Origin of the sequence: Bradyrhizobium sp. SZCCHNR2028 (assembly GCF_032380995.1) — a bacterium.
Classification (GTDB): domain Bacteria; phylum Pseudomonadota; class Alphaproteobacteria; order Rhizobiales; family Xanthobacteraceae; genus Bradyrhizobium.
Genome location: NZ_JAUHJF010000005.1, coordinates 112,108 through 168,122 on the forward strand (window position 1 = coordinate 112,108; position 56,015 = coordinate 168,122).

At 65.9% G+C, this 56,015-nt stretch carries 55 protein-coding genes (2 of these 55 only partly in view); 27 read left to right on the forward strand and 28 right to left on the reverse strand.

Annotated features, from left to right (window positions below; genetic code table 11):
• Positions 1-667, forward strand: the 3' portion of a protein-coding gene (locus tag QX121_RS10765) for a molybdopterin-dependent oxidoreductase (RefSeq protein WP_315811904.1). 116 nt of this gene lie to the left of the window's left edge; only the last 667 of its 783 coding nucleotides appear in the window; its start codon lies beyond the left edge, outside the window; its stop codon occupies positions 665-667.
• Between the two features lie 167 nt (positions 668-834).
• On the opposite strand, the gene QX121_RS10770 is transcribed toward QX121_RS10765, so the two are convergent.
• Positions 835-2,067 (reverse strand): YbfB/YjiJ family MFS transporter, encoded by a 1,233-nt coding sequence (locus QX121_RS10770; RefSeq protein ID WP_315811905.1) that lies wholly within the window; start codon positions 2,065-2,067, stop codon positions 835-837.
• Positions 2,068-2,280: 213 nt separating this feature from the next.
• Between QX121_RS10770 and leuB the strand changes: the two genes are divergently transcribed.
• From leuB to QX121_RS10790, 4 genes are all read left to right on the forward strand, one after another.
• Positions 2,281-3,393: a 3-isopropylmalate dehydrogenase gene (gene leuB / locus QX121_RS10775; RefSeq protein ID WP_315781700.1), complete on the forward strand. Its 1,113-nt coding sequence runs from the start codon at positions 2,281-2,283 to the stop codon at positions 3,391-3,393.
• A 598-nt stretch (positions 3,394-3,991) separates the two neighbouring features.
• Complete coding sequence (locus QX121_RS10780; RefSeq protein WP_315811906.1) at positions 3,992-5,503, forward strand: sugar ABC transporter ATP-binding protein; 1,512 nt, start codon at positions 3,992-3,994, stop codon at positions 5,501-5,503.
• 4 nt (positions 5,504-5,507) lie between these two features.
• Positions 5,508-6,548: an ABC transporter permease gene (locus tag QX121_RS10785; RefSeq protein WP_315811907.1), complete on the forward strand. Its 1,041-nt coding sequence runs from the start codon at positions 5,508-5,510 to the stop codon at positions 6,546-6,548.
• 135 nt (positions 6,549-6,683) lie between these two features.
• Positions 6,684-7,625: an ABC transporter substrate-binding protein gene (locus QX121_RS10790; protein WP_315811908.1), complete on the forward strand. Its 942-nt coding sequence runs from the start codon at positions 6,684-6,686 to the stop codon at positions 7,623-7,625.
• 1,132 nt (positions 7,626-8,757) lie between these two features.
• Here QX121_RS10790 and QX121_RS10795 read toward each other — a convergent pair.
• Together QX121_RS10795 and QX121_RS10800 are read right to left on the reverse strand one after the other, a co-directional pair.
• The gene (locus QX121_RS10795) at positions 8,758-9,141 is read right to left on the reverse strand and encodes a hypothetical protein (protein ID WP_315740669.1); all 384 of its coding nucleotides are present in this window, start codon (positions 9,139-9,141) and stop codon (positions 8,758-8,760) included.
• A 228-nt stretch (positions 9,142-9,369) separates the two neighbouring features.
• Positions 9,370-10,173 (reverse strand): hypothetical protein, encoded by an 804-nt coding sequence (locus QX121_RS10800; protein WP_315811909.1) that lies wholly within the window; start codon positions 10,171-10,173, stop codon positions 9,370-9,372.
• 114 nt (positions 10,174-10,287) lie between these two features.
• On the opposite strand from QX121_RS10800, the gene QX121_RS10805 reads away from it, so the two are divergent.
• Both QX121_RS10805 and QX121_RS10810 read left to right on the forward strand, forming a co-directional pair.
• Entirely contained in the window at positions 10,288-11,322 is a 1,035-nt protein-coding gene (locus QX121_RS10805; RefSeq protein ID WP_315740740.1) for an aspartate-semialdehyde dehydrogenase, read from the forward strand.
• A 48-nt stretch (positions 11,323-11,370) separates the two neighbouring features.
• On the forward strand, positions 11,371-11,913 hold the full coding sequence (locus tag QX121_RS10810) for a TIGR00645 family protein (RefSeq protein ID WP_315740671.1): 543 nt from the start codon (positions 11,371-11,373) through the stop codon (positions 11,911-11,913).
• A 66-nt stretch (positions 11,914-11,979) separates the two neighbouring features.
• On the opposite strand, the gene QX121_RS10815 is transcribed toward QX121_RS10810, so the two are convergent.
• On the reverse strand, positions 11,980-12,624 hold the full coding sequence (locus QX121_RS10815; protein ID WP_315740672.1) for a carbonic anhydrase: 645 nt from the start codon (positions 12,622-12,624) through the stop codon (positions 11,980-11,982).
• Between the two features lie 101 nt (positions 12,625-12,725).
• Between QX121_RS10815 and QX121_RS10820 the strand changes: the two genes are divergently transcribed.
• Positions 12,726-13,604: a CoA ester lyase gene (locus QX121_RS10820; protein WP_315740673.1), complete on the forward strand. Its 879-nt coding sequence runs from the start codon at positions 12,726-12,728 to the stop codon at positions 13,602-13,604.
• 4 nt (positions 13,605-13,608) lie between these two features.
• On the opposite strand, the gene QX121_RS10825 is transcribed toward QX121_RS10820, so the two are convergent.
• The 5 genes from QX121_RS10825 to QX121_RS10845 form a co-directional block, all read right to left on the reverse strand.
• The gene (locus QX121_RS10825; protein WP_315781693.1) at positions 13,609-13,980 is read right to left on the reverse strand and encodes a cytochrome c; all 372 of its coding nucleotides are present in this window, start codon (positions 13,978-13,980) and stop codon (positions 13,609-13,611) included.
• A 34-nt stretch (positions 13,981-14,014) separates the two neighbouring features.
• Complete coding sequence (locus tag QX121_RS10830) at positions 14,015-14,431, reverse strand: DUF6455 family protein (protein WP_315770567.1); 417 nt, start codon at positions 14,429-14,431, stop codon at positions 14,015-14,017.
• Between the two features lie 111 nt (positions 14,432-14,542).
• On the reverse strand, positions 14,543-15,343 hold the full coding sequence (locus tag QX121_RS10835) for a hypothetical protein (protein WP_315811910.1): 801 nt from the start codon (positions 15,341-15,343) through the stop codon (positions 14,543-14,545).
• A gap of 81 nt (positions 15,344-15,424) precedes the next feature.
• Positions 15,425-16,027, reverse strand: coding sequence for a 3-isopropylmalate dehydratase small subunit (leuD, locus tag QX121_RS10840; protein ID WP_315777298.1), 603 nt, complete (start codon positions 16,025-16,027; stop codon positions 15,425-15,427).
• A 90-nt stretch (positions 16,028-16,117) separates the two neighbouring features.
• Positions 16,118-16,516, reverse strand: a complete 399-nt coding sequence (locus tag QX121_RS10845) for a metallopeptidase family protein (protein ID WP_315740677.1) — start codon at positions 16,514-16,516, stop codon at positions 16,118-16,120.
• Positions 16,517-16,659: 143 nt separating this feature from the next.
• Between QX121_RS10845 and QX121_RS10850 the strand changes: the two genes are divergently transcribed.
• From QX121_RS10850 to QX121_RS10865, 4 genes are all read left to right on the forward strand, one after another.
• Positions 16,660-16,968: a hypothetical protein gene (locus tag QX121_RS10850; RefSeq protein ID WP_315812022.1), complete on the forward strand. Its 309-nt coding sequence runs from the start codon at positions 16,660-16,662 to the stop codon at positions 16,966-16,968.
• A gap of 275 nt (positions 16,969-17,243) precedes the next feature.
• Positions 17,244-17,513, forward strand: a complete 270-nt coding sequence (locus QX121_RS10855) for a hypothetical protein (RefSeq protein ID WP_315757121.1) — start codon at positions 17,244-17,246, stop codon at positions 17,511-17,513.
• A 94-nt stretch (positions 17,514-17,607) separates the two neighbouring features.
• A complete protein-coding gene (locus QX121_RS10860) occupies positions 17,608-17,883 on the forward strand; it encodes a hypothetical protein (protein WP_315757122.1) in 276 nt (91 codons plus the stop codon).
• A gap of 326 nt (positions 17,884-18,209) precedes the next feature.
• Complete coding sequence (locus QX121_RS10865; RefSeq protein ID WP_315770560.1) at positions 18,210-18,854, forward strand: hypothetical protein; 645 nt, start codon at positions 18,210-18,212, stop codon at positions 18,852-18,854.
• 84 nt (positions 18,855-18,938) lie between these two features.
• Here QX121_RS10865 and QX121_RS10870 read toward each other — a convergent pair whose 3' ends face one another.
• From QX121_RS10870 to ffh, 7 genes are all read right to left on the reverse strand, one after another.
• Entirely contained in the window at positions 18,939-19,154 is a 216-nt protein-coding gene (locus QX121_RS10870) for a hypothetical protein (protein WP_315715897.1), read from the reverse strand.
• Positions 19,155-19,345: 191 nt separating this feature from the next.
• Positions 19,346-20,752: a 3-isopropylmalate dehydratase large subunit gene (gene leuC / locus QX121_RS10875; protein WP_315811911.1), complete on the reverse strand. Its 1,407-nt coding sequence runs from the start codon at positions 20,750-20,752 to the stop codon at positions 19,346-19,348.
• A gap of 448 nt (positions 20,753-21,200) precedes the next feature.
• On the reverse strand, positions 21,201-21,584 hold the full coding sequence (gene rplS / locus QX121_RS10880; protein WP_015663536.1) for a 50S ribosomal protein L19: 384 nt from the start codon (positions 21,582-21,584) through the stop codon (positions 21,201-21,203).
• 109 nt (positions 21,585-21,693) lie between these two features.
• The gene (trmD, locus tag QX121_RS10885; protein ID WP_315797893.1) at positions 21,694-22,470 is read right to left on the reverse strand and encodes a tRNA (guanosine(37)-N1)-methyltransferase TrmD; all 777 of its coding nucleotides are present in this window, start codon (positions 22,468-22,470) and stop codon (positions 21,694-21,696) included.
• Between the two features lie 202 nt (positions 22,471-22,672).
• A complete protein-coding gene (rimM, locus tag QX121_RS10890) occupies positions 22,673-23,266 on the reverse strand; it encodes a ribosome maturation factor RimM (RefSeq protein WP_315811912.1) in 594 nt (197 codons plus the stop codon).
• Between the two features lie 127 nt (positions 23,267-23,393).
• A complete protein-coding gene (rpsP, locus tag QX121_RS10895; protein WP_008964221.1) occupies positions 23,394-23,726 on the reverse strand; it encodes a 30S ribosomal protein S16 in 333 nt (110 codons plus the stop codon).
• A gap of 140 nt (positions 23,727-23,866) precedes the next feature.
• Positions 23,867-25,414 (reverse strand): signal recognition particle protein, encoded by a 1,548-nt coding sequence (ffh, locus tag QX121_RS10900; protein ID WP_315811913.1) that lies wholly within the window; start codon positions 25,412-25,414, stop codon positions 23,867-23,869.
• Between the two features lie 412 nt (positions 25,415-25,826).
• Here ffh and QX121_RS10905 point away from each other — a divergent pair, with 412 nt between their 5' ends.
• A complete protein-coding gene (locus QX121_RS10905) occupies positions 25,827-26,819 on the forward strand; it encodes an MBL fold metallo-hydrolase (RefSeq protein ID WP_315811914.1) in 993 nt (330 codons plus the stop codon).
• Positions 26,820-27,032: 213 nt separating this feature from the next.
• Here the strand turns inward: QX121_RS10905 and QX121_RS10910 are convergent, their stop codons facing one another.
• Together QX121_RS10910 and QX121_RS10915 are read right to left on the reverse strand one after the other, a co-directional pair.
• Positions 27,033-27,743, reverse strand: a complete 711-nt coding sequence (locus tag QX121_RS10910) for an SIMPL domain-containing protein (RefSeq protein ID WP_315740687.1) — start codon at positions 27,741-27,743, stop codon at positions 27,033-27,035.
• Positions 27,744-27,748: 5 nt separating this feature from the next.
• Positions 27,749-28,519 carry a GyrI-like domain-containing protein gene (locus QX121_RS10915; RefSeq protein ID WP_315781673.1) on the reverse strand — a complete coding sequence of 257 codons (771 nt, stop codon included), beginning with the start codon at positions 28,517-28,519 and terminating at the stop codon, positions 27,749-27,751.
• Positions 28,520-28,689: 170 nt separating this feature from the next.
• Here QX121_RS10915 and dapF point away from each other — a divergent pair, with 170 nt between their 5' ends.
• Positions 28,690-29,556 (forward strand): diaminopimelate epimerase, encoded by an 867-nt coding sequence (gene dapF / locus QX121_RS10920; RefSeq protein WP_315740689.1) that lies wholly within the window; start codon positions 28,690-28,692, stop codon positions 29,554-29,556.
• Positions 29,553-30,899, forward strand: coding sequence for a tRNA (N(6)-L-threonylcarbamoyladenosine(37)-C(2))-methylthiotransferase MtaB (gene mtaB, locus QX121_RS10925; RefSeq protein WP_315811915.1), 1,347 nt, complete (start codon positions 29,553-29,555; stop codon positions 30,897-30,899). Before dapF ends, mtaB begins: the two co-directional genes overlap by 4 nt.
• A 9-nt stretch (positions 30,900-30,908) precedes the next feature.
• On the opposite strand, the gene QX121_RS10930 is transcribed toward mtaB, so the two are convergent.
• Positions 30,909-31,802: an RNA pseudouridine synthase gene (locus QX121_RS10930; protein ID WP_315811916.1), complete on the reverse strand. Its 894-nt coding sequence runs from the start codon at positions 31,800-31,802 to the stop codon at positions 30,909-30,911.
• 59 nt (positions 31,803-31,861) lie between these two features.
• On the opposite strand from QX121_RS10930, the gene ftsY reads away from it, so the two are divergent.
• Both ftsY and QX121_RS10940 read left to right on the forward strand, forming a co-directional pair.
• Positions 31,862-32,809 carry a signal recognition particle-docking protein FtsY gene (gene ftsY / locus QX121_RS10935; RefSeq protein ID WP_315757133.1) on the forward strand — a complete coding sequence of 316 codons (948 nt, stop codon included), beginning with the start codon at positions 31,862-31,864 and terminating at the stop codon, positions 32,807-32,809.
• A gap of 119 nt (positions 32,810-32,928) precedes the next feature.
• Positions 32,929-33,531, forward strand: coding sequence for a septation protein A (locus QX121_RS10940; RefSeq protein ID WP_315740693.1), 603 nt, complete (start codon positions 32,929-32,931; stop codon positions 33,529-33,531).
• 105 nt (positions 33,532-33,636) lie between these two features.
• On the opposite strand, the gene QX121_RS10945 is transcribed toward QX121_RS10940, so the two are convergent.
• The 5 genes from QX121_RS10945 to ccmA all read right to left on the reverse strand — a co-directional run bounded on the left by QX121_RS10945 (position 33,637) and on the right by ccmA (position 36,901).
• On the reverse strand, positions 33,637-34,233 hold the full coding sequence (locus tag QX121_RS10945; RefSeq protein ID WP_315811917.1) for a DsbE family thiol:disulfide interchange protein: 597 nt from the start codon (positions 34,231-34,233) through the stop codon (positions 33,637-33,639).
• Positions 34,230-34,409, reverse strand: a complete 180-nt coding sequence (gene ccmD, locus QX121_RS10950; RefSeq protein WP_315740695.1) for a heme exporter protein CcmD — start codon at positions 34,407-34,409, stop codon at positions 34,230-34,232. The genes QX121_RS10945 and ccmD overlap by 4 nt, the downstream gene beginning before the upstream one ends.
• Before the next feature lies 1 nt (position 34,410).
• Positions 34,411-35,187, reverse strand: a complete 777-nt coding sequence (locus QX121_RS10955; RefSeq protein WP_315740696.1) for a heme ABC transporter permease — start codon at positions 35,185-35,187, stop codon at positions 34,411-34,413.
• 93 nt (positions 35,188-35,280) lie between these two features.
• Positions 35,281-35,949 (reverse strand): heme exporter protein CcmB, encoded by a 669-nt coding sequence (gene ccmB / locus QX121_RS10960; RefSeq protein ID WP_315740697.1) that lies wholly within the window; start codon positions 35,947-35,949, stop codon positions 35,281-35,283.
• Positions 35,950-36,271: 322 nt separating this feature from the next.
• Complete coding sequence (gene ccmA, locus QX121_RS10965; RefSeq protein WP_315811918.1) at positions 36,272-36,901, reverse strand: heme ABC exporter ATP-binding protein CcmA; 630 nt, start codon at positions 36,899-36,901, stop codon at positions 36,272-36,274.
• A gap of 223 nt (positions 36,902-37,124) precedes the next feature.
• On the opposite strand from ccmA, the gene acnA reads away from it, so the two are divergent.
• The 3 genes from acnA (at position 37,125) to QX121_RS10980 (ending at position 41,604) form a co-directional block, all read left to right on the forward strand.
• The gene (acnA, locus tag QX121_RS10970) at positions 37,125-39,842 is read left to right on the forward strand and encodes an aconitate hydratase AcnA (RefSeq protein WP_315777285.1); all 2,718 of its coding nucleotides are present in this window, start codon (positions 37,125-37,127) and stop codon (positions 39,840-39,842) included.
• A 188-nt stretch (positions 39,843-40,030) separates the two neighbouring features.
• A complete protein-coding gene (locus QX121_RS10975; RefSeq protein WP_315777347.1) occupies positions 40,031-40,813 on the forward strand; it encodes a DUF1223 domain-containing protein in 783 nt (260 codons plus the stop codon).
• Between the two features lie 425 nt (positions 40,814-41,238).
• A complete protein-coding gene (locus QX121_RS10980) occupies positions 41,239-41,604 on the forward strand; it encodes a DUF2794 domain-containing protein (RefSeq protein WP_315757137.1) in 366 nt (121 codons plus the stop codon).
• 43 nt (positions 41,605-41,647) lie between these two features.
• Here QX121_RS10980 and QX121_RS10985 read toward each other — a convergent pair whose 3' ends face one another.
• From QX121_RS10985 to QX121_RS11000, 4 genes are all read right to left on the reverse strand, one after another.
• Positions 41,648-42,175 carry a GNAT family N-acetyltransferase gene (locus QX121_RS10985; RefSeq protein ID WP_315740701.1) on the reverse strand — a complete coding sequence of 176 codons (528 nt, stop codon included), beginning with the start codon at positions 42,173-42,175 and terminating at the stop codon, positions 41,648-41,650.
• A 152-nt stretch (positions 42,176-42,327) separates the two neighbouring features.
• Positions 42,328-43,119, reverse strand: coding sequence for a Bax inhibitor-1/YccA family protein (locus QX121_RS10990; RefSeq protein ID WP_315740702.1), 792 nt, complete (start codon positions 43,117-43,119; stop codon positions 42,328-42,330).
• Between the two features lie 264 nt (positions 43,120-43,383).
• Positions 43,384-45,954, reverse strand: a complete 2,571-nt coding sequence (locus QX121_RS10995; protein ID WP_315811919.1) for an ABC transporter permease — start codon at positions 45,952-45,954, stop codon at positions 43,384-43,386.
• On the reverse strand, positions 45,951-46,688 hold the full coding sequence (locus tag QX121_RS11000; protein WP_315757140.1) for an ABC transporter ATP-binding protein: 738 nt from the start codon (positions 46,686-46,688) through the stop codon (positions 45,951-45,953). Before QX121_RS11000 ends, QX121_RS10995 begins: the two co-directional genes overlap by 4 nt.
• Before the next feature lie 55 nt (positions 46,689-46,743).
• On the opposite strand from QX121_RS11000, the gene QX121_RS11005 reads away from it, so the two are divergent.
• From QX121_RS11005 to QX121_RS11035, 7 genes are all read left to right on the forward strand, one after another.
• On the forward strand, positions 46,744-47,376 hold the full coding sequence (locus QX121_RS11005; protein ID WP_315777346.1) for an arylesterase: 633 nt from the start codon (positions 46,744-46,746) through the stop codon (positions 47,374-47,376).
• 205 nt (positions 47,377-47,581) lie between these two features.
• A complete protein-coding gene (thpR, locus tag QX121_RS11010) occupies positions 47,582-48,121 on the forward strand; it encodes an RNA 2',3'-cyclic phosphodiesterase (protein WP_315740705.1) in 540 nt (179 codons plus the stop codon).
• 192 nt (positions 48,122-48,313) lie between these two features.
• On the forward strand, positions 48,314-49,495 hold the full coding sequence (gene zapE, locus QX121_RS11015; RefSeq protein ID WP_315757141.1) for a cell division protein ZapE: 1,182 nt from the start codon (positions 48,314-48,316) through the stop codon (positions 49,493-49,495).
• A 226-nt stretch (positions 49,496-49,721) separates the two neighbouring features.
• Complete coding sequence (gene mdh / locus QX121_RS11020) at positions 49,722-50,690, forward strand: malate dehydrogenase (protein ID WP_009031546.1); 969 nt, start codon at positions 49,722-49,724, stop codon at positions 50,688-50,690.
• Between the two features lie 127 nt (positions 50,691-50,817).
• Positions 50,818-52,014 carry an ADP-forming succinate--CoA ligase subunit beta gene (gene sucC / locus QX121_RS11025; RefSeq protein ID WP_315777283.1) on the forward strand — a complete coding sequence of 399 codons (1,197 nt, stop codon included), beginning with the start codon at positions 50,818-50,820 and terminating at the stop codon, positions 52,012-52,014.
• Between the two features lie 55 nt (positions 52,015-52,069).
• Positions 52,070-52,954 carry a succinate--CoA ligase subunit alpha gene (gene sucD, locus QX121_RS11030; RefSeq protein ID WP_172184319.1) on the forward strand — a complete coding sequence of 295 codons (885 nt, stop codon included), beginning with the start codon at positions 52,070-52,072 and terminating at the stop codon, positions 52,952-52,954.
• A 139-nt stretch (positions 52,955-53,093) separates the two neighbouring features.
• Positions 53,094-56,015, forward strand: the 5' portion of a protein-coding gene (locus QX121_RS11035; protein ID WP_315740709.1) for a 2-oxoglutarate dehydrogenase E1 component. The gene runs 36 nt beyond the window's last position; 2,922 of the gene's 2,958 nt are visible here — the first part of the coding sequence; the start codon lies at positions 53,094-53,096; its stop codon lies beyond the right edge, outside the window.

The window sequence follows — 56,015 nt, forward strand, 5'->3', positions numbered from 1 at the left end:
CGGCGCGCTGACCTTGCTCGCCGGCTGCGACGTCGTCGATGGCGACACCGCCGAGGAGCTGCTCAAGAAGGTCTCGAAGTTCAACGACGCGGTGCAGGCCTGGATGTTCAATCCGGACGCGCTGGCGCCGACCTTCCCGGAGAGCGCGATCACCAAGCCGTTCCCGTTCAATGCCTACTACACGCTCGACGAGGCGCCGGAGATCGACGCCGCCGACTGGGAGCTCGAGGTGCGCGGCCTCGTCGACAACAAGAAGTCGTGGACGCTCGACGAGCTGCATGCGCTGCCCCAGGTGACGCAGATCACGCGCCACATCTGCGTCGAGGGCTGGAGCGCGATCGGCTCCTGGACCGGCACGCCGCTGCGCGATTTCCTCAAGCTGATCGGCGCGGACACCCGCGCGAAATATGTCTGGTTCAACTGCGCCGACAAGGACGGCTACAACTCGCCTCTGGACATGCGCACCGCGCTGCATCCGCAGACCCAGATGACCTTCAAGTTCGCCGACCAGATCCTGCCGCGCGCCTATGGCTTCCCGATGAAGATCCGCGTCCCCACCAAGCTCGGCTTCAAGAACCCGAAATACGTCGTCGCGATGGAAGTCACCAACGATTACAAGGGCGGCTATTGGGAGGACCAGGGGTACAATTCGTTCAGCGGGAGCTGAAGACGTCGATCGATTGAGCCGCGATCGCCGCCACATCCTCCGCTGTCGTCCCGGCCTTGAGCCGGGACCCATAGCCACCGGCGGTGATGACGCGGGCAACTGGCAGCCTCGTCCCTCGATGGCTTCCGCGGTATGGGTCCCGGCGTTCGCCGGGACGACACCATTTGTTAGGTTCGATCGGCGGCTTTCAACTTCCCCTGCATCGCCGCCATGACCGCCCCTAACAGCAACAAGGCCGCCGACACATTCAGCGCATAGGTCAGGCTGCCCATCGCATCGGTGATCGCCCCGACCACGAACGGACCCAACGTCTGGCCGATGCCGAACACGATGGTCAGGGCCGCGATCGCGCGCGACCACGCCGCCTGCGGCAGGTTGAAGCGCACGAACGCGGTGGTTGCCGTGGTGACGGTGGAGAAGGCGACGCCGAAGATCGCGGCCGACAGCGCCAGCATGGCTGGCGAATGGCTGAGCGCCGGCAGCGCGGCGCCGATGGCGTTGATGGTGAGGATGATCGCGGCCGGCATACCGCCGCGATCCAGCGCCAGCACGCGGCGCCACACCCACGGCGTGGTGAAGCCGGCCAGCCCGATCAGGCACCAGAACGCGGACTGGGCGGCGGCGCCGCCGCCGAGGTCGCGGACATAGGCGATCATGAAGGTGAGATAGGCGATGTAGCCGGCGCCATAGAGGAAGTAGCCGAACAGATAGATCGCCATCGGCCGCAGCGAGACCGGGGCTGCGCCGCCGCCGGGCACGGCCGCCATCGCCGGGATCGGCGTCAGCAGCAGCGGCAGGATCAGCACGCAGCCAAGCGCGGTCAGCGCCAGCCAGACGATCCACCACGAGCCAGGCCCGAACGCCTGCAGCACGAACGGCGCCACCAGGCCGGAGGCGACGATGCCGAGCGGCGGTCCGGCATAGAACAGGCTGAGGATGAAGCTCGCCTGGGCCGGCCGCGATTGCGCGATCCGCGCCGCCAGCGTGCCGCCCGCGACGAAGGCGACGCCCGCGCCGATGCCGGTGATCAGCCGCGCCAGGCTGAGCGCGACGAAGTCGCCTGTCAGGGCGCAGACCGCGAGCGAGGCCAGCGCCGCCAGGGTTCCGCCACGCACCGTCGCCGGTGCGCCGATTCGGCCGATCAGACGCGACGCGATCAGCGCGCCGATCAGATAGCCGGCGGCGTTCACGGTGTTCATGAAACCCGCGGCCGAGTACGACCAGTGCAGCGAGTCGCGCATGTCCGGCAGCACCAGCGCATAGGCGAAGCGGCCGATGCCGAGGCCGACGATAGGGCCGAGCGAGAGCGTCAGGTTGAGCCGCGCCGGATGGGCCGGAGGCGGATCGGGCGTGGGATTCAGCAAGACATGCTCCGGCGCAGCGATCGTCCGGCAGTCCATGCTCTCTAGCGGCGATCCTGGAGAACATAGCAGCTCGGCGCGCCGGTCCAGAAGACGTGCGGCGGCAATGGTGGCTTGCCAACCGTGCAGGAGGGCTTTAGCACTCCCGCGGATTTTCGTTCCCGTCATTGCCGGTTTGGCCGGCAATCCGGCCAAGAATGCTGGATGCCCGCGCAACGCCCGGGCATGACAAGCCCCGCGAGGATAACGACCATGGCGACCCAGAAGCTCCTTTTGCTGCCCGGCGACGGCATCGGCCCCGAAGTGATGGCCGAGGTGAAGCGGCTGATCGGCTGGCTCAACGCCAAGGGGCTCGCCTCGTTCGAGACCGAGGACGGGCTGGTCGGCGGCGCGGCCTATGACGCCCATGGCGCCTCGATCTCGGAAGCCGACATGGACAAGGCCAAGGCGGCCGACGCCATCATCTTCGGCGCCGTCGGCGGCCCGAAATGGGATGGCGTTCCCTACGAGGTCCGCCCCGAGGCGGGCCTCTTGCGCCTGCGCAAGGATCTCGGCCTGTTCGCCAATCTGCGCCCCGCGGTGTGCTACCCGGCGCTCGCCGATGCCTCCAGCCTGAAGCGCGAGATCGTCGAGGGGCTCGACATCATGATCGTGCGCGAGCTGACCGGCGGCGTGTATTTCGGCGAGCCCAAGACCATCACCGATCTCGGCAACGGCCAGAAGCGCGCCGTCGATACCCAGGTCTACGACACCTATGAGATCGAGCGCATCGCCCGCGTGGCCTTCGACCTCGCGCGCAAGCGCCGCAACAAGGTGACGTCGATGGAGAAGCGCAACGTCATGAAGTCGGGCGTGCTCTGGAACGAGGTCGTCACCGCGGTTCACAACCGCGAATACAAGGACGTCACGCTCGAGCATCAGCTCGCCGATTCCGGCGGCATGAACCTGGTGAAATATCCGAAGATGTTCGACGTCATCGTCACCGACAATCTGTTCGGCGACATGCTGTCGGACATCGCGGCGATGCTGACCGGCTCGCTCGGCATGCTGCCGTCCGCCTCGCTCGGCGAGGTCGACGCCAAGACCCACAAGCGCCGCGCGCTGTACGAGCCGGTGCACGGCTCGGCGCCGGACATTGCCGGCAAGGGCCTGGCGAATCCGATCGCGATGCTGACGTCGTTCGGCATGGCGCTGCGCTACTCCTTCGACATGGGCGCGCTCGCCGACAAGCTCGACGCCGCCATCGCCGCCGTGCTGGCGTCAGGCCTGCGCACCGCCGACATCAAGGCCGAGGGTTCGACCCCCGCCTCGACTACGCAGATGGGCGAGGCGATCATCAAGGAGCTGGAGAAGCTCACGGCGTAGGCGGAGCCGAGGTTCCGCCGCGCCGAAGGTGCACTCCCCTCCCCCTTGCGGGGAGGGGTTTGGGGGTGGGGGTCCCCACCCAGCGACACGGCCGTGTGCACCATCTCACCTTGCCCAGACCGTCCTGTTCATTATCGACCTCGAGGCGTTTCATCCGAAGCACCTCTATCGCTCGTCTCAAAACGAACTCATCAGAGAGCATCGCCCGGGGACCCCCACCCCCGACCCCTCCCCGCAAGGGGGAGGGGGGCTCACCGTCGTTGTCGAGATCGCGCAAATCCAACGCACGACGTGTTCGATCTCGCCACCGGGCGCGTCGTCGCTATTCCGCGGTCGCGTCCTCCATGCGCATCGCAAGGCCTGTCGATTTTACCTATAGACTTTCATCCCCGGATGAATAGCCTGACCACAACGCCGCGCCATTGAATGGACGCGGGCTCGCACGCGTTCGACATGATGCGTGCGAAGGCCGGGGAGGATGAATGTGATCGCGCTTGCGATGCGATATGTCGCTCGCCGTGCATGGTGTCGCCGCCAATGTCGCGACCACCGCCCCGTGGCGATTGTACGCAACCTCCATCACCACATGCGCTGACGCATGAGCGCGCCGCTCATCTCCGTTCAACGGCTGTGCAAGAGCTTTCCCGGCGTCCGGGCGCTGCACAATATCAGGTTCGAGCTGCGCGCAGGCGAGGTCCATGCCGTGATGGGCGAGAACGGCGCCGGCAAGTCGACCTTGATGAAGATCCTCGCCGGCGTCTACCGCAAGGACTCCGGCGAGATCATCTACGACGGCGCCAGCGTCGATTTTCCAGGACCGCGCGAGGCGCAGGCCGCCGGCATCGGGATCATTCATCAGGAGCTGCAGCTGATGAACCACCTCACGGTGGCGCAGAACATCTTCATCGGGCGCGAGCCGATGAAGGCGTTCGGGCTGCTGCTGGACGAGGACAGGCTCAGCCGGCAGGCGGCCGAGCTGCTTGCCCAGCTCAATCTGTCGATCGACCCGCGCACGACAGTCGGCGGGCTGACGGTGGCCAGGCAGCAGATGGTGGAGATCGCCAAGGCGCTGTCCTTCAACTCGCGCGTCCTGATCATGGACGAGCCGACCGCCGCGCTGAACAATCGCGAGATCGCCGAGCTGTTCAAGATGATCCGCGCCTTGAAGGCACGCGGCGTCGGCATCGTCTACATCTCCCACAAGATGGACGAGCTGAAGCAGATCGCCGATCGCGTCACCGTGCTACGCGACGGCGAGTATGTCGCGACGGTGCCGGCCGAGAGCACCACGATCGAGACCATCATCGGCATGATGGTCGGGCGCAGCCTGAGCGATGCGCGCGTGGCGGGCACGGCGCCGGCCGGCGAGATCGCGCTCGAGGTGCGCAGGCTGAATTGCGGGCCGCTGGTCCGCGACGTCAGCTTCACCTTGCGCAAGGGCGAAATCCTCGGCTTTGCTGGACTGATGGGCGCCGGCCGCACCGAGGTCGCGCGCGCGATCTTCGGCGCCGATGCCGCCCCGTCCGGCGAGATCCGCGTCAACAACCGGAGCGTGACCATCCGCACGCCGGCGCATGCGGTCGCCCACGGCATCGGCTATCTCTCCGAGGACCGCAAGCGCTTCGGGCTCGCCACCGGCATGGATGTCGAGTCCAACGTCGTGATGTCGAACCTCGCGAACTACCTTGCAATGAAGTTCGTGCTCAGGAAGCGCGCGATCCGCGACACCGCTGGCCGCTTCATCCGGATGCTGAACATCCGCACGCCTTCGGTGTCGCAGCAGGTTCGCCTGCTTTCCGGCGGCAACCAGCAGAAGATCGTGATCGCCAAATGGCTCGATCGTGATTGCGACATCCTGTTCTTCGACGAGCCGACCCGCGGCATCGACATCGGCGCCAAGAACGAGATCTACCGCCTGCTCCGCTCGCTGGCCGACCAGGGCAAGGCGATTGTGATGATCTCGTCGGAGCTTCCCGAGGTGATCAGGATGAGCGATCGCATCGTCGTGATGTGCGAGGGCCGCATCACCGGCGAATTGTCGCCGGGCGAGGCCACGCAGGAGCGGATCATGCATCTGGCCACCCAGCGCGAAACCATGAAGGCAGGCTGACGGCATGAGCGACCCCGCATTGGTCAAGGATCAGGTCAAGGATGGCCTCGCGCCGAGCGGCGCCATGGCGGCGCTGCGCCGCCGTCTGCTCGGGCCCGCAGCGCTGCAGAAGCTGCTGGCGTTCGCGAGCCTCGTGCTGCTGCTGGTCTATTTCAGCTTCGCGTCGCCGGCGTTCATGCAGACCGACAACATGATCAACATCCTGCAGGCGACCGCGGTCAATGGCGTGCTGGCGATCGCCTCGACCTTCGTGATCATCACCGCCGGCATCGATCTGTCGGTCGGCACGCTGATGACCTTCTGCGCGGTGATGGCCGGCGTGTTCCTCACCTATTGGGAGCTGCCGATGTGGACGGGCATCGTCGCGGCCATCGCGACCGGCGCGCTCAGCGGCGCGCTGTCGGGCACGGTCATCACCAAGATGAAGGTGCCGCCGTTCATCGCGACGCTCGGCATGATGCTGGTGCTGAAGGGGCTGGCGCTGGTCGTCTCCGGCAGCAAGCCGATCTATTTCAGCAACACCGAGAATTTCTCGATGATCTCGCAGGACTCGCTGCTCGGCACTGTCGTTCCTGCCCTGCCGATTCCGAACGCGGCCCTGATCCTGTTCGTGATGGCGGTGCTGGCCTCCGTCGTTCTCAACCGTACCGCGCTCGGCCGCTACACCTTCGCGATCGGCAGCAACGAGGAAGCGGTGCGGCTGTCCGGCGTCAATGTCGATCGCTGGAAGATCGTCATCTACGGCCTCGGCGGCGCCATCTGCGGCGTCGCCGGCCTGCTGCTCGCTTCACGTATCAATTCCGCGCAACCCGCGCTCGGCCAGGGCTATGAGCTCGATGCGATCGCCGCCGTCGTGATCGGCGGGACGTCGCTGAGCGGCGGCACCGGCACCATCCTCGGCACCATCATCGGCGCATTCATCATGAGCGTACTGACCAACGGCCTGCGCATCCTGTCGGTGGCCCAGGAATGGCAATTCGTCGTCACCGGGGTCATCATCATTCTCGCTGTTTACGCCGACATGCTCCGTCGAAACCGCGCCTGACCCTTCAAGGAGGACCAGCTACCAGCACCGCTACGACGTCGCGCTGAAGATTGCGCTGCCCGCCGACAGCGAGCGGCCACGACCACGATCATCAATGTAACGATAAGGTCACTGAAGAGAGCAGAGGAAACACCAATGTTGAGCAAGCATCTCCTCGGCGTCGCGCTCGGCGCCGTCATGGTCGCGGGAGTGTCCGCGAGCGCGCGCGCCGACGATGTCTACATCCCCCTTGTCTCCAAGGGCTTCCAGCACCAGTTCTGGCAGGCCGTGAAGCTCGGCGCCGAGCAGGCCGCGAAGGCCGCCAACGTCAAGATCACCTTCGAGGGGCCGGAGACCGAGGCCATGGTCGACAAGCAGATCGACATGCTCTCGGCGGCGCTCGCCAAGAAGCCGCAGGCGATCGGCTTCGCCGCGCTCGATTCCAAGGCCGCCATTCCGCTGCTGAAGAAGGCGCAAGCCGCCAAGATCCCGGTGATCGCCTTCGACTCCGGCGTCGACAGCGACATTCCGCTGACCACCTGCACCACCGACAACGTCGCCGCGGCGGGCCTCGCCGCCGACAAGATGGCGGACATGATCGGCGATGCCGGCGACGTCGCTGTGGTCGTGCACGACCAGACCAGCCGCACCGGCATCGACCGCCGCGACGGCTTCCTGAAGCGGATCAAGGACAAGCATCCGAACATCAAGATCGTCAGCGTGCAGTATGGCGGCGGCGATCAGTTGAAGTCGACCGAGATCACCAAGTCGATCCTGCAGGCCAATCCGAACCTCAAGGGCGTCTTCGGCGCCAACGAGGGCTCCGCGATCGGCGTGCTGAACGGCGTCAAGGAGATGAAGAAGAAGATCGTCGTGATCGGCTACGATTCCGGCAAGCAGCAGAAGGCGGCGATCAGCTCGGGCGAGATGGCGGGCGCGATCACGCAAAATCCGATCGGCATCGGCAGCTGCACCGTGGAGTCAGCGGTCAAGGCGTTGAAGGGCGAGAAGCTGCCGAAGGTCACCGACACCGGCTTCTACTGGTACGACAAGTCCAACATCACCGATCCGAAGATCGCGGCGGTGCTGTACGATTGAGACGGGTGCGAGGTCGGGCCGGATGATCGCATATGATGATCTGAGTTTGTGGCGGTCCATCTCCGCGTCGTCATGGCCGGGCTCGTCCCGGCCATCCACGTCGCGAGGCGGGAAGGACGTGGATGCCCGGGACAAGCCCGGGCATGACGGAGTAGCCCACTCGGACGCCTGCTTGTCGCGACTGCCCGTCGGGCAAATCGGATCAGCTCTCGGGTGCGATCGATGCGATTAACGGAGGTTGCCAGTCGTCCCGTTGCTCTATTCCCTTCGCGGCGAAGAACTTTTTTCGCCCGCGATTTCAATCTCGTCCGCTTGATCAGTCGGACTCCGTCAAAAATTTCACTTTCGTTTTTCCAGAATCCATGGTCTTCTCCCTCCATCCCGCTTCGCTTGCGAGGGGCGTTTCGCGATCGTCACGAGGCGCGAGGCGGGAATGCGGTGGCCGCGAGGGCTCGCAGCATGTCCTAGGGGCATGCGGACGAACGAGGCTCTTGCGGACGTGAAGCTGCGTGGTCCTGGCGCCCCGATGCTGGCGCCAAGTCGGAAGGGCGATGATCCCGACGACAACGGTGGCTAACAGGCCGGACACCGGGGAGAGCGTAGAGTAAGCGTGAAGACCATCGCGCGGGGAAGGCCGGGTCGGTCCGGCTGTACCTGTGGTTCCTGCCCCGTGCATTTTTCCGGCACGGGGGCCACGGGCCTCAGCCGAGGCCCGGCCTTCCCTGCGCCCTCTGCAAGGAGAGGGCGATCAGACGAGCAAAGACTCGGACGCGAAAGCGGGTGCGAGGATGACCAGTCGTGCCGAAAATTCCGGTGTCGTCCCGGCGAACGCCGGGACCCAGACTCCCCGACATGGGTGTGAGGCACGCTGGAGCGATGAGACCGGGCGGTCATGCCGGCCGGTGGTTATGGATCCCGGCGTTCGCCGGGATGACACTGAGGGGTGGGAGCAGGCTGGCCTCCATCGGCGTGTAGCGATGTGTCAGCCATGTCTCCGAACGGTCGTCTCACACGTTCGAAATCGAGCAGTGACCAGCTCATGATCGATGACGACGCGATGGAACGTCAGCGCGGCAAAACAGCAAAAAGCCGGGCGGAGCCCGGCCTTGATGATCTGACGATGCAGCCGCCCTCAGTAGGGGATCGGGATCCGGGTCGGATAGCCGCCGAGATCGGATGGTGCCATCAGCGGCTGGCGGTCGATCGGCCGGTTCAGATTCTCGCGCGCGAACGACGGGTAGCCGACAGCCGGCGGGAACGCATAGTCCGAGAACTTGCGGTCGCCCGGGAGCACCTCGGTGCCGCCGTCGAGGAACGAGCGGCGGGTGATGTAGATGCGGGTGCGCGGGCCGGACTGGTAGGAATAGTTCGGATTGCCGTTGTTGGTGACGGCAACGGCACGGCGCTTGGTGGTGGCGGCATCCGCCGAGGTGGCGGCAAGAGACGTGACGGCAAGGCCCGTCGCGGCGATCACCGCCAAGGCCATGACCCGGGTCGCAGCAGGAAATTCGATCATCACGTCCTCTTCCTCGCGCCAAAAGGGGCGGGCGCTCGCCATGCGCATGATTTGGCCCGCACAATATCTGGGTCGGCTGTGGCATCACAAGGTCATTCCCGCGGCGACGGGCAAGATAAATCCCTGCTGTGGCGGGAAAGTTGCATCAATATCCGTCACTTGCCCGTGGGTTTGACGGGTCGAATAGGATGCGGTCACGCCCAGCAACATCCGGACGCAGGCAGACATTCACAAGGCGCCGCGCAGCCTCGGATTGGCGGTCGAAGTCACCCAATCGCCGCTGCCGCTGGCGACGGCGGGTTCGTCGCAGCCGCCGCGCCGCTGATCGGTCCCAATGAAAAGCTGGCTCAGGGCCCGGTTCTGGTCGGGCGCCAGCAGGGTCAGCCGGTTGAGCATGCAGCCGACCATGGCGCGGCGCGCCGGCATCGTCACGCCCTGGCACGACCAGCCGGAGATCCGCAAGCTCGGCTCGGCGATGGTCTTGAGAAAGCCGAGGCAGGCTCCGGCGCCCTCGGGAGCCCCAGCCCGGCGAACCAGACTGACCGGTCCGAACCGGCTGTCGATCACGCCGGCGGTCTCGAGCTCGGTGGCGGTGCCCTGTCCCATCCGGAGGGCGAGATCGGCGCGCGGGTCGTGGCGCGCATCGCGCTCCACGCCGAGCCGGTAGACTTCCAGTTCGGCAGCGGGGCGATCGGCGGGTTCGCCCCAGCGCAACACGTCCTTGCGGCCGCCTTCGGGATGGATGAGCACGGTGTAGGTGGCGGTCCTGTCGGGCTGGTCGGCGAGACGGAGCGAGAACGCCGGCACTGCGCCGTCGGCCAAGGTCCAGCCGGCGCGGCCGGGCGACGTGTCATCGCCGCCGTCGAGATGGTTCCAGCCGGCCACGCCGAGCATGGCGATCAGCGCCAGAGCCCCCACATAGGCGAACAGGCGCGCAAATGTGCCGCAGACCTCGTCCGCGAAGCTCTGGAGCCCCTGCAGGACGGACGCGGATCGGGGCGCTGCGGCTGTTCTGGCCGAATCGGACTGCATCGAATGCGAGACATCGTGGTAACGTTGTGTCAGGGACGTTTCTCGCATAGAAGCGCTGCCGCTTCCGTTTCCGCCTGGTTGCGCGATCGGCCATATTTCTTCGGAGAGTGAATGATGGGTTACAAAGTCGCAGTGGTCGGCGCGACCGGCAATGTCGGACGGGAAATGCTCAATATTCTCGATGAGCGCCAGTTTCCGGCGGACGAGGTCGTGGCGCTGGCGTCACGCCGCAGCGTCGGCGTCGAGGTGTCCTATGGCGACCGCACCCTGAAGGTCAAAGCGCTCGAGCACTACGATTTTGCCGATGTCGACATCTGCCTGATGTCGGCCGGTGGTTCGGTGTCGAAGGAGTGGTCGCCCAAGATCGGCGCCGCCGGCGCGGTCGTGATCGACAACTCGTCGGCCTGGCGCATGGATCCCGACGTGCCGCTGATCGTGCCGGAGGTGAATGCCGACGCCGCCGCCGGCTTCAACAAGAAGAACATCATCGCCAACCCGAACTGCTCGACGGCGCAGCTCGTCGTCGCGCTGAAGCCGCTGCACGACAAGGCGAAGATCACGCGCGTCGTGGTGTCGACCTATCAGTCGGTGTCCGGTGCCGGCAAGGATGCGATGGACGAATTGTTCTCGCAGACCAAGGCCGTCTACACCAATGACGAGCTGGTCAATAAGAAGTTCCCCAAGCGCATCGCCTTCAACGTCATTCCGCAGATCGACGTCTTCATGGAAGACGGCTTCACCAAGGAAGAGTGGAAGATGATGATGGAGACCAAGAAGATCTTGGATCCGAAGATCAAGCTGACCGCGACCTGCGTTCGCGTGCCGGTGTTCGTCGGCCACTCCGAAGCCGTCAATGTCGAGTTCGAGAATCCGATCACGGCGGATGAGGCCCGCAACATCCTGCGCAACGCGCCGGGCTGCCTCGTCATCGACAAGCACGAGCCGGGCGGCTACGTGACGCCCTACGAGGCGGCCGGCGAGGACGCGACCTATATCAGCCGCATCCGCGAGGACGGCACGGTCGAGAACGGTCTCGCCTTCTGGTGCGTGTCCGACAACCTGCGCAAGGGCGCGGCGCTGAACGCGATCCAGATCGCGGAGGTCTTGATCAACCGCAAGCTGATCACCGCGAAGAAGAAGGCGGCGTAACGGACTCGGTCAACACGCAACGTCTTCGGGGCGGGGGCGCGGGACACGATGAGCGAGAAGACCACGCCGGAAGCCGCCAAGCACGTCCCGGGTCCGGTCGAGCGCGGCCTCGAAGGCTTCCTGTTCAAGAGCCGCTGGCTGATGGCGCCGTTCTATGTCGGCCTCGTCATCAGCCTCGCGGTGCTCTTGTTCAAGTTCGTGTTGCTGCTGTGGGAGAGTGTCATTCATCTGCCCACCGCCAAGGAAAGCGACATCATCCTCGGCGTGCTCAGCCTGATCGACGTCTGCCTGACCGGCAATCTCGTGCTGATCGTGGTGTTCTCGGGCTACGAGAACTTCGTCTCGCGCATCGATCCCGGCGGCCATCCGGACTGGCCGGAATGGATGACCAAGGTCGACTTCGCCGGGCTGAAGCAGAAGCTGCTCGCCTCGATCGTCGCGATCTCGGCGATCCAGCTGTTGAAGGCGTTCATGAATCTCGACGCCGGCTACGACTCGACCAAGCTCGCTTGGCTGGTCGGCGTGCACATGACCTTCGTGGTGTCGACGGTGATGCTCGCGCTGTCGGACCGCTGGTCGGGTGATCATTGAACAGGGACGAATAGCGAGGAGCGAATGGCGAATAGGGCCGATGAACTCCTCGCTACTTCCCATTCGCTATTCGCCAGCGCGCGCGCTCTTGAATTCCTTGGCCGCCTTGTCGAGCACGAACAGCGAGCCCTCGGCGACGCCGAAATAGGCCCCATGGAGCTGCAGGTCGCCGGCCTCGACCCGGCTGCGGACGAAGGGGAACGTCATCAGGTTCTCGAGGCTGCGGAACACCGCGGCCTTCTCGATCCGGGTGACGAAGTCCTGGAAACTCTCATGCGTGCGCTGTTCGACGACCTCGCCGGGCTTGATGAACATCGACATCCAGCGGCCGATGAAATCGCCGGGCGACAGGGGCGCCGCCTTGTCGACGAAGGCGCGGATGCCGCCGCATTGGGCATGGCCCAGGATGACGATGTGCTTCACCTTCAGCACGGTGACGGCGTATTCCAGCGCCGCCGACACGCCGTGCGCGTTGGCGTCCGGCTGATAGATCGGCACCAGATTGGCGATGTTGCGGAGCACGAACAATTCGCCGGGGCCGACGTCGAAGATCACCTCGGGCGAGACGCGCGAGTCGCAGCAGCCGATCACCATGACTTCGGGCGACTGGCCGCGCTCCGAGAGCTCGAGGTAACGGCTCTGTTCGGTCGGCAGGCGTTGGGTGGCGAAGGCGCGATAGCCTTCGAGCAGGCGTTGCGGAAACGAGATCATGGACCTTGCCTAAACACATGCGCCTTCCGGGAACAAGCCTTTCGGCCTGGCTCTCGAAATGGTATCGCGGGCCGCGTCGATAAACCAAGGGAAACGCCGAAATGATCCGCCCGCGCCGCAGTCTCCTGTTCATGCCCGGCTCCAATGCGCGTGCGCTGGAGAAGGGGCGGAACCTGCCGGCCGACGGGCTGATCCTCGATCTCGAGGATTCGGTGGCGCCGGATGCCAAGGCCGCCGCCCGCGACCAGATCGCCAAGGCGGTGGCGGCCGATGGCTACGGCAAGCGGGAACTGCTGATCCGTATCAACAGCCTGGATACGGCGTGGTGGAGCGACGACGTCGCCATGGCGGGACAAGCGGCGACCGACGGCATCCTCGTTCCCAAGGTGTCGACCGTCGAGGACCTTCGTCTGGTCACGGATCGTCTGGCCGAGGTCGGGGCAGATCCGGCGCTGAAGGTCTGGGCCATGATCGAGACGGCGCGCGCCGTGCTCGATGCCGATCTGCTCGCGGCCACGGTGCACGAGCCGGGCTCGCGGCTCGCCGGCTTCGTGTTCGGTCCCAATGACATCTCGCGCGAGACCCGCATCCGCATGCTGCCGGGCCGCTCCACGATGCTGCCGATGATCAGCCACTGCATCCTGGCGACGCGGGCCCATGGGCTGGAGATTCTGGACGGGCCTTACAGCGACTTCGCCAACACCGACGGCTTCGCGCAAGAATGCATCCAGGCCCGCGATCTCGGCTTCGATGGCAAGACGCTGATCCATCCCGGCCAGATCGATGCCTGCAACGCGATCTTCACGCCGCCGGCCGACGAGGTCGCCGCGGCACGCAAGATCATTGCCGCGTTCGAGCTGCCGGAGAATGCTTCGCGCGGCGCGATCCAGATCGACGGCCGCATGGTCGAGCGGCTGCATGCCGAGATGGCGCGGCGCACGATCGCGATCGCCGATGCGATCGCGGCTGTGGCGAAGTGAGGCGTCAGATGCGGCGGAGACTGAGGATGTAGTTGACCAAGTCGCCGCGCTGCTCGGCGGTCAGGATGACGTTGGGCATCGTCGGGTGGCTGCTCTGCAGGAACACCTTGAGCGACAGCTCGGTGGTCGAGGGCATGTTGGCGACGGCCACAAAGTCGGGGGCGGTCGTGGTCTGGCTTCGCGCGCCGCTCGTGTCGATGGCGTGGCAGGTGCTGCACCAGGCCTCCGCCAGCTTGCGGCCGGCCTGCACGCTGTCGGCCGCGGGCGTCACGCCGCCGGCATTGTGCAGCCGGATCAGCAGCATCGCGCCGAGCGCGAGCAGGATCGCGACGCCGACATGGAGCCAGGTGTTGCGGTACAGTTTGGGCAGGCTCATCGCGTTGCTTCGCTCAGTGGGAGGGAGACGGCGATCAGTGCTTGACCGCGGCGGTGCCCAGGCGGTCGATGGTCGGGGCGTTGAGGCAGTACTCCTCATAGTGCTCGGCGCTCGTGCCGGCGGCAAGATCGCGATGGCAGCGCGGCTTGTCCTTGCACATGGCGCAGACGCGCTCCATGTCGCGCAGCACCAGCGGCTCGGCACGCCCCAGCGCGGCTTCGTCGATGCCGAGCGCCTTCAGCATCCGGGGCAGCTCATCGGCGGCGTGCTCGCCGTGACGGACCAGCTCGTCGAGATCCGCCGGTGTGACCTGCAGGTCCATCGCGATGCGCTCGAAATCGTCGCGGTCCAGCTGCCGGATCTCGCTCAGCTCACGCCGGTGTCGGAGCCATTGCGCGAACGTATCGATCAGGAACTGAACCCGCGGATAGGGCTTGGCGTCTACGGTCATGACACGTCTCCGATGATTGTTCGCAATCAATCACCGGGTGGACGCGCGGACGTTGCGGTAGATCAAGCAGCGAATCGGTCCTGCGCAGGCTGCAAAGCTGCGCGGCGAAGGTCAGCGCGGGGCAAATCGCTCGGCCGCCCACGCATAGAGGCTGCCAGGGATCGGCGCCTCGCCGCCGCGGCCCTTCGGCGAGATGTGCAGGCCGATGATCGCGGGATCGCCGATCAGGCCGGAGAAGTCAGAGGGATCGAAGAACGCCTTCGGCTCGGCATGGACAGCGTAGAAGCTGCGCTTCGGCAGCGCGTGGCGCAGCGAGCCGTGGCGGCGGGCCAGCGCCGTCAGCGCGGCAGGGCCGAAGATGGCGACGCGGATGTCCGAGAGGCGGTCGGAGCCGCCGCGCAGGCGGCGCATCGCATAGGTGAGGCGATGACGCAGCGACAGCCAGTTCGGCGTCAGCTCGTCCTGCGCCATCAGCGCAGCGAACTCGGCGACGATCGGATCGTCCGGCGGCAGGTAGAGCACGGAGTTGCCGAGCTGCCGCGGACGCTCCCAGGCGAAGTAGGGCAGAGTCGGATCGATCTCGACCGGCCTGAGCAGCAGCACGTCGGCATCGAGCCAGAGGCCGGCGCGCTGTGCCATCAGCCGCATCCGGAAGAAGTCGCTGAACTGCAAGGTGGTCCAATCGCGCCAGCTGCCGTCGGGCTGCGGCGGCCTGAGACGTTCGGAGAATGCGTAAGGAAGGATCGTCTCGGCCTCGGCATTGCCGACGCCATCGGGCAGGCCGGGCAGCGGGTCGAAGCTGTAGACGGTGACCTTGTGGCCGGCGGCGAGCTGCGAGCGCAGGCAGGTCTGGCGCAGCCGGTCGAGCGGCCCGCGCCAGAAGGTGACGACCTCGGGCAATACACGCGTCAACGGCGGACCTGCTGGGCTGCTCTCGAAACAAGGCCCCGGACGAGGTCCGGGGCCCGCGAACTCTCTGCCTTCAAGCGGGGCTCAGGCCCAGGCGCGCTCGGCCAGCTTGGCCTCGTAGCTGTCGATCGAGGCCTTCTTCTCCAGCGTCAGCCCGATGTCGTCGAGCCCATTGAGCAGGCAGTGCTTGCGGAACGGATCGATGTCGAACTTGACGGTGCCGCCGTCGGGGCCGCGGATCTCCTGGTTGGCGAGATCAACCGTCAAGGTCGCGTTGGCACCGCGCTCGGCGTCGTCGAACAGCTTGTCGAGATCGGCCTGCGACACGCGGATCGGCAGGATGCCGTTCTTGAAGCAGTTGTTGTAGAAGATGTCGCCGAACGAGGTCGAGATCACGCAGCGGATGCCGAAATCGAGCAGCGCCCAGGGGGCGTGCTCGCGGCTCGAGCCGCAGCCGAAATTGTCGCCGGCGACCAGGATCTTGGAATTGCGGTAGGCCGGCTGGTTGAGGACGAAATCCGGGTTCTCGCTGCCGTCGTCCTTGTAGCGCTGCTCCGAGAACAGGCCCTTGCCGAGGCCGGTGCGCTTGATGGTCTTCAGGTATTGCTTGGGGATGATCATGTCGGTGTCGACATTGATGATCTTCAGCGGCGCGGCGACGCCTTCCAGCGTGGTGAACTTGTCCATCGGGGCACCTTCGAGAATACGGGCAGGCCGCTGTTTAGCCCGAACGGCAGGGCGGATAAAGTCAAAATCCCGGTGCTATCGGCCGGGTCGTCAGTCGACGGACGCCTCGATCGCCTCCATGTCGTCGTCGGACATTCCGAAATGGTGGCCGATCTCGTGGATCAGGACGTGGCGGACGATGTGCCCAAGACTCTCGTCGTGCTCGGCCCAGTAATCCAGGATCGGACGGCGGTAGAGCCAGATCATGTTGGGCAGCCGGGGCAGGTCGTCGTTGCTGCGAAACGGCAGTCCCGTGCCCTGGAACAGGCCGAGCAGGTCGAACTCGCTTTCGGCCTGCATCTCGTCGAGCACCTCCTCGGTCGGAAAGTCGTCGACCCGGATGATGACGCCCTCGCAAAGCCTGCGAAAATGCTCGGGCAGACGCTCGAACATCTCGTGCGCCATGACTTCCATGTCGGCGAGCGATGGGGCTTTCAGATCCGTCCACATTGCCGCCTTCTAGCCCGGCTTTGATCATCTTGCACCTTGGTTCTATGACATGTGGGGCGGCGCCGGTTGACGCAGGGGATGAAAACGGCGACCGTCTTGGCGCGCGAATTGGGGGTTGGGGACAGATGAGACAGATGTCGATGGTGCTGGCCGGGACGGCGCTGGCCGCGGCGGTCGTGATCTCGATCTTGGCGGGAGCGCAAGCGGAGCAGGCCGCGGGCGTACGCGGCGCCGTCCAGAGCGAGATGAGCACGGATCTCTCCGCGCAGCGTCGGCAACGACGAATCCAGATCTATCCGCGCTACGAGGGCCATTGGCAGCCCGATGTGGTGCCGCGCTTCAATCCGGGTCCGAACGCAGTTCGTGTATGCGATGCCACCTATGTTCCAGAGCATCGGCCGAGCGGCACCGTGATCGTCCCGCATATGAGTTGCGTCTGGCGGCGCGGCTGACCGCTGGTCCCGCGCACTGCGCTGCTTGGCGGCGCGGCGAGGCGCGGATCGAGCGCGGCGACGTCACCGTCCGGACACAGTGCCGATATGTCGCGCACTGCGGTGGAACAATGCGCGACATATCGGCATTCTGCTCCTGCGCAGGTCTTCATGTCCCATTCACGTCGCTCGTTCGAGACTGGTCTGCGTCGCGCTGCTGCGGCCGCCCTTCAGGCAACTGACAAGGCGGAATGTACGGTGCCGGACGTGATGTCAGGCGATCGAGGGAGAAGTTCATGACTGTAATGAAGCTGTTGGGCATCGCGGCGGTTGGCGCCGTTCTCGCGATGGCTGCCCCCGCCGAACGCGCGCAGGCGCTGTCGCTGATCAATCCGGGCGCCGCGACCGCGGTGCAGCAGGGCACGGCGCAGGAGACCACGCAGGCGCATTGGCACGGCCGCCACCATTGGCATCCCCGGCGCCACTACTATCCTCGGCATTACTATCATCCGCGGCATCACTGGCGGCCGCATCACTACGGATATCGCCATCACGGCCGCTGGTAAGCCGCGCTTTCCGGCCGATCGAGACAATGACCGAAATCAAACAGGCCCGCTTTGCGGGCCTGTACGTTGATGGGGGCTGGCAACGAGGTTCGCCATGAAACCATCAGTCAACAGAACCTGGCTCGGGATCGGCATCGTCACGGTGGCGATGCTGCTCGCGAGTTCCGCCGCCACCTCTCCTGTCGCCGCAGCGCCCGCCGTCACGCAGGCGCGTCAGACCGCAACGGATCCTGGCCCGCGCCGGGAGGGTCGCAGAGTGAAGCCCGTGGTGTCGACGGCGGAGGTGCCCCACTATCTTGACCGTCCCACGGACTACGCGCCGGCCTATCCGCCGGGCCCCTTGGTTCTATTCACGCCGTTCTACGATTGAGGCCATGTCAGCGAGGCGCGTCGCGTTCGCGGAGCAAATGCCTGCGCGTGGTTAGTTGCGAAGTCCCCGCACGAGCAGCGCGTCAACCCTTGCGTCGGCATCCGTGATCCTGAGTTGCAGGACGACCTAGAGGCTCACGTGCATCTCCTCTGCCGCGACGCCACGCCGCAGATGCGCGTGCACCGTGCATCACTGACGAGCATCATTCATGCCGCATTCACGTCGCTATCTCTACGTTCATGTTGGGGGGGCCAATCCACCGATCGGACGACCAGCATCGGCGCTGCATGGGTCCATCGTTGCACGGCATTCAGGGAGAAGGGACCATGATGAGGATGAAGGACCAGCGCGCTGGTCTGGCTCGTCGCCTCAGTCTTGCGGCGGCGACATTGTTTCTCTTGGCCGGCGCGTCCGGCCGGCCGGCGCTTGCGATGTCGCCGGTGAGTCCCGGCGCCGGGCCTGCGACGCAGGCGCCCTCCGACGTGTTGGCCGTTCAGGTCCGAGGACCCGGCGGCCATGGCGGGGGTGGCGGCGGCGGACATCCCGGCGGTGGTGGATTTCACGGCGGACCGGCCTTCCACGGCGGCGGCGGTGGCCCGGCGTTCCATGGCGGCGGCGGCCACGCCTTCGGAGGCGGCGGTCCGCGTCCCGTCTTCCACGGCGGCGGCCCGGCCTTTCACGGCGGATTCGGCCCGCGGCCGGTGTTCCATGGCGGCGGCTATCATTATCGTCCGCACTATGCCTACCGGCCGTACTTCCATCACCACCGCCGGCACTTCTACGGCTATCGCAGCTACTACACGCCGGTCTATACGTCCGGCTACTACTATCCTTATCGCCGCTGTCGCGTCGTCTGGACCTATTACGGGCCGCGCCGCATCTGCCACTATCGGCATTGGCGGGGTCATCACTGGCGTCCGCATCACCGGTGGCATCATCGCCACCACCGGCACCATTGGCGCTACTACTGACGGTGTCTGAAGTTCGAACGAGACAGGGAAGGACGCTCAACGGCGTCCTTCTCTCATTTCAAGGGGATGAGTGGGGCGCGGCGGTCAGAGCCAGTCCTTGAACTGCCAGTTCCTCACACTCAGCTTCCAGGGCACCAGCGTTTCCAGGCGCCATTTGGCAAAGCGGCCGGGCGGCCAGTTCGACAGCCGCCGCTCCTCCTTCGGAGCCTCGGGCTGGGCAATGATCTTGGCGGGCGGTGTCTTCCGGCGCTGGCGCGTCGCATCACGGATGAGGTCGACGTATTCCGGCTTGTCGGCCATGTCAGGCTCCTCGGCACGTTCCTCTGCAGACGCAGCGCGTCCGGCGGTAGGATTGTGCGCGCTGAGACTTAAGAAGCCATTGCCGAACCGTGTCGATGTTGAGGTGAAATGAAAAACGCGACGGCTTGGTGAAGCCATCGCGCTCGTTTGTAGACCGGCCGCCGTGCCGGATGTGAAGCAGCGAGATGACGTCAGCGCCAGTCGCGCACGTCGACGAAGTGCCCTGCGATCGCGGCCGCCGCAGCCATCGCGGGCGACACCAGGTGGGTGCGGCCCTTGAAGCCCTGGCGTCCCTCGAAATTTCGGTTCGAGGTCGAGGCGCAGCGCTCTTCGGGCGCCAGCTTGTCCGGGTTCATGGCGAGGCACATCGAGCAGCCTGGCTCGCGCCATTCGAAGCCGGCCTTGATGAAGATCTTGTCGAGGCCCTCGGCTTCCGCCTGCTCCTTGACGATGCCCGAGCCCGGCACGACCATCGCATTGACGTGGCCGCTGACGGTCTTGCCTTCGGCGATCTTGGCTGCGGCGCGCAGATCCTCGATGCGACCGTTGGTGCACGAGCCGATGAAGACGCGGTCGAGCTTGATGTCGGTGATCTTCGTGCCCGCGGTCAGGCCCATGTACTTCAGCGCGCGATGCTTGGAGATGCGCTTGGCCTCGTCGGCGATCTTGTCCGGATCGGGCACAACGCCGGTTACCGAGATCACGTCCTCGGGCGAGGTGCCCCAGGTCACGATCGGCGGCAGCTTGGCGGCGTCGAGCCGGAGCTCATGGTCGAAATGCGCGCCGTCGTCGGAGCGCAGCGTCTCCCAGTAGCGCATCGCCGCATCCCAGGCCGCGCCCTTCGGCGCCTTGGGACGGCCGCGCAGGAAGTCGAACGCCTTCTGGTCGGGCGCGACCAACCCGGCTCGTGCGCCGCCCTCGATCGACATGTTGCAGACGGTCATGCGGCCTTCCATCGACAGCGCGCGGATCGCCTCGCCGGCATATTCCAGCACGTAGCCGGTACCACCCGCGGTGCCGATCTCGCCGATGATGGCGAGGATGATGTCCTTGCCCGTCACGCCGTCCGGCAGCACGCCGTCAACCGTGACGCGCATGTTCTTGGCCTTCTTCTGGATCAGGGTCTGCGTCGCCAGCACATGCTCGACCTCGGAGGTGCCGATGCCGTGCGCCAGCGCGCCGAACGCGCCATGCGTCGAGGTGTGGCTATCCCCGCAGACGATCGTGGTGCCGGGCAGCGTGAAACCCTGCTCGGGGCCGATGACGTGAACGATGCCCTGGCGGCGGTCGAACTCGTTGTAATATTCGATGCCGAATTCCTTGGCGTTCTCGGCGAGCGCCTTGATCTGCTCGATGCTCTCCGGATCAGGGTTCGGCTTGGTGCGGTCGGTGGTCGGCACGTTGTGGTCGACGACGGCGAGCGTCTTCTCCGGTGCATGCACCTTGCGGCCGGTGGCGCGTAGGCCTTCGAACGCTTGCGGCGAGGTGACCTCGTGCACCAGGTGACGGTCGATGTAGAGCAGGCAGGTGCCGTCCTCGGCTTCGTGCACCAGATGGTCGTTCCAGATCTTGTCGTACAGCGTGGTCGGTTTCGACATGAGCGAATGCTCCCGGGAATTTAAGGTTTGAAACAGGACGCGTGAGGGGCACGCGTGAACAATCAGGAATGGCGCTGCGGCTTACAGCGCGCGCCTAAGCTCTGATGTCGCCGAGGTGGCGAAGCGTCCGAAGAACCGCCCGGGCAGCCGGCGGCGATCGTCGATGACGACGCGGCGACAGGCCATGCTGGTGCGATCTAGAACCATTTCAGAGGGATATATAGCACGCACGCCGGGGAGTGCGAGATGCGTTTGTCGCGGTGAGGACGCGCGATCTCTCCGCCGCCATTCCGGGCGCGTCGAAGACGCGAACCCGGAATCCCGAGGTGATCAGGCCATCTTGAGATTCCGGGCTCAGCCCCTTCGGGGCTGCCCCGGAATGACAGCAGCGTAAAAGAAAAAGCGCGGGACCAGCCCGCGCTCTCCGTCAACCCACTGAAAGCAACGATTACTCGTTGACGGCGGTCTGCTGCCGGTCCTGCTTCTCGACGATGCGGGCCGACTTGCCGCGCAGCTGACGCAGGTAATACAGCTTGGCGCGACGCACCTTGCCGCGGCGCACGACCTTGATCGAATCGATCATCGGGGAGAGGATCGGGAACACGCGCTCCACGCCCTCGCCATAGGAGATCTTGCGCACGGTGAAGCTCTCGTTGATGCCGCCGCCGGACCGGCCGATGCAGACGCCCTCATAGGCCTGCACGCGCGTGCGCTCGCCTTCGACCACCTTCACGTTGACGATCACGGTGTCGCCTGGGCCGAACTCCGGAATGGTCTTGTTGGCGGACAGCTTGTCGAACTGCTCTTTTTCGAGCTGCTGAATCAGGTTCACGGGTAAATCTCCATCGGCGGCGCGCCCAGCCGGGTCACGCGGGGGCTGCGCTTGTTCCTGCCGTCACTTGCGGAATTGGGCGCTCCTATAAGCCAAAGCGCGAGGCTTGTCACCCGTCTGTCGTGCTTTTTGGCTCTTTTTGGCCGGTCCCTCTTTGTTCTCGGCCGTCGCGCGCCTGCCATTCGGCCCACAAATCCGGCCTTCGCGCTTCAGTCAGCGCCTCGGCCTGGGCGCGGCGCCAAGCGGCGACCTTGGCGTGGTCACCCGAGGTGAGCACATCCGGAATGGTCCGGCCTTCGAATAGCTGGGGCCGGGTGTATTGCGGGTATTCAAGTAGGCCATCGGAAAAACTCTCGTCGGTGCCCGATTCGAGCTTGCCCATCACGCCTGGGAGCAGCCGGACGCAGGCGTCAATCAGCACCAGGGCGGCGATCTCGCCGCCCGACAGCACGTAGTCGCCGATCGAGACCTCGGTCAGCGAGCGGGCATCGATGACGCGCTGGTCGATGCCTTCGAAGCGACCGCAGACGATCAGCGGGCCTGGACCGGCCGCGAGCTCGCGGACGAAGGCCTGTGTCAGGGGCCGACCGCGCGGACTCATCAGCAGCCTCGGCCGCTCAGGCGCGATGGCAGCGGCGTCGATCGCGGCGGCCAGCACGTCGGCCCGCAGCACCATGCCGGGCCCGCCGCCGGCGGGGGTGTCATCGACGCTGCGGTGCTTGTCGGTGGCCGACGCCCGGATGTCGCGCGCCTCCAGCGCCCAGATGCCGGACGCCAGCGCCCGGCCGGCCAGGCTGACGCCAAGCGGCCCTGGGAACATCTCCGGGAACAGGGTAAGCACGGTGGCGTGCCAGGGCGTGGGAGGGGCGGAAGGCGAAGCGGTCATGATGCTCTGTTACGGCACCGGCGCGGTGAGATCGAGCCCCCGCAGCGGCGCTGGCCAACTGATGCAACTCTCCATTACCGGTGTCGTCCCGGACAAGCCGTGACGCGTACCCGCGCGTCGCGGCGCCGATCCGGGACCCATACTGCGTGATGTTTGAAACAGGCAGGCGGTCAATCCCGCGTGAACCAACCAGCTGCGGTGGTTATGGGTCCCCGCTTTCGCGGGGACGACGAGCGGAGTTTGAGGCGGCGTCGTCTTGATCCGAGGCCAACTCATCCGAGGCCGATTCATCATCGCCCTCGATCTCCGCTGGCAGCTCGATGATCACGCGGCCGCCGGCAAGATCGACCGTCGGCACCACCGCATTGGTGAACGGCAGCATCAATGTGCTGCCCGAGGGCGGGGCGATCTCGATGATGTCGCCGGCGCCGAAATTATGGATGGCGAGCACGCGGCCGAGCTGCGCGCCGTCAGCGGTCTCCGCGGCGAGGCCGATCAGGTCGGCGTGGTAGTATTCGTCGTCAGCCGTCTCGGGCAGGCGGTCTCTGGGCACGTAGAGCTCGAGCCCGTTGAGGCGTTCGGCCGCATTGCGGTCGGTGACGCCCTTGATGGTTGCGACCAGATGGTCCTTGGCCTCGCGCGCTTTCGCGACCTCGAACGAACGGCTGCCGTCCTTGGTCGTGAGCGGGCCGTAATGCAGCACGGCCAGCGGATCCTCGGTGAAAGCCCATAAGCGAACCTCGCCGCGCACGCCGTGCGCGGCGCCGATTCTGGCGACACAGATGAGCTTGGACATCAGCGTGCCTCGTCCTTCGAGACGCGCTCAAACGCGCGCTCCTCAGGAGGAGGAGCCAGTTCCTCATGCAAGGGAGCACGGCGCAAGCCGCGCGTCTCGAAGCATGAGGCCGCGCTCGTCAACGACCTTAGCCCTTGGCGGCGGCTTCAGCCTGCGCCTTGCGCTCCTTGCGCGGCACGGCCTTGATCGGGTTCTGGCGGGCTTCGCGCTTCTTGACGCCGGCGGCGTCGAGGAAGCGGGCAACGCGGTCCGACGGCTGCGCGCCCTTGGCGAGCCAGCCCTTCACCTTCTCCATGTCGAGCTTGAGGCGCGCCTCGTTGTCCTTCGGCATCAGCGGATTGAAGTAGCCGAGACGCTCGATGAAGCGGCCGTCACGCGGGAAGCGCGAGTCGGCGACGACGACGTGATAGACCGGGCGCTTCTTGGTGCCGGCGCGGGCGAGACGGATGACGACGGACATGAAAGTTCTCCTTTGAGGTCGATGTATTGATGTGAACGGTGGATGTGATCGTCATTGCGAGCGAAGCGAAGCAATCCAGGGCGGCGTGCGCGACTCTGGATTGCTTCGTCGCTTCGCTCCTCGCAATGACGGGAGTGAAATCATTTCTTCTTCCCCGGAGGGAGGCCGAGGCCCGGCAGCGTCGGCTTGCCGCTGAGGCCGGTGAGGCCAGGGAGGTTCGGCAGGCCGCCGCGCAGGCCGGCGGGCAGATCCTTCGGCAAATTCGGCAGTCCGCCGGGCAGGCCGCCCGGCATCTTCTCGGCCAGCGCCTTGAGCTGATCCGGCGAGGGCATGCCGCCACCGCCGCCAAAACCCATCGCCTGGGCGATGCCGGCCAGCGGGCCGCGCTTGCCTGAGCCCATGGCCTTCATCACGTCGGCCATGTTCCGGTGCATCTTGAGCAGCTTGTTGACGTGCTCGACGCTCTGGCCGGAGCCGGCTGCGATGCGCTTCTTGCGGCTGGCCTTGAGCAGGTCGGGATGCTTGCGCTCCTCGCGCGTCATCGAATCGATGATCGCGACCTGGCGCTTGAGGATCTTGTCGTCGATCCCGGCGGCGGCGATCTGGTTCTTCATCTTCGAGATGCCGGGCATCATGCCCATCAGCCCGCCGATGCCGCCCATCTGCGCCATCTGCTGCAGCTGCTCGCGCATGTCGTTGAGGTCGAACTGGCCCTTGCGCATCCGCTCGGCGGCGCGCGCGGCCTTCTCGGCGTCGATGTTCGCCGCGGCCTTCTCGACCAGCGAGACGATGTCACCCATGCCGAGGATGCGGCCGGCGATGCGCGAGGGATAGAAGTCTTCCAGCGCGTCGGTCTTTTCGCCGGTGCCGAGCAGCTTGATCGGCTTGCCGGTGACCGCGCGCATCGACAGCGCCGCGCCGCCGCGGCCGTCGCCGTCGATCCGGGTCAGCGCGATGCCGGTGAGGCCGACGCGCTGGTCGAAGGCGCGGGCGAGATTGACGGCGTCCTGGCCGGTCAGCGAATCCGCGACCAGCAGCACCTCGTGCGGGTTGGCGACCGCCTTGATCTCGGCGGCCTCCTTCATCATGTCCTCGTCCAGCGTGGTGCGGCCGGCGGTGTCGAGCAGCACCACGTCGTAGCCGCCGAGCTTGGCGGCCTCGATGGCGCGGCGCGCGATCTGCGGCGGCATCTGGCCGGCGACGATCGGCAGCGTCGGGATGTCCAAGTCGCGGCCGAGCACCGCGAGCTGCTCCATGGCGGCCGGACGGTAGACGTCGAGCGAGGCCATCAGCACCTTGCGCTTGTCGCGCTGGACCATGCGGCGCGCGAGCTTGGCGGTGGTGGTGGTCTTGCCCGAGCCCTGCAGGCCGACCATCATGATCGGCACCGGCGGCACGGCGTTGAGGTCGATGGTCTGGCCGTCGTCGCCGAGCGTCTTGACCAGCTCGTCATGGACGATCTTCACGACCATCTGGCCGGGGGTGACGGACTTGACGACGGTGGCGCCGATCGCCTGCTCGCGCACGCGCTCGGTGAAGCTGCGGACAACCTCCAGCGCGACGTCGGCCTCGAGCAGCGCCCGGCGGACCTCGCGCATTGCGGCGTCGACATCGGCCTCCGACAGGGAGCCTCGCCCCGTCAGCCGATCGAGAATGCCGCCAAGCCTTTCCGACAGATTGTCGAACACTTGCTTCGTCCTTTGTCCTGCGCGACGCAGGCAGTTGAATGTCTCCGCCGTCATCACCCGCGAAGGCGGGTGATCCAGTGCTCCGAGGCAGCGCGGCTCGATTCGAGGCGCTGCGGCGTACTGGATGCCCTGCCTGCGCGGGGCATGACGATCATCTATGTTGCGGCAGTCCTGCCGAAACCCGATCGTCCAAACACGTTTACGCCCGAGGGCGCACAGCGCTGTCGGGCGTTGACCTCCGGCCTCGAGGACCGGGCGGTGGCTCGAAAAGTGATACTTTCCGAAATTCGGGCGGGTTAAACCCTCGCGGGCGGGAAAAGTCAAGGAAACTTGCTTCCCGGCGTCCCGTTGCCGGGCCTCGAGGGGCTGCTTACCTCTTGCGCCAGTTCAGCTTTCCCTTGCGAGGACGACCTTGCTGCGCCGTTCCAGGACCTATTCCGGCCCCGTCACCGACCATTTCGACGGCAAGCGCTTTTACGATCCCGACGGCGTTCCGCCCAAATCCCTCGCCCAGGTGCTGCGCTGGCAGTTCGACCGCAACCGCAAGCGTTCCCGCTGGCCGTCCTGGGCGGCGAGCCCGCACGCCGACACGCCGCCGCACCGGATCGACGGCGAGACCGTGCGGCTGTCCTTCATCGGCCACGCCAGCTGGCTGGTCCAGACCGGTGGGCTCAACATCCTGGTCGATCCTGTCTGGTCGGAGCGGGTGTCGCCATTCGCGTTCGCCGGTCCCCGGCGGCACAATGATCCCGGCATCGCCTTTGAGGGGCTGCCGCATATCGACGTCGTGCTGGTGTCGCACGGGCACTACGATCATCTCGACCTCCGGACCTTGTCGAAGCTGACCGCGCGCTTTTCGCCGCGGGTCGTCACGCCGCTCGGCAACGACCTTACGATGATCGACGCTGACTCCAAGATCCGCGCCGAGGCCTATGACTGGCACGATCGCGTGACGCTGAACGAGGAGGTCGCCGTGACCCTGGTGCCGACGCGGCACTGGACGGCGCGCGGGCTCTTCGACCGCAACAAGGCGCTGTGGGCGAGCTTTGTGCTGGAGACGCCGCGGGGCAGGCTCTACATCGTCTGCGATTCCGGCTATGGCACCGGCGCGCACTTCCGCCGCGTTGCGGAGCAGCACGCGCCGATCAGGCTCGCGATCCTGCCGATCGGCGCCTACGAGCCGCGCTGGTTCATGCGCGACCAGCACATGAACCCTGAGGACGCCGTCCAGGCGCTGCAGGATTGCGGCGCGGAGGCCGCGCTGGCGCATCACCACGGCACGTTCCAACTGACGGACGAGGCGATCGACGCGCCGGTGCACGCCCTGCACGCCGCGCTCGACCAGGCCGGCATCCCGCGCGAGCGGTTCGGCGTGTTGAAGCCGGGGCAGGTGGTGGAGATCTGACTCGCTGTCGCAACCACAAAAGGTGTCGTCCCGGCGAACGCCGGGACCATCACCACCGGATCAAGTTTTGCGAAGATCAGCAGCTCCATCTCGCACGACAACATCCGCCGCGGATTATGGGTCCCGGCGCGTTGGCCGGGACGACACCGAGTTTGTCGTCGCGCTGTGGGTTCGCGACCGCGCGTGAATGGGCCGCGCCGAAGGGAGTGCGCCTTACTGCCCCGGCTTGATCGCCCAGGTCACGTTGACCGTAATCGCCAGCGTCTCCTCGCCCTGCGCCACCGGGGTCGGCGTCGCGGCCATCGGTGCGGCGAAGGTCTTGGCGCGGAACACCGGAGCGGGCGCGCCGTCCTCGGAGATGCTGAGCGGCTGGCCCAGCGTCACGCCGGCGGCCTTGGCGTAGATCTCGGCCTTGCGGCGGGCGTCTGCGACGGCCTTCTCGCGCGCCTGGTCGAGCAGCTTGGACGGCTCGGCGACGCTGAAATAGATGTTGCCGACATCGTTGGCGCCGGCCGCGACCAGCGTGTCGATCACGCTGGCGACCTTGGCGACGTCGCGTACCTTGATGGTGACGCGATTGCTGGCGCGATAGCCGGTCACGGCCGGCTGGGCCGGCCGGTTCTGCGCATATTGCGGCTGCAGCGACAGCCGCGAGGTCTGATAGTCCTTGTCGGCGATCCCCGCCTGCTTGAGCGCCTGCAGCACCTTGGCCATAGCGGCGTTATTGGCCTCGGCCGCCTCGCGCGCGGTCTTGGCGTCGGACGCCACGCCGGCGTCGATCTGCGCCAGATCCGGCGGCGCCGACACGCTGGCCTCGCCGCTGACGGTGATCGCCGGCGTGTCCTGCCGGGCGATGTCATCCGCGAGGGCGGGCATTGCGAAGCTGGTCGCGAGCGCGACCGCAAGGATGGGTCTGATGATCATGGTGCTCACTTCAGCGGCACGTAGACGTTGATGACGAGCTTATCTTCGGCCGTCTTCAAGGGGTCGGTCAGGTACTCCTCGATGAAGGTGTCCTTGGCCTCCAGCCGACGCTCGTCGAGGTGGTTGGTGATCGCCTCGTAGGTGTTGTCCATGTTATCGTAGGAGCCGCGATGGACGAACTTCAGCGCCTTGCCCTCGGGCGACTGGCCGATGCTCATCCCCTTGCCGAGCGTCTTCGGCTCCTGCTCGATCGGCATCTCGGCCAGGAAGGTAAAGCCGGTGTCGTCGGTCGAGGTGTAGACGATCATGCCGTTGCCGGCGGGCTTGATGCCCTGCTTGTCCAGCGTGGCCGACAGCGTTTTGAAGGAGTCGATCAGCGTTTCGAACGCATTGTCCCAATTGGCGGTGCCCTTGACGAGGACAACCTTCTTCGCCTCGAGCTTGATCTCGTCGCCGAAGGCGTCGGCCGCCTGGGCTGGCGCCGCGGCCGGCGGCGACGTGGCCGGGGACTGGGCTGCGGTCGGAGATGACGACGGCGAGGGGCTTGCGCTGGCGGCCGGCGTCGGGCTGGTCGCGGGCGCCGGACTGGCCGACGCGGCAGGCGCAGGAGAGGCCGGCACCGCCGGGGCCGGTAGCGCGCTCGGGGCCGGTGCGGGCGTGGCTGAGGCCGCCGGAGCCGGCGAGGCCGACGGCGCCTGGGCCCGGGCGAACGTGCCGCCGAGCAGAAGCGCGACCGAGCTCACGGCCAGAACGAGGCGGAAAGTGCTGAGATTCATTCGACTATTCTCCAGTGGCCGTGCTGCTTTGCCCGGTTCGTGCCGGCGAATGAACCGGTCCTAACATGCTCGGCGGCGCGGCGTCCCATGACAGATGCGTCATGTCGCTCTGCAGGCTGGTCAATGCCGCGCCATTCGCCATATAAGGCGGACACAATTTGGATATTTTCATGAGCGCGCTGGCCAACCACAGCTTCGTCAAGATGAACGGGATCGGCAACGAGATCGTCGTGGTCGATCTGCGCGACGTGAAGCATGTCGTCACGCCGGACGAGGCGCGCGCGGTGGCGGCCCGCGTCCCCTACGACCAGCTGATGGTGCTGCAGCCGCCGCGGCTCGACGGCACCGAGGCCTTCATCCGCATCTACAACAATGATGGGTCGGAGTCCGGCGCCTGCGGCAACGGCATGCGCTGCGTGGTACGGCAGGTGTTCGGCAAGACCGGCCAGACCAGCGCGACGTTCGAGACCCGCGCCGGATTGTTGAACTGCTGGCAGGGGCCGGCGCCCGACCTCTACACCGTCGACATGGGCGTGCCGAAGTTCGGCTGGCAGGAGATTCCACTCGCCGAGGAGTTCCGCGACACCCGCTACATCGAGCTGCAGATCGGGCCGATCAATGCCCCGATCCTGCATTCGCCCTCGGTCGTCAACATGGGCAACCCGCACGCGGTGTTCTGGGTCGACGACGTCAATGCCTATGATCTGGAGCGCTTCGGGCCGCTGCTGGAGAACCATCCGATTTTCCCGGAGCGTGCGAACATCACGCTCGCCCACATCGTCGATCGCGACCACATCACGATGCGCACCTGGGAGCGCGGCGCGGGGCTGACCAAGGCCTGCGGCTCGGCGGCCTGCGCGACCGCGGTCGCGGCTGCCAGGCTGAAGCGCGCCAACCGGATCGTGCAGATGACGCTGCCCGGCGGCGAGCTCACGATCGAGTGGCGCGAGCGCGATGATCACGTGCTGATGACGGGCACCGCCGCATTCGAGTTCGAGGGGCGGTTCGAGCCGTCGATGTTCGCCAGCGTCGCATGAGCGTCGACGTCGTCACCTTCGGCTGCCGCCTGAACGCGTTCGAATCCGAGCTGATCGCGAAACATGCCGAGGCGGCCGGCGCCGATGACACCATCGTCATCAATAGCTGCGCCGTCACCAACGAGGCCGTGGCGCAGGCGCGGCAATCCATCCGCAAGCTGAAGCGCGAGCGCCCGGCGGCGCGCATCGTCGTGACCGGCTGCGCCGCGCAGACGCAGGCCACCATGTTCTCTTCCATGCCCGAGGTCGACCGCGTCATCGGGAATGACGACAAGCTGCAGCCCGACGCGTGGCGTGCGACGACACAGGCGCTGGCCGTGCCACGCTTCGGCATCGATGCATCCGAGAAGGTCGCCGTCTCCGACATCATGGCGGTGACGGAGATGGCGCCGCATCTGGTCGATGGCTTCCAGCGGGGCCTGCCGCGTGTCTTCGTCCAGGTGCAGAACGGCTGCGACCATCGCTGCACGTTCTGCATCATCCCGTTCGGCCGCGGCAATTCGCGTTCGGTGCCGATGGGCGCCGTGGTCGATCAGGTGCGTGCGCTGAGCGAGGGCGGCCATGCCGAGATCGTGCTGACCGGAATCGACCTCACGAGCTATGGCGCGGATCTGCCGGGCGCACCCAAGCTCGGCCGGCTGGTGAAGCAGATCCTGCGCCACGTGCCCGAGCTGAAGCGCCTGCGCATCTCCTCGATCGATTCGATCGAGGCGGATGCCGACCTGCTCGATGCCCTCGCTGATGATGCGAGGCTGATGCCGCATCTGCATCTGTCGCTGCAGGCGGGTGACGATCTGATCCTGAAGCGCATGAAGCGGCGGCATGCGCGCGCCGATGCCATCGCATTCTGTGCTCAGGTGCGCCGGCTGCGGCCGGACATCGCGCTTGGCGCCGATCTGATCGCGGGCTTCCCGACCGAGACCGAGGAGATGTTTACGCGCTCGCTCGATCTCGTCGAGGAATGCGGGCTGACCTTCCTGCACGTCTTTCCCTATTCGCCGCGGCCGGGCACGCCGGCCGCGCGCATGCCGCAGGTGGACGGCACCGTCATCCGCGAGCGGGCGCGGCGGCTGCGGACTGCGGGAGAAGCGGCGCTGCGGCGGCGGTTGGAGCAGGAGATCGGCTGCCTGCGCGAGGTGCTGATCGAGAGCGAGACGCAGGGCCGGACGGAGCATTATCTGCCGGTGGCCGTAGCGGGTCACACGATGGGCACCGTGCAGCGCCTCACGATGTCAGGTCATGATGGGGGCAGGCTGTTAGTCCTGCCCCCGCCGTCATCGCCGGTTGAACCGGGCGATGACGGCGGTAGGTGTGGTGCGAGCCCAGGTCTCGCTTGCGCCTGATGCGGCGGCTCACTCCCCGTTCCACCCGCACATCCTGAGTCGCTCATGCATGTGCACCGGCGCCGGCGCCACCACGTGTACCGGCGGCTTGTTTTTCGACAGCGGGATCGAAATCTCGCGCGCGTGCAGATGCAGCCGCGGCTCGCCGAAGCGCGGGCCGTTGCCGTAGATGTTGTCGCCGACGATCGGCCAGCCCGACGCAGCCGAATGCACGCGCAATTGATGGGTGCGGCCGGTCACTGGTTCCATGGCGAGCCAGGTGAGCCGCGGACCGCGAGTGGAGTGCACTGACTCTACACCTGGCAGCTGCGCTCCCTCCCCCCTTGTGGGGGAGGGCTGGGGAGGGGGGTGGCTCCAAGCGACACTGCCCGTGGGGACCCCCACCCCCGACCCCTCCCCGCAAGGGGGAGGGGAGTCGTTGCCACGAGTGGGAGGGGAGTTCAGGGATAGACTGGCAAGAGAGTACGACCGCCCCAGCACGCGCCATTTCGTCACCGCCGGCTGCCCTTGCGGATCCGGCTTCTGCCACCAGCCGCGCTCGGCGTTGAGCTTGCCGAGCGGCAGCTCGATCACGCCCTCATCAGCGTCAGGCCCGCCCTCGACCACCGCCCAATAGGTCTTCGAAATCTTGCCGTGCTTGAACAAAAGCCCGAGCGAGGCCGTTGCCTTGCGATGACGGCCGAGCACCAGACAGCCCGAGGTTTCCTTGTCGAGCCGATGCGCCAGCACCGGCGGGCGCGGCAGGCCGAAGCGCAGTGCGTCGAACGAGGCTTCGAGGTTCGGTCCGCCCTTTGGTCCCTTGTGCACGGGAATGCCGGCCGGCTTGTCGATCACCAGCATCAGCCCGTCGCGATGAAGCACGCGGGCGAGCATCTCCTCGTCGCTGGGTTGGTTAATGTCCATGGAAACCGTAACGCGGGTGTGAGCTTTCGTTTGCGAATGGAAAGGGCTAACACCACGCCATGAACGATACCACCTCCGAAACACCCAAGCTGTCGTGGTGGCGGCGGCTGTCCGCGGGCCTGAAGCGCACCTCCGGCGCGCTCGGCACGGCCGTGGCCGATCTCGTCACCAAGCGCAAGCTCGACCGCGCGATGCTGGACGACATCGAGGACGTGCTGCTGCGCGCCGATCTCGGTACCCAGGTCGCTGCGCGGATTGCGGAGGCCGTCGGGACCGGCCGCTACGACAAGGCTATCAGCGCCGACGAGGTGAAGGCGGTGGTCGCGACCGAGGTCGAGAAGGTGCTGTCGCCGGTGGCGAAGCCGCTCGAGATCGCGCCGGGCCACAAGCCGTTCGTCATTCTCGTCGTCGGCGTCAACGGCTCCGGCAAGACGACCACCATCGGCAAGCTGGCCGCGAAATTTGCGTCCGAGGGCAGGCAGGTGATGCTGGCGGCGGGCGACACGTTCCGCGCCGCCGCCATCGAGCAGCTCAAGGTCTGGGGCGAGCGCACCAAGGCGCCGGTCATCGCCGGCGCGCAGGGCTCGGACTCGGCCAGCCTTGCGTTCACCGCCATCACCGCGGCCAAGGAGCAGGGCCGCGACATTCTGCTGATCGACACCGCCGGTCGTTTGCAGAACAAGGCCGAGCTGATGAACGAGCTCGAAAAGGTGGTGCGTGTCATTCGCAAGGTCGACGCGTCGGCGCCGCATGCGGTGCTGCTCGTGCTCGATGCGACGGTGGGACAAAATGCGCTGTCGCAGGTCGAGGCGTTTCATCGTACGGCAGGCGTCACCGGTCTCGTGATGACCAAGCTGGATGGCACGGCGCGCGGCGGCATCCTGGTGGCGCTGTCGGAGAAGTTCAAGCTGCCGGTGCACTTCATCGGCGTCGGCGAGGGGGTCGACGATCTCTCCCCGTTCGCCGCCAAGGATTTCGCGCGGGCGATTGCGGGAATCGAGGATTGACGTCACGGTGCGGCGCGCCTGCGAGCCTTTCCGCTCGTTGCGCGCCTCCTCCGCCACGAGACATCAGAGGCTACTGGATCATCCGCGGCCGCGGATGATGACAGCCAACGGGACATGGAATGGACAAGACCCAGCCGCATCCGCTGTTCAAGCTCGCGACCGAACTCGGTCCGCTGATCGTGTTCTTCGTGGTCAACGCCAAGTTCAATCTGTTCGCTGCGACCGGCGCGTTCATGGTGGCGATCATCGCGGCGCTGATCGCGTCCTATGTGGTGACGCGGCACGTGCCGCTGATGGCGCTGGTGACCGCCGTCGTCGTCATCGTGTTCGGCACGCTGACCCTGGTGCTGCACGACGAGACCTTCATCAAGGTCAAGCCGACCATCATCTACTGCCTGTTCGCGGCCGTGCTCGGCGGCGGTCTGCTGTTCAACCGCTCCTTCATCGCGATCATGTTCGATCAGATGTTCAACCTGACGGCCGTGGGCTGGCGCATCCTCACCTTCCGCTGGGCGCTGTTCTTCGCGGCGATGGCGGTGCTGAACGAGATCATCTGGCGCACGCAGAGCACCGATTTCTGGGTCGGCTTCAAGGCTTTCGGGGTCGTGCCGCTGACCATGATCTTCGCCATCGCCCAGATGCCGCTGATCAAGCGCTACCACCAGGACCCGGCGTCGCTCGAAGCCAGCGATGCGGCCGAGGGGGATGTGAGCAAGGGGTAGCTCCGCCGTGCCCTCTTTGCGAGGAGCGTAGCGACGAAGCAATCCAGGGCTGCGCGAGGACTCTGGATTGCTTCCCCGACCCGTTGGCTAGCAACGACGCCTGAACTACGATCCCGCCTTCAACGCCTTCTCGATCTCCGGCTTCAACACCGCATCGATGTTCTGCGCCGTGATCGGGCCGACCAGCTTGTAGACGATGGTGCCCTCGCGTCCGACCACGAAGGTCTCGGGCACGCCGTAGACGCCCCATTCGATGCCGGCGCGGCCATTGCCGTCGACGCCGACGACGTCATAGGGATTGCCGTGCCGGCCGAGGAAGCGGCGGGCGTTGTCGGCGCCATCCTTGTAATTGATGCCGATGATCTGAAAGCGCTTGTCGCGGCCGAGCTCGACCAGCAGCGGCGCCTCGTCGTGGCAGGGCACGCACCACGATGCCCAGACGTTGACGATGCTGACCTTGCCCTTGAGCGCGGCCGGATCGAGTCCGGGCACCGGCGTGCCGTCTCTGGCCAGCTCCGGCAGCGGCGGCAGCGGTGTGGCCGGCGCCGGACGGCCGATCAGCGCCGACGGAATGCGCGACGGATCGCCGTTGCCGAGGCGCGACCAGAACAGCGCCGCCAGCCCGAGGAACACCACCAGCGGCAGCAGCATGAGGAATGAGCGGCGGCGCGGCGCCGGCTCTGTCGCAGCCTGTTCAGTCATTGAATGTCCGTTGCCGCGCGGCCGGAACGGCGGCTGATGCCGCTGTCCTCGAGCGCGCGCAAGCGCGCCTTCTGGGTGCGGTAGTCGATGGCGATCCAGCCGATCAGCACCACCACGACCAGCGCCGCCGCAAGATAGGAGGTGGCGATGAAGGAGGTATAGGGGCCGAGGTCCATATCAAGCCGCTCCCGCGATCTGGCCTGCCGGATCGTCGGCTGGTGCGGTCGTCGTGTAGGCGCGCGCCTGCATCATCTGCAGGCTGCGCACACGACGACGCAGGATCTCGTTGCGCATCGCCGCGACATGCAGCGTCACGAACAGGAACGTGAACCCGATTGCCATCACCAGCAGCGGGATCAGGAATGATTTGTCGAGCGCCGGACCGCCCATCCGCATCACCGACGCGGGTTGATGCAGCGTGTTCCACCAGTCGACTGAGAACTTGATGATCGGCAGGTTGATGGCGCCAACCAGCGTCAGCACGGCGGCAGCACGGGCGGCGCGGGTGGGATCCTCGACCGCGCGCCACAGCGCCATCAGGCCGAGATACATCAGGAACAGGATCAGCACCGAGGTCAGCCGGGCATCCCACTCCCAATAGGTGCCCCACATCGGCCGGCCCCACAGCGAGCCGGTGAGCAGCGCGAGGAACGTGAAGCTGGCGCCGATCGGGGCGGCGGCCTTGGCGGCGACGTCGGCGAGCGGATGCCGCCATACCAGGGTGCCGAGCGAGGCGATGCTCATGACGCCCCAGACGAACATCGACAGCCACGCATTGGGCACGTGGATGAACATGATCTTGACGGTCGCGCCCTGCTGATAGTCGTCGGGCGCCAGCGCCGAGAGGTACAGGCCGGCAGCCAGCAGCGCGGTCGTGACCAGCGCCAGCCACGGCAGCAACCGTGCGGCGAGGCCGAGGAACCGGGTGGGATTGGCAAGGTCGATCAGCGACATGAGACCCTTGTTAAAGGCGGAAGCGGTTGCAGGCAATCAGCACGGCGCCACCAGGTAAGAGTTGATCATGGTCAAACCTCGGCGGGCGGTGGGTCAATCCAGCCCGTTCCGCAAGCTTGTCGCAGCGGCGAACGGGCCGATCACGAAACTCACCAGCGACAATGCGCACAGGATCGAGAATGGCGCCCCGAACGGAAGCGGACCGACGATGGCCGCCTGCGACGCCGCGACGCCGAAGATCAGCACCGGGATCGATAGTGGCAGCACCAAGACCGCCAGCAGCAGCCCGCCGCGGTGCATGGTCACCGCCAGCGCCGCACCGATCATGCCGATGAAGGTCAGGGCAGGCGTGCCCGCCAATAGCGTCAGCGCGACGGCGCCGGTGGCGGTGGCGTCGAGATTGAGAAGCAGTCCGAGCACGGGCGTCGCGATCACCAGCGGCAGGCCGGCGGCGAGCCAGTGCGCCAGCGCCTTGGCGGCGCAGGCCAGCTCCAGCGGTGTCCGGCTCATCACGACCAGGTCGAGCGAGCCGTCCTCGTGGTCGGCGGTGAACAGCCGGTCCAGGGTGAGCAGGCTGGAGAGCAGGGCACCGAGCCAGAGGATGGCGGGGCCGAGCCGAGTCAGGAGCGCCAGATCCGGCCCGACCGCGAATGGCATCAGCACCACGACGGTGAGGAAGAACAGCACGCCGATCAGCGCGCCGCCGCCGATGCGCAGCGCGATCCGGATGTCGCGGCGGATGAGGGCACCGAGCGCGGTCATGCGGGGAGGGCCTTGGCTGATTGCTTGATGGCAGATGGTGAGCCACGCTCCCTCCACCCGCAAACTGCGCTCCCTCCCTCCTTGTGGGGGAGGGCTGGGGAGGGGGGTGGCTCCGGGTGACGCTGCCGTTGTGGACGCCCACCCCCGACCCCTCCCCGCAAGGGGGAGGGGTCGGCGCGCCGATGGGACGTTGGTTGGTGCGACCGAATCTCGTCAAACAAGTTAGAGCGCGTCGTGGGGCACCCCCCTCCCTGACCCTCCCCCACAAGGGGGGAGGGAACGGAGAGAGCGGTGGGTGGGACTGCGAAGAGGCGAGAGGGAATCATCGAGCCTCCCCGATCCGCAGCTCGCGCGTGGCGATGCCGAGCGGTCCATGTGTCGCGGCCACGATCAGCCCGCCGCCAGCGAGATGCTCGCGCATCAGGCCGGCGAACATCGCCTGTCCGGCGATGTCGAGCGCGGCGGTCGGCTCGTCCAGCAGCCACAGCAGGCGCGGCACGGCCAGCAGGCGCGCCAGCGACAGGCGGCGGCGCTGGCCGGCGGACAGATAGGCGGCGGGCAGGTCGATGGCGTGCGCGATGCCCACCGCCGCCAAACAGTCGGGGATCGGCCGCGTGACGCCGCCGCCGAGGAATTCGGCCCAGAAGGTCAGGTTTTCGCGCACGCTGAGCGCCGGCTTCAGCGCGTCGCGGTGGCCGAGATAGTGCGCCTGCTCGGGCACCGTCAACTCGCCTTCGCCGCCCTCGATGGCGATGGAGCCGCCCGCCGGCAGCAGTAGGCCGGCGATCAGCCGCAGCAGTGATGTCTTGCCCGCACCATTGTGTCCGGTCACCGCCAGCGCCTCGCCCGCGACCGCTTCGAACGCAAGTCCTGCGAACACCTCGCGACCGCCGCGCACGCATCTGACGTCGCGGCCGAACAGTTTCGGAGACAGTGTTGGAGAAAGCTGCATGGCCCGTCGTGACAGCCCTTACGAAATTGATGGCTAGCGCGTGAGAATTTGTGGGTGATGCCACGTCGCGGCTTGCTTGTGGCTGTGGCGGCGCAGTTAGAAAGCTTCTATAAGCCCGACCTTGATGCAGCACACAATCGCCCGCTGCAAGCCATCCGGCGCCTCGCGCTGACGGTTCTTAAATACCCCCTCCGGGTATACAGATCAATTGGGATTTCCACGCATGACCTCGCTCGACAGCTTCAAGTGTCGCAAGACCCTCAAGGTCGGAACGAAGAGCTACATTTACTACAGCTTGCCCACAGCCGAGAAGAACGGTCTCAAGGACATCTCCAAGCTGCCCTATTCGATGAAGGTGCTGCTCGAGAATCTGCTGCGCAACGAGGACGGCCGCACCGTCACCAAGGACGACATTGTCGCGGTGTCGAAATGGCTGCGCAAGAAGTCGCTGGAGCACGAGATCGCCTTCCGTCCGGCGCGCGTGCTGATGCAGGATTTCACCGGCGTGCCTGCGGTGGTCGATCTCGCAGCGATGCGCAACGCGATGCAGAAGCTCGGCGGCGATGCCGAGAAGATCAACCCGCTGGTGCCGGTCGATCTCGTCATCGACCACTCGGTGATCGTGAACTACTTCGGTGACAACAAGGCGTTCGGCAAGAACGTCGCCGAGGAGTACAAGCAGAACCAGGAGCGCTACGAATTCCTGAAGTGGGGCCAGAAGGCGTTCTCGAACTTCTCCGTCGTGCCGCCCGGCACCGGCATCTGCCACCAAGTCAATCTCGAATACCTCGCGCAGACCGTCTGGACCAAGAAGGAGAAGATGACCGTCGGCCGCACCAAGGGCACCTTCGAGGTCGCCTATCCGGATTCGCTGGTCGGCACCGATTCGCACACCACGATGGTCAATGGTCTGGCCGTGCTCGGCTGGGGCGTCGGCGGCATCGAGGCTGAGGCCTGCATGCTCGGCCAGCCGCTGTCGATGCTGCTGCCCGACGTCGTCGGCTTCAAGCTGACCGGCGCGTTGAAGGAAGGCGTGACCGCGACCGACCTGGTGCTGACCGTCACCCAGATGCTGCGCAAGCTCGGTGTGGTCGGCAAGTTCGTCGAGTTCTTCGGGCCCGGCCTCGACCATCTCTCGGTCGCCGACAAGTCGACCATCGCCAACATGGCCCCCGAATATGGCGCGACCTGCGGCTTCTTCCCGGTCGACGCCGCCACCATCGACTATCTCAAGACCTCGGGCCGCAAGGGCCCGCGCGTCGCGCTGGTCGAGGCCTATGCCAAGGCGCAGGGCCTGTTCCGCACCGCCAAGTCGGCGGACCCGGTGTTCACGCTGACACTGACCCTCGATCTCGCCGACGTCGTGCCGTCGATGGCTGGTCCGAAGCGTCCCGAGGGCCGCATCGCCCTGCCGGCGGTGGCCGAGGGCTTCGCCACCGCGCTGGCCGGCGAGTACAAGAAGAGCGATGCCGCGCAGCGCTTCCCCGTTGAGGGCAAGGACTTCGACATCGGCCATGGCGATGTCGTCATCGCCGCCATCACCTCCTGCACCAATACCTCGAACCCGAGCGTGCTGATCGGCGCCGGCCTGCTGGCCCGCAACGCCGCCGCCAAGGGCCTCAAGGCCAAGCCGTGGGTGAAGACCTCGCTCGCCCCGGGCAGCCAGGTGGTCGCCGAGTACCTGGCTAACTCCGGCCTGCAGAAGGACCTCGACAAGGTCGGCTTCAACCTGGTCGGTTTCGGCTGCACCACCTGCATCGGCAATTCAGGTCCGCTGCCGGAGGAGATCTCGAAGTCGATCAACGACAACGGCGTCGTCGCGGCGGCCGTGCTGTCCGGCAACCGCAACTTCGAAGGCCGCGTCTCGCCGGACGTGCAGGCCAACTACCTGGCCTCGCCGCCGCTGGTCGTCGCCTACGCGCTCGCCGGCACCGTGACCAAGGATCTTTCGGTCGAGCCGATCGGCATCGGCAAGGACAAGAAGCCAGTCTACCTGAAAGACATCTGGCCGACGACCAAGGAGGTCAACGACTTCGTCAAGAAATTCGTCAAGGCGTCGATCTTCAAGAAGCGCTACGCCGACGTGTTCAAGGGCGACACCAACTGGCGCAAGATCAAGACGGTCGAGAGCGAGACCTATCGCTGGAACATGTCGTCGACCTACGTGCAGAACCCGCCGTATTTCGACGGCATGAAGAAGGAGCCCGAGCCGATCAAGGACATCGTCGAGGCCCGCGTGCTGGCGCTGTTCGGCGACAAGATCACGACCGACCACATCTCGCCGGCCGGTTCGATCAAGCTGACCTCGCCCGCCGGTAAATTCCTCAGCGAGCACCAGGTCCGCCCGGCCGACTTCAACCAGTACGGCACGCGCCGCGGCAATCACGAGATCATGATGCGCGGCACCTTCGCCAACATCCGCATCAAGAACTTCATGCTCAAAGGTGCCGACGGCAACATTCCGGAAGGCGGCCTGACCAAGCACTGGCCCGACGGCGAGCAGATGTCGATCTACGACGCTGCGATGAAGTACCAGGAAGAGGGCGTGCCGCTGGTGGTGTTCGCCGGCGCCGAATACGGCAACGGCTCGTCGCGCGATTGGGCTGCGAAAGGTACCCGGCTGCTCGGCGTCCGCGCCGTGATCTGCCAGAGCTTCGAGCGCATCCATCGTTCGAACCTGGTCGGCATGGGTGTGCTCCCGCTCACCTTCCAGGAAGGCACGTCCTGGTCCTCGCTCGGCCTGAAGGGCGACGAGAAGGTCACCATCAAGGGTCTGCAGGGCGACCTGAAGCCGCGTCAAACCCTGACCGCCGAGATCGTGTCGGCCGACGGGGCGGCGCAGCAGGTGCCGCTGCTCTGCCGGATCGATACGCTGGACGAGCTGGACTACTATCGCAACGGCGGCATCCTGCACTACGTGCTGCGCAAGCTCGCTGCTTAACCAAAGCGCGACGCGACAGTTTGGCTCACTCTGAAGTGAGTAGCGGGTGATGAAGGAGGCGGCCTATGACAAAGGCCGCCTCCTTTTCGTTTGCATTCTATTAACTACGAGGGCGGCTTCGCAGATCATTGACGCGGCAGGGCGCAGCGGACCATGTTCCAGACAGGACAGTGACGATGAGTGGACAGATGTCGTGGTGGTCGCGCGCGGCGCTGAGTGTCTGTGCGGTCATCGCTTTCGTCCGGCCGGCCGCGTCCGATCCGCGTGCGGTGATCGAACTCTTCACGTCCCAGGGCTGTTCATCCTGCCCGCCGGCCGACAAGATCCTCGGCGAGCTCGCCAGAGATCCCTCGGTCATCGCGCTGTCCCTGCCGATCGACTACTGGGACTACCTGGGCTGGAAGGACACGCTGGCCGACTCCCGCTTCACGGCCCGGCAGCGGGCCTATTCCAGGGCGCGTGGCGATCGCGAAGTCTATACGCCGCAGGCGGTGGTCAACGGCTCCGTGCATGTGATCGGCAGCGACCGCGAGGCGATCGAAGGCGCCATCGAGGAGACCGTCCAGGGTGGCAGCGTGATGTCGGTGCCGGTGAGGCTGTCGGTCGACGGCCAGGACCTCACTGTCTCCGTGGCCGCGGCCAACGACCAGATGCCGCGCAAGCACGGCGAGGTCTGGGTCTGCTCGATCTCGCGGGTGGTCCCCATCTCGGTCGGCCGCGGCGAGAACAGCGGCCGTGATCTGACCTATTACAACGTCGTTCGCGGTCTTCAGAAGCTGGGTGACTGGAATGGGTCGCCGGTCAGATGGAGCGTGCCGCTGGAGAAGATCGCCCGCGAGGGCGTCGATGGCACCGTCGTCTATGTGCAGGACGGCAGTCGCGACCGCCCCGGCGCGATGCTCGGGGCGGCCTTTTCCGAGTTGCCATTGGTCGGACGGGCTTCAGCAACGGCGCGTGCTCCCGAGCGCTGATCTTCGGTCGTCCTGATCTTCGTTTCCCTTGATCTGCGGTAAGGCCCGTCACGTCCATGGGACGGAGGCGCGCCATAACATGTTCCGTGCAGCTCACGCCAAAAAAAGCAAAAGGACCAACTTGCGTTGGCCCTTTGCCTTACTTGTGAATGGACCCGATCCTGACGACCCCGGGGGGCTGGGGGCTGAGGAATCCGGAACCGAAAGGACCGGGCCAACGCACACGAATCTTATGCCTAAGGTCGGGGGCGGTCGGTGGGCGGAAAGACGGCGCGATTATGATTCTGCTAACGATCCCGTGACGCTTGCGTGTTCGCGGAGTTCGCGCGGTTGGCATGCGCGGCCGAACTTCAACAATGAAAACGGCCCCTTGCGGCTTCCGGCGGATGGCGCGATCATGTCACACAGATGACAGGAGGACGCTCATGAACCTCACGCCGGAGGATGCAGACCCCAGCGAGAACCGCGCGGCGGCGCGCAACGCGGCCGCAGCGCCCAACCGGGTGACGTTCGATCGCCTTGAGCTGAATCGTATCCTCAACCTCTACGGCCGCATGGTCGCCGACGGTGAGTGGCGCGACTATTCGATCGACTTCCTGCGTGACCGGGCCGTCTTCTCCGTGTTTCGCCGGGCGTCCGAGGTGCCGATCTACCGCATCGAGAAGGACCCGCGGCTGGCGCGCAAGCAGGGCATGTACAGCGTGATCTCGGCCACCGGCCTGATCCTGCGCCGCGGTCATGAGCTCGAGCGCGTGCTGCTGGTGATCGCGCCGAAGCCGGCGCTGGTCTGATCCCACGCGCTCCGGCTGATCATGACATTCCGACTGGCGTTGCTTACGCCGGGACGTCGCTGCTCCCGGCCCCGAGCGGGCGCTGCATCATCACAGTATCGAGCCAGCGGCCGAATTTCAGGCCGACGCTCGGGTGGGTGCCGATCATCTGGAAGCCGCAGGCGGTATGCAGCCGGACCGAGCCGGCATTGGCGGAGTCGCCGATGACGGCGATCATCTGGCGAAAGCCTCCCTCCTCACAGGCGTCGATCAGCCGCCGCATCAGTCGCATTCCGATGCCACGACGCTGGCTGGCGGGGGCGAGATAGATCGAGTTCTCCACCGTGAAGCGATAGGCCGGGCGAGGCCGGTAAGGCCCCGCATAGGCATAGCCAACCACCTCTCCGTCCAGCAGGGCGGCGAAATAGGGAAAGCCGTCGTCGGTGAGCGCCCGGAAGCGGCGCGTCATTTCCGTCAGATCCGGAGGGTCGAGCTCGAAGGTGGCCGTGCCCTCGCGGACGGCCTGGCCGTAGATGGCGGTGATGGTGGGAAGGTCGGCCTCCCGGGTGGGCCGGATCTCAATGTCGGACATGGTGGAAACATACCAAAGCGGACGCGGCGATCAATCCGGCCTCGCGGCATGGCTGCCGTCGCGCCCGCGCCGCGGTCGCAATTGGCTTGCGCAAACGAAAAGCCCCGGCGGTGAGGCCGGGGCTTCGAAGGTCGCTCGTGTGAGCCGCTGGCTCAGTCGCGCTGTCCGAGCAGCTGCAGCAGCAGCGTGAACAGGTTGATGAAGTTCAGGTACAGCGACAGGGCGCCGGTGATCGCTGCGCGCTCGGCAATGTCGCCGCCCGCGGAAGCGTAGCCGTAGATGTACTCGTTCTTCAGGCGCTGCGTATCCCAGGCGGTCAGGCCGGCGAACACGAACACGCCGATCACCGAGACGATGAACTGCAGCATCGAGCTCGCCAGGAACAGGTTCACGAGGCTCGCCAGCACGATGCCGACCAGGCCCATGAACAGGAACGAGCCCATGCCGGTCATGTCACGCTTGGTCGTGTAGCCGTACAGGCTGAGCGCGCCGAACGTCGCCGCGGTGATGAAGAACACCCGCACGATCGAGGTGTGAGTGTACACCAGGAAGATCGACGACAGCGAGATGCCCATCAAGGCCGAGAACACCCAGAACAGGATCTGCGCGGTCGACGGCGCCAGGCGATTGATGCCGGCCGAGATCGCGAACACCATGACCAGGGGGGCCAGGATGAACAGCCACTTCAGCGGGCTCACGAACATCGCGTAGCCGAACTGCGTCAGGTACGCGTTGCCGAACTTGAATACGCCGGCAGCCGGATCGCCGGTCACCGACGCCATGTAGACGCCCAGCGCCGCGAGGCCGGTGATGGCCAGGCCGATGCTCATGTAATTGTAGATGCGCAGCATGTAGGCGCGCAGACCGGCGTCGACGGTCGCGGCATCGGCGCGCCCGGCCACCCGGCCAAAGGGTGAAGCATAATTGCGGTCTAGGTCCGACATGGTCGATTCCCGTTGGTTGCCCGGCAGTCCGGTCCTGGCAGGACCTTTAGCCGGTTCTCGAAAAACCCTATCTCATACCCACTGCCACAGATATTAAATTTGCGTCATCGGCAAAATCGCCATCTTTTGGCAGGTCTCTGAGCCCATTCCCTAGATGGGAAACTAGCATATCCGCCGCAAGCGTCCACGCGCGGCTGAATGTCGCTCCGCGCGCGTCCCAGCCGTATAAATCGCGTTAACCGTGCGGCATGAGCGCGCAAGCCGCTAGAGATTCCGAAGGACCGTCGCCGGCTTCTGGTTGAGCGCAAGGAGGGTGCCGGCCAGACCGAGGCCGACCGTCACGATCAGCGCGGTCAGGACGACCAGCGCGGCGCTGCCCGCCTGCCAGGCGAAGCTCAAGGTCATCAGCCGGGTCACGATCAGCCACGCGGCGACCGACCCCGCGACGACGCCGAAGGCGGCGGTGGCGAAGCCGATCATCAGATATTCCAGTGCGTAGGCGCCGAGCAACCGCAGCCTGGTGGCGCCCAGCGTCTTCAGGATCACGGCATCGTAGACCCGGTGGCGGTGGCCGGCGGCCAGCGCGCCGCCCAGCACCAGGATGGCCGAGATCAGCGTCACCGCGCTGGCGCCGCGGATGGCGAGCGCAAGGTTGGAGACGACCGAGCCGACCGTCTCCATCACCTCGCGGACCCGCACGCTGGTCACCATCGGGAAGGCGTCGGCCACCTTGCGGATGACGCGCGCATCCTCGACGGCATCGGAGCGCGCCTCGGTCAGGGTGGCGACATGGGTGTGGGGCGCGCCCTTGAAGGCATTCGGGGAGAACACCAGCACGAAATTGATGCCGAGCCCCTGCCAGTCGATGGTGCGCATGTTGCCGATCCGCGCCGTGATGTCGCGTCCGAGCACGTTGACCACGATGTCGTCGCCAAGCTTGAGGCCGAGACCGTCGGCGATCCGCTTCTCGATCGAAACCAGCGGCGGGCCGCTGTAGTTCTCGCCCCACCACGCGCCCTCGACGACCTTGGATCCCTTGGGAATCTCGGCGGTATAGGTCAGGCCGCGGTCGCTCTGCAGCACCCATTCGGTGTCCGTCGTCGCCTTGAGGTCCTCGGCGCGCACGCCGCGGGCGGAGACGATGCGCCCGCGCAGCATCGGCACGTCTTCGACTGCCGATTGAGGGGCGAGGTCCCTGAGGAAGCCGCGGAAGCGGTCGGCCTCGCCCGAGGGGACGTCGATGAAGAAAAACGACGGCGCCTGCTCCGGCAGCTGTGCCAGGAACTGGCGTCGCAGATTGCCGTCGATCTGGGTGATGGTGACCAGCACGGCGAGCCCCAGCCCGAGCGACAGCACTACGGACGGTGTCAGCGCGCCTGGGCGATAGATATTGCTGACCGCCAGCCGCAGCATCGGGAAGCGGCTGCGCGGCAGGGCGCGCGCAATCGCCATCACCGCGGCGGCAATGCCGCGCAACAGCACGAACACCAGCGCGGCGGCGACGACGAACACCGCGGCGATGCGCTTGTCGTAGGACAGGCCGATCACCACCGCGATCAGCAGCGCGACCGTGCCCGCGATCAGCACCAGATAGCTCCAGCGCGGCCGGTGCCATTCGGCGATGACCGCCTCGCGGAACAACGCCGCCACCGGCACGTCACGCACGCGCCCGAGCGGCCACAGACCGAACGCGAGCGCGGTGAGCAGGCCATAGACGAAGGACAGCGCCAGCTCGTCCGGATGAATAGCCGGGATCACGGGCAGCGGCAGGATGTTGCCGAACAGCCCGACGATGGCAAACGGCAGGGCCGCGCCGGTGCAGAGTCCGATGATCGAACCAATCGTGGCGAGCACCATCACCTGCACGAGGTAGATGCCGAACACGTCGCGGCTGGTGGCGCCGAGCGCCTTGAACGCCGCGATCACCTCGGTGCGGCGGTCGACATGGCTCTTGACCGCATTGGCGACACCGACGCCGCCGACCAGCAGGGCGGCGAGACCGACCAGGGTCAGGAACTGGGTGAAGCGGCCGATGGTCCGCTCGAGTTGCGGCGAGGCGTTGCTGCGGCTGCGGATCTCCCATCCGGCCGACGGCAGTGTCAGGCGGGTATCGGCGATGAAGGACGCCGCGGCGTGATCGTCCTTGGCATTGTCGGGCAGCCTGACCCGGTAGGTCCAGCGCACGAGACTGCCCGGCTGCAGCAGCGGCGTCGCCCGCAGACCCGCCTCGCTGATCAGGAAGCGCGGCCCGAGGCCGATGCCGCCGGACAATTTGTCGGGCTCGGCCTGCAGCACGCTGCGAATCTGGAAGCGGACCGTGTCGATCGTGACGATGTCGTCGACCTTCAGGTCGAGCCGGGCCAGCAGCGCCGGATCGGCTGCAGCTCCGTAGACGCCGTCGCGCTCGGCCAGGATGTCGGCCATCGGCAGATCGGGCTGGAGCTCGGCCTTGCCGAGCAGCGGATAGGCGTCGTCGACGGCCTTCAGCTCGACCAGGGCCAGCTTGGCGTCGCTGGAGCGCACCATCGCGCGCAGGGTTGCCGCCAGCGACAGCTGTCCACGCGAGCGCAGGAAGTCGATCTCCTCCGGCTTGGCCTCGCGCTGAAACAGCGAAAAGGCAACGTCGCCGCCGAGCAGCGTGCGTCCTTCGCGAGCCAGGCCGTCATTGAGGCTCGCCGCCACCGAGCCGACGCCAGCGATGGCGAGGACGCCGAGCGCGATGCAGGCGATGAAGACATAGAAGCCGCGCAAGCCGCCGCGCAGCTCGCGCAACGCGTAACGAACGGGCAGGAGGGCGATCCGGCCGCTCGCGACCGGTTCTGACATGGCGCTCATGCGTCAGCCGGCTCGCGGGCGTCGCTCTCGCTTTCGATCCGCCCCGAGCGCAGCCGCACGACGCGGTCGCACCGGTGCGCGAGGCTGCTGTCGTGGGTCACCAGCACCAAGGTCATGCCGCGCTCGGCGTGCTTGGTGAACAACAGATCGACGATCTGCCGTCCGGTGGTCTCGTCGAGATTGCCGGTCGGCTCGTCGGCCACGAGAATTGCAGGATCGGGAGCGAGGGCGCGGGCCAGCGCCACGCGCTGCTGCTCGCCACCCGACAGCTGGGTCGGATAGTGATGCAGCCGGTGGCCCAGCCCGACCGAGTCGAGCTCGCGGGCCGCGCGCTCGGCGGCGCCGGCGTGGCCGGCCAGCTCGAGCGGCACCGCGACGTTCTCCAGCGCCGTCATGGTCGGGATCAAATGAAAGGACTGGAAGACAATGCCGACCTGGCGGCCGCGGAACCGGGCCAGGGCGTCCTCGTCCAAGACATTGAAAGCGGTCCCGTTGACCACCACCTCACCGCTGTCAGGACGTTCCAACCCCGCCATCACCATCAGCAATGTGGACTTGCCAGAGCCCGACGGTCCGATCAGACCGATCGTCTCGCCCTGTCCGACCCGCAGGCTGACGTCCTTGAGGATATGGACCCGCGCCGCGCCGGTGCCGAGCGAGAGGTTGACGTTCGAGATGGTAATGGTGTCCGGCGCGAGGCCGGCCAAACGCGAGGTTTCGATGAGACTGTCCATGGCTCGGTCATATGGCAACTCCGCAAGCCGGGTCGAGAGGCGCGGACACATCTTCGTGCACATACTCGTGTTGATGCTCGCCTTGATGACAGTCGGGTCCGCGTTCGCCGCTGCCGAGGCCGTCAAGCCGATCAAGCTGGTCGTTCTCGGCGATTCCTTGAGCGCGGGACTCGGCCTGTCCGCTTCAGATGCGTTTCCAGCCAAGCTGCAGAAGGCCTTGCAGGCCCAGGGGCTGCCGATCGACCTCACCAATGCCGGCGTATCCGGGGACACCTCGTCCGGCGGCCGCGACCGGCTCGACTGGTCGGTGCCGGAGGGGACCGAAGCGGTCATCGTCGAGCTCGGCGCCAATGACGCGCTGCGCGGCATCGATCCCGCCGTGACGCGCAAGGCTTTGAGCGAGATCGTGACCCGGCTGAAAGCCAGGGGCATCGCCGTCATGCTCTGCGGCATGCTGGCGCCGCCGAACTACGGCAGCGACTATGCCGCGAAATTCAACGCGATCTATCCCGAGCTCGCCAAGGAATTCGGCGTGCCGCTGTATCCATTCTTGCTCGACGGTGTCGCCGCCGACCCCAAGCTGAACCAGGCGGACGGCATTCACCCCACCGCAGCGGGCGTCGACATCATCGTGTCCAGGCTGTTGCCTACGGCGGAAGCATTCCTGCGTCCGCTTCGTGGGCAATGACAGAACGAAGCCCTGCGCCGATCATTTGCGATAGCCTTAAGGGCCGGGTTTTCCGCAGCTTTTACCGGCGTTAACCCACCTTCCGTCGCGGAGTCATATAAGTTCGGTAGGAATTATGCATTGGCGATTCGTCGTCGATCATTTCTCGAAGGCATGATCTCGTCAATTTTCGAGATCAGCCTCCAGCATCGGGAGTCCTGAAACGATGCCGCGTCTGTTTACTGGACTGGAAATCCCGGCCGAGGTTGGCCACACGCTTTCCGGTTTGCGGGGTGGCCTCCCCGGCGCCCGCTGGATCGATCCCGAAAATTACCATGTGACGTTGCGTTTCATCGGTGACATCGACGGCGCCTCCGCCAACGAGATCGCCTCGATGCTCTGGCGGGTGAACCGCAAGCCGTTCGAAGTGACGGTGCAAGGTCTCTCCAGCTTCGGCGGCCGCAAGCCGCGCGCCGTCGTTGCCAACATCGCGCCGAGCCGGCCGCTGATCGAGCTGCAGGCCGAGCTGGAGCGGCTCATGCAGCGGATCGGGCTCGATCCCGAGGGACGCAAATTCGTGCCGCACGTCACGCTGGCGCGACTGCACGATGCGTCGAGCCAGGACGTCGCCGACTATCTCTCCGTCCGCGGCTACTTCCCGAGCCGCGTGTTCATGGCCGAGCGCTTCGTGCTGTTCTCGTCGCGTGCCTCGACCGGCGGCGGGCCCTATGTGGTCGAGGACGCCTACGATCTCTCCCCGGGATGAGGTCTGCAGCGCGGTCGTTTCAAGCCGGCCGTTTGCTGAGGCCAAGAGCGAAGACGAGCGTCGTTAGCCCCGGGCTAACGATCACGGCGGCGTTTGCGTGCCATATACCAAGACATCACGGCTCCGACGCATGGCGGCTTCCACCATTTGCGGATTGCATTTTACGTAAGTCTCGTGACCTAGAGTGGACTCATGCTGTCCACTCCCTCAGACGCGTTCCGCGCGCAATATCAGTCTTTGGTCGATACTGGTGCGATCGAGCCCGACCCCGCCCAGGCCGAGGTCGCCGACGCGCTGGCGGCGCTGGAGCGCCGGCTCTCCACCTACAAGCCCTCGCGCAAGCAAGGCTTGTTCGGTCGCCTTTTTGCCGACAAGAGCGAGCCGCCGAATGGCCTCTATGTCCATGGCGAGGTCGGCCGCGGCAAGACCATGCTGATGGACCTGTTCTTCCAGAACTGTCCGGTTGAGCTCAAGCGCCGCGCGCATTTCCACGAATTCATGGCCGAGGTGCATGAGCGCATCTACGGCTACCGCCAGAACATCGCGCGCGGCGAGCTCGCCGATGCCGATGTGATCGGGCTCACGGCGCAGGCGATCTTCGACCAGGCCTGGCTGCTCTGTTTCGACGAATTCCATGTCACCGACATCGCCGACGCGATGATCCTGGGCCGTCTGTTCGCCAGGCTGTTCGAGCTCGGCACGGTGGTGGTGGCGACCTCCAACGTCGCGCCTGAAGACCTCTACAAAGGCGGCCTCAACCGCTCGCTGTTCCTGCCTTTCATCAAGCAGATCGCCGACCACATGGACGTAATGCGGCTGGACGCGCGCACCGATTTCCGGCTGGAGAAGCTGGCCGGCGTGAAGATGTGGCTGGTGCCGGCCGATGTCGACGCGCGGGCGGCGCTCGACAAGGCCTGGGCGCGGCTCACGGGGCATGCCAAGTGCAAGCCGCGCGACATGACGATCAAGGGGCGCATCCTGCATGTCCCGTGCTCCGCCAACGGCGTCGCCCGCTTCGGCTTTGCCGATCTGTGCGGAAAGCCGCTGGCAGCCTCGGACTATCTGCGGCTCGCGCACGACTATCATACGATCCTGATCGATCATGTTCCGGTCATGGATCTGGCCGAGCGCAATGCCGCCAAGCGCTTCATCACCCTGATCGATACGCTCTACGACAACGCCGTGAAGCTGATCGCCTCCGCCGAGGCTGACCCGGTTTCGCTCTACATCGCGACCGAGGGCGTGGAGGCCATGGAGTTCAAGCGGACCACCTCGCGCCTGATCGAGATGGGCTCGGACTCCTATCTGGCCCTGCCGCACGGGCGGAAGGACTCGGCGGCATCTGGGACTTCCACGGGGTTGGTCGAAACCTGACAACCACCGGAGCTTTGGCGAGCGCCTGCCGCCGGGCACGCAGCCGCGAAAAGGCCACGTCAATCATGCTGAAAGGATCATCAGCGCCCGTCGCCCGGTCCTGATCGAAATCAAGGCACGCCCGCCAATTGGCCATAGCGTGACTTGAACGGCCCGGGCGAAAGGGATAACCACCACTCGACTTTTCAACCTCCCTCACTCCTTCGGGTTCAAAGGAAAATTTGCCATGGCGCGCGACAAGATTGCTTTGATTGGCTCCGGTCAGATCGGCGGAACGCTGGCTCACCTCGTTGGCCTCAAGGAGCTCGGCGACGTCGTGATGTTCGACATTGCCGAAGGCGTTCCGCAGGGCAAGGCGCTCGACATCGCCCAGTCGTCGCCGGTCGACGGCTTCGACGCGCACTACACCGGCGCCAACTCCTATGAGGCGCTCGACAACGCCAAGGTGTGCATCGTTACCGCCGGCGTGCCGCGCAAGCCCGGCATGAGCCGCGACGATCTGCTGTCGATCAACCTCAAGGTGATGGAGCAGGTCGGCGCCGGCATCAAGAAGTACGCCCCGGACGCCTTCGTCATCTGCATCACCAACCCGCTCGACGCGATGGTCTGGGCGCTGCAGAAGGCCTCCGGTCTCCCGGCCAAGAAGGTCGTTGGCATGGCCGGCGTGCTCGACTCGGCGCGTTTCCGCTACTTCCTGGCCGATGAGTTCAACGTCTCGGTCGAGGACGTCACCGCCTTCGTGCTCGGCGGTCATGGCGACACCATGGTGCCGCTGACCAAGTACTCGACCGTTGCCGGCATTCCGCTGCCCGACCTGGTCAAGATGGGCTGGACGTCGCAGGCCCGCATCGACGAGATCGTCGATCGCACCCGCAACGGCGGCGCCGAGATCGTCAATCTGCTGAAGACCGGCTCGGCCTATTACGCGCCGGCGGCGTCGGCGATCGCGATGGCCGAGAGCTATCTGCGCGACAAGAAGCGCGTGCTGCCCTGCGCGGCGCATCTCAACGGCGAGTTCGGCGTCAAGGACATGTATGTCGGCGTGCCCGTCGTGATCGGCTCCAAGGGTGTCGAGCGCATCGTCGAGATCGAGCTCGCGGGCAAGGACCGCGAGGCGTTCGACAAGTCGGTCGCCGCCGTGCAGGGCCTCGTCGACGCCTGCAAGAAGATCGCGCCCGACCTGCTCGGCCGCTGATCAGGGGTCATTCACGGGGCGTAATCTCGCCCACATCGAGTTGCAGGATGTTTGGTATATGGTATACCAGACATCCTAACAACAATTCTGGTCGTCACCCCATCGCGGGTTCGGGGAGCAAGCGCTTATGAACATTCACGAATATCAGGCCAAGGCACTGCTGCACGAGTTCGGCGTGCCGATTTCCAAGGGCGTGCCAGTTCTCCGTCCGGAGGACGCGGATGCGGCGGCGAAGACGCTCGGCGGCCCGGTCTGGGTCGTGAAGAGCCAGATCCACGCCGGTGGCCGTGGCAAGGGCAAGTTCAAGGAGGCCTCGGCCGGCGACAAGGGCGGCGTCCGCCTCGCCAAGTCGATCGACGAGGTCAACACTTTCGCCAAGCAGATGCTGGGCGCGACGCTGGTGACGGTGCAGACCGGCCCCGACGGCAAGCAGGTCAATCGCCTCTACATCGAGGACGGCTCGGATATCGACAAGGAGTTCTATCTGTCGCTGCTGGTCGACCGCGAGACCTCGAAGGTCGCCTTCGTCGTGTCGACCGAAGGCGGCGTGAACATCGAGGACGTGGCGCACAGCACGCCTGAGAAGATCATCACCTTCTCGGTCGACCCGGCCACCGGCGTCATGGGCCATCATGGCCGCGCTGTCGCCAAGGCGCTGAAGCTGACGGGCGATCTCGCCAAGCAGGCCGAGAAGCTCACCACCCAGCTCTACAATGCGTTCGTCGCCAAGGACATGGCGATGCTCGAGATCAACCCGCTGGTCGTCACCAAGCAGGGCCAGCTCCGCGTGCTCGATGCCAAGGTGTCGTTCGACTCCAACGCGCTGTTCAAGCATCCCGAGGTCGTCGCGCTGCGCGACGAGACCGAGGAGGACGCCAAGGAGATCGAGGCCTCGAAGTACGACCTCAACTACGTCGCGCTCGACGGCACCATCGGCTGCATGGTCAACGGCGCCGGCCTCGCCATGGCGACGATGGACATCATCAAGCTCTACGGCATGGAGCCCGCCAACTTCCTCGACGTCGGCGGCGGCGCCAGCAAGGAGAAGGTCGCGGCGGCGTTCAAGATCATCACCGCCGACCCGAACGTGAAGGGCATCCTGGTCAACATCTTCGGCGGCATCATGAAGTGCGATGTCATCGCCGAGGGCGTGGTGGCCGCGGTCAAGGAAGTGGGTCTGAAGGTGCCGCTGGTGGTGCGCCTCGAAGGCACCAATGTCGATCTCGGCAAGAAGATCATCAGCGAGTCCGGTCTGAACGTGCTGCCCGCCGACAATCTCGACGACGCCGCGCAGAAGATCGTCAAGGCCGTCAAGGGAGGCTGAGCGCCGGTCCAGGCGCTCGCTCATTCCTCACCGCAACGCTTTTAGAGAAAGCACGATGTCCATCCTCATCGACAAGAACACCAAGGTCATCTGCCAGGGCTTCACTGGCAAGAACGGCACCTTCCACTCCGAGGCGGCGATCGCCTATGGCACCAAGATGGTCGGCGGTACCTCGCCGGGCAAAGGCGGCTCGACCCATCTCGGCCTGCCGGTGTTCGACACCGTCAAGGAGGCCCGCGAGGCCACCGGCGCCGACGCGTCGGTGATCTACGTGCCGCCGCCGGGCGCCGCCGACGCGATCTGCGAAGCCATCGACGCCGAGGTCCCGCTGATCGTCTGCATCACCGAAGGCATCCCGGTGCTCGACATGGTCCGGGTGAAGCGCTCGCTGCAGGGTTCCAAGTCGCGCCTGATCGGGCCGAACTGCCCGGGCGTCATGACCGCCGGCGAGTGCAAGATCGGCATCATGCCGGCCAACATCTTCAAGCCGGGTTCGGTCGGCATCGTGTCGCGTTCGGGCACGCTGACCTATGAGGCGGTGTTCCAGACCACGTCGGAAGGTCTCGGCCAGACCACCGCGGTCGGCATCGGCGGCGACCCGGTCAAGGGCACCGAGTTCATCGACATGCTGGAGATGTTCCTGGCTGACCCGAAGACGACCTCGATCATCATGATCGGTGAGATCGGCGGCTCGGCCGAGGAGGACGCGGCGCAGTTCATCAAGGACGAAGCCAAGCGCGGCCGCAAGAAACCGATGGTGGGATTCATTGCCGGTGTCACCGCCCCTCCCGGCCGTCGCATGGGTCATGCCGGCGCGATCATCTCGGGCGGCAAGGGCGATGCCGGCTCGAAGACGGCCGCGATGGAAGCTGCTGGTATTACAGTGTCTCCGTCGCCCGCACGGCTCGGCAAGACGCTTGTCGAAAAGTTGAAATCCTGATTCAGGACTTAGTGCTTTTCGGCGCGAATATTTACAATAAATAAGGTAGACGGTCCTAACCGGAGCCTGATCCGCTTTGTCAGCGGGTCAGGCATTGCGCCGTTTTGATTGGGCGCATCGAAATTACCAGGACGCCACCATGTCTCGCCAAGACGCGAACGCCGCCTTCGCCCTGTCGTCTTTTCTGCAGGGCACCAATGCCACCTACATCGATGAGATCTACGCCCGCTACGAGAAGGATCCCGCCTCGGTCGATCCGGAGTGGCAGGAGTTCTTTAAAAGCCTGAAGGATGCGCCGACCGACGTGCAGAAGAATGCGTCGGGTCCCTCCTGGGCGCGCAGCAACTGGCCGGTGGCCCCGCGCGACGAGCTGACCTCGGCGCTCGACGGCAACTGGGCGGTGGTCGAGAAGAAGGTCGGCGAGAAGATCGCGGCCAAGGCGCAGACCAAGGGCGTCGAACTGTCGCTGGCCGACGTCAACCAGGCCACCCGCGACTCCGTCCGCGCGTTGATGCTGATCCGCGCCTACCGCATGCGCGGCCACTTCCACGCCAAGCTCGATCCGCTCGGCATCGAGGCGCCGCGCAACCGCGAGGAGCTCGACCCGCGCTCCTACGGCTTCACCGAGGCCGATTTCGACCGCAAGATCTTCCTCGATCACGTGCTGGGCCTCGAATACGGCTCCCTGCGCGAGATCGTCGCGATCTGCGAGCGCACCTACTGCCAGACGCTCGGCGTCGAGTTCATGCACATCACGAACGCGGCGCAGAAGGCCTGGATCCAGGAGCGCATCGAGGGGCCGGACAAGGAGATCTCGTTCACCCGCGAGGGCCGTCGCGCCATCCTGCAGAAGCTGATCGAATCCGAAGGCTTCGAGAAGTTCTGCGACGTCAAGTTCACCGGCACCAAGCGCTTCGGTCTCGACGGCGGCGAGTCGCTGATCCCGGCGCTGGAGCAGATCATCAAGCGCGGCGGCAATCTCGGCGTGAAGGAGATCGTGCTCGGCATGCCGCATCGCGGCCGCCTGAACGTGCTGACCCAGGTCATGGGCAAGGCGCACCGGGCGTTGTTCCACGAGTTCAAGGGTGGCTCGGCCAATCCCGACGCGGTCGAAGGCTCCGGCGACGTCAAGTACCACCTCGGCGCCTCCTCGGACCGCGAGTTCGACGGCAACCGGATCCATCTGTCGCTGACTGCCAACCCGTCGCATCTTGAGATCGTCGACCCCGTGGTGCTCGGCAAGGTCCGCGCCAAGCAGGATCAGCACGGCGATCCGCCGGACATGCGCATCTCGGTGCTGCCGCTGCTGATGCATGGCGACGCGGCGTTCGCCGGCCAGGGCGTGGTGGCGGAGTGCTTCGCGCTGTCGGATCTGAAGGGCTACCGGACCGGTGGCTCGATTCATTTCATCGTCAACAACCAGATCGGCTTCACGACCTATCCGCGCTATTCGCGCTCGTCGCCCTATCCGTCCGACGTCGCCAAGATGATCGACGCGCCGATCTTCCATGTGAACGGCGACGATCCGGAGGCGGTCGTGTTCGCGGCCAAGGTCGCGACCGAGTTCCGGCAGAAGTTCCACAAGCCGGTCGTCATCGACATGTTCTGCTACCGCAGGCATGGCCACAACGAAGGTGACGAGCCGGCTTTCACCCAGCCGGTGATGTACAAGAAGATCGCCGGTCATCCGTCGACCCTGGAGATCTACTCCAAGCGCCTGGTCGCCGAAGGCGTCATGACCGAGGGCGAGGTCGACAAGGCCAAGGCCGACTGGCGCGCCCGTCTCGACGCCGAGTTCGAGGCCGGCACCTCCTATCGTCCCAACAAGGCCGACTGGCTCGACGGCAAGTGGGCAGGGTTCAAGTCTGCCGACCAGGAAGAAGAAGCGCGCCGCGGCGTGACCGGCGTCGAGCTCGACCGTCTCAAGGAGATCGGCCGCAAGATCACCAAGGTGCCGGACGGCTTCCGCCTGCACCGCACGATCCAGCGCTTCCTCGAGAACCGCGCCAAGGCGATCGACAGCGGCATCGGGATCGACTGGGCGACCGGCGAGGCGCTGGCGTTCTGCTCGCTGCTCCTGGAAGGCCACAAGGTTCGTCTGTCCGGCCAGGACAGCGAACGCGGCACCTTCTCGCAACGTCACTCGGTCTTGATCGACCAGGAGGACGAGAGCCGCTACACGCCGTTCAACCATCTGGCGCCGGAGCAGGGCCATTTCGAGGTCATCAACTCGCTGCTCTCGGAAGAAGCCGTGCTCGGCTTCGAATACGGCTACTCGCTTGCCGAGCCCACTGCGCTGACGCTGTGGGAGGCGCAGTTCGGCGATTTCGCCAACGGCGCCCAGGTGCTGTTCGACCAGTTCATCTCGTCGGGTGAGCGCAAATGGCTGCGCATGTCCGGCCTCGTCTGCCTGCTGCCGCATGGCTATGAGGGCCAGGGCCCCGAGCATTCGTCGGCCCGCCTCGAACGCTATCTGCAGATGTGCGCCGAGGACAACATGCAGGTGGTCTATCCGACCACGCCGGCGAACTACTTCCATGTCATGCGTCGGCAGCTGCATCGCGAGATCCGCAAGCCGCTGATCGTGATGACGCCGAAGTCGCTGCTGCGCCACAAGCGCGCGGTGTCGCGGCTCGAGGAGCTGGCCAAGGGAACGACCTTCCACCGCATCCTGTACGATGACGCCCAGATGCAGGCGGACGACAAGACCAAGCTGGTGCCGGACGATCAGATCCGCCGCATCGTGCTGTGCTCGGGCAAGGTCTATTACGACCTGTACGACGAGCGCGAGAAGCGCGGGCTCAACGACGTCTATCTGATGCGCGTCGAGCAGCTTTACCCGGTGCCGCTCAAGGCGCTGGTCGCCGAGCTCAGCCGCTTCAAGAACGCCGAAGTGGTGTGGTGTCAGGAAGAGCCCCGCAACATGGGCGCCTGGCACTTCATCGAGCCCTACATCGAATGGGTGCTGAACCAGACCGGCGGCAAGAGCAAGCGTCCGCGCTATGCCGGCCGCGCCGCGTCGGCGGCCACCGCCACGGGCCTGATGTCGAAGCATCTTGCG

Bases quoted from the DNA above. Each gene is read 5' to 3' on its own strand.
- QX121_RS10770 (WP_315811905.1), bottom strand. From the start codon at position 2,067: ATGGACTGCCGGACGATCGCTGCGCCGGAGCATGTCTTGCTGAATCCC.
- leuB (WP_315781700.1), top strand. From the start codon at position 2,281: ATGGCGACCCAGAAGCTCCTTTTGCTGCCCGGCGACGGCATCGGCCCC.
- QX121_RS10780 (WP_315811906.1), top strand. From the start codon at position 3,992: ATGAGCGCGCCGCTCATCTCCGTTCAACGGCTGTGCAAGAGCTTTCCC.
- QX121_RS10785 (WP_315811907.1), top strand. From the start codon at position 5,508: ATGAGCGACCCCGCATTGGTCAAGGATCAGGTCAAGGATGGCCTCGCG.
- QX121_RS10790 (WP_315811908.1), top strand. From the start codon at position 6,684: ATGTTGAGCAAGCATCTCCTCGGCGTCGCGCTCGGCGCCGTCATGGTC.
- QX121_RS10795 (WP_315740669.1), bottom strand. From the start codon at position 9,141: ATGATCGAATTTCCTGCTGCGACCCGGGTCATGGCCTTGGCGGTGATC.
- QX121_RS10800 (WP_315811909.1), bottom strand. From the start codon at position 10,173: ATGCAGTCCGATTCGGCCAGAACAGCCGCAGCGCCCCGATCCGCGTCC.
- QX121_RS10805 (WP_315740740.1), top strand. From the start codon at position 10,288: ATGGGTTACAAAGTCGCAGTGGTCGGCGCGACCGGCAATGTCGGACGG.
- QX121_RS10810 (WP_315740671.1), top strand. From the start codon at position 11,371: ATGAGCGAGAAGACCACGCCGGAAGCCGCCAAGCACGTCCCGGGTCCG.
- QX121_RS10815 (WP_315740672.1), bottom strand. From the start codon at position 12,624: ATGATCTCGTTTCCGCAACGCCTGCTCGAAGGCTATCGCGCCTTCGCC.
- QX121_RS10820 (WP_315740673.1), top strand. From the start codon at position 12,726: ATGATCCGCCCGCGCCGCAGTCTCCTGTTCATGCCCGGCTCCAATGCG.
- QX121_RS10825 (WP_315781693.1), bottom strand. From the start codon at position 13,980: ATGAGCCTGCCCAAACTGTACCGCAACACCTGGCTCCATGTCGGCGTC.
- QX121_RS10830 (WP_315770567.1), bottom strand. From the start codon at position 14,431: ATGACCGTAGACGCCAAGCCCTATCCGCGGGTTCAGTTCCTGATCGAT.
- leuD (WP_315777298.1), bottom strand. From the start codon at position 16,027: ATGGACAAGTTCACCACGCTGGAAGGCGTCGCCGCGCCGCTGAAGATC.
- QX121_RS10845 (WP_315740677.1), bottom strand. From the start codon at position 16,516: ATGTGGACGGATCTGAAAGCCCCATCGCTCGCCGACATGGAAGTCATG.
- QX121_RS10855 (WP_315757121.1), top strand. From the start codon at position 17,244: ATGACTGTAATGAAGCTGTTGGGCATCGCGGCGGTTGGCGCCGTTCTC.
- QX121_RS10860 (WP_315757122.1), top strand. From the start codon at position 17,608: ATGAAACCATCAGTCAACAGAACCTGGCTCGGGATCGGCATCGTCACG.
- QX121_RS10865 (WP_315770560.1), top strand. From the start codon at position 18,210: ATGATGAGGATGAAGGACCAGCGCGCTGGTCTGGCTCGTCGCCTCAGT.
- QX121_RS10870 (WP_315715897.1), bottom strand. From the start codon at position 19,154: ATGGCCGACAAGCCGGAATACGTCGACCTCATCCGTGATGCGACGCGC.
- leuC (WP_315811911.1), bottom strand. From the start codon at position 20,752: ATGTCGAAACCGACCACGCTGTACGACAAGATCTGGAACGACCATCTG.
- trmD (WP_315797893.1), bottom strand. From the start codon at position 22,470: ATGACCGCTTCGCCTTCCGCCCCTCCCACGCCCTGGCACGCCACCGTG.
- rimM (WP_315811912.1), bottom strand. From the start codon at position 23,266: ATGTCCAAGCTCATCTGTGTCGCCAGAATCGGCGCCGCGCACGGCGTG.
- rpsP (WP_008964221.1), bottom strand. From the start codon at position 23,726: ATGTCCGTCGTCATCCGTCTCGCCCGCGCCGGCACCAAGAAGCGCCCG.
- QX121_RS10910 (WP_315740687.1), bottom strand. From the start codon at position 27,743: ATGATCATCAGACCCATCCTTGCGGTCGCGCTCGCGACCAGCTTCGCA.
- QX121_RS10915 (WP_315781673.1), bottom strand. From the start codon at position 28,519: ATGAATCTCAGCACTTTCCGCCTCGTTCTGGCCGTGAGCTCGGTCGCG.
- dapF (WP_315740689.1), top strand. From the start codon at position 28,690: ATGAGCGCGCTGGCCAACCACAGCTTCGTCAAGATGAACGGGATCGGC.
- mtaB (WP_315811915.1), top strand. From the start codon at position 29,553: ATGAGCGTCGACGTCGTCACCTTCGGCTGCCGCCTGAACGCGTTCGAA.
- QX121_RS10930 (WP_315811916.1), bottom strand. From the start codon at position 31,802: ATGGACATTAACCAACCCAGCGACGAGGAGATGCTCGCCCGCGTGCTT.
- ftsY (WP_315757133.1), top strand. From the start codon at position 31,862: ATGAACGATACCACCTCCGAAACACCCAAGCTGTCGTGGTGGCGGCGG.
- QX121_RS10940 (WP_315740693.1), top strand. From the start codon at position 32,929: ATGGACAAGACCCAGCCGCATCCGCTGTTCAAGCTCGCGACCGAACTC.
- QX121_RS10945 (WP_315811917.1), bottom strand. From the start codon at position 34,233: ATGACTGAACAGGCTGCGACAGAGCCGGCGCCGCGCCGCCGCTCATTC.
- ccmD (WP_315740695.1), bottom strand. From the start codon at position 34,409: ATGGACCTCGGCCCCTATACCTCCTTCATCGCCACCTCCTATCTTGCG.
- QX121_RS10955 (WP_315740696.1), bottom strand. From the start codon at position 35,187: ATGTCGCTGATCGACCTTGCCAATCCCACCCGGTTCCTCGGCCTCGCC.
- ccmB (WP_315740697.1), bottom strand. From the start codon at position 35,949: ATGACCGCGCTCGGTGCCCTCATCCGCCGCGACATCCGGATCGCGCTG.
- ccmA (WP_315811918.1), bottom strand. From the start codon at position 36,901: ATGCAGCTTTCTCCAACACTGTCTCCGAAACTGTTCGGCCGCGACGTC.
- acnA (WP_315777285.1), top strand. From the start codon at position 37,125: ATGACCTCGCTCGACAGCTTCAAGTGTCGCAAGACCCTCAAGGTCGGA.
- QX121_RS10975 (WP_315777347.1), top strand. From the start codon at position 40,031: ATGTCGTGGTGGTCGCGCGCGGCGCTGAGTGTCTGTGCGGTCATCGCT.
- QX121_RS10980 (WP_315757137.1), top strand. From the start codon at position 41,239: ATGAACCTCACGCCGGAGGATGCAGACCCCAGCGAGAACCGCGCGGCG.
- QX121_RS10985 (WP_315740701.1), bottom strand. From the start codon at position 42,175: ATGTCCGACATTGAGATCCGGCCCACCCGGGAGGCCGACCTTCCCACC.
- QX121_RS10990 (WP_315740702.1), bottom strand. From the start codon at position 43,119: ATGTCGGACCTAGACCGCAATTATGCTTCACCCTTTGGCCGGGTGGCC.
- QX121_RS10995 (WP_315811919.1), bottom strand. From the start codon at position 45,954: ATGAGCGCCATGTCAGAACCGGTCGCGAGCGGCCGGATCGCCCTCCTG.
- QX121_RS11000 (WP_315757140.1), bottom strand. From the start codon at position 46,688: ATGGACAGTCTCATCGAAACCTCGCGTTTGGCCGGCCTCGCGCCGGAC.
- thpR (WP_315740705.1), top strand. From the start codon at position 47,582: ATGCCGCGTCTGTTTACTGGACTGGAAATCCCGGCCGAGGTTGGCCAC.
- zapE (WP_315757141.1), top strand. From the start codon at position 48,314: ATGCTGTCCACTCCCTCAGACGCGTTCCGCGCGCAATATCAGTCTTTG.
- mdh (WP_009031546.1), top strand. From the start codon at position 49,722: ATGGCGCGCGACAAGATTGCTTTGATTGGCTCCGGTCAGATCGGCGGA.
- sucC (WP_315777283.1), top strand. From the start codon at position 50,818: ATGAACATTCACGAATATCAGGCCAAGGCACTGCTGCACGAGTTCGGC.
- sucD (WP_172184319.1), top strand. From the start codon at position 52,070: ATGTCCATCCTCATCGACAAGAACACCAAGGTCATCTGCCAGGGCTTC.